Source organism: Halomonas sp. SS10-MC5, assembly GCF_015992245.1.
Classification (GTDB): Bacteria; Pseudomonadota; Gammaproteobacteria; order Pseudomonadales; family Halomonadaceae; genus Halomonas; species Halomonas sulfidoxydans.
Window position 1 is genome coordinate 1013029 of the sequence record NZ_CP065435.1, and the last position, 55109, is coordinate 1068137.

The window sequence follows — 55109 nt, forward strand, 5'->3', positions numbered from 1 at the left end:
TGGCGGTGGTGGCGCGGGCGCTCGGGGTGATCCTGTTCATCATGATGACGGCGCCGGTGGCGGCCCACGTGATCGGCCGTGCCGGCTACTTCGTTGGCTCCAGGCTGTGGCATGGTACGGTCAAGGACGAGCTGCGGCCCAACTACGATCCGCTCACCCACGAGCTCAAGAGCGGCCTGGAAACGGAGGCCAACGCCGTGCACCAGCCGCGCGAGAACGACCCCAAGTGACCTGGGCCGTGGTCCGTTACCGGGACGACGCTTCCCGGGCGCCACGGGGTTGGCTGGCGGGCGCTTCTGCGCGATGATCGTTGGCCATCGAAGTAAAGGAATACACCGCCATGATCCGTTCTCTCTTTCCCGCCACCGCCCTGCTTCTGCTGCTGGCCGGCTGCCAGTCCGGCCCGGTACAGGACGTGGCGGCCGACGAACGCCAGCCGGAGGCTGCCGCGAGCGAGACTGCCCCACCCGAGCTGGCCCCCAGCGAGGCCGAGCGCCCCCCGGCGGACTTCCAGGCCTGGCTGCGCGATTTCCGCCGTCAGGCCCGCGCCGAGGGGATCGGTGAGGCGACCCTGGCACGGGCGTTGGACGGCCTGCGCTATCGGCCCCGCGTGATCGAGCTCGACCGTTCGCAGCCGGAATTCGTGCGCCCCATCTGGCAATACCTGGACAGCGCCGTCTCCCAGGCCCGCGTCAGCGAAGGGCGGGCCAGGCTCGCCGAGCATCGCGAAACGGCCCGCCGGATGGAACAGCGCTACGAGGTGCCGGCCGAGGTCGTGGTGGCGATCTGGGGCATCGAGAGCAACTACGGCGGCAACTTCGGCGACTTTTCCACGCTCGAGGCGCTGGCGACCCTGGCCTTCGACGGGCGCCGGCGCGACTTCGCCCGCGGTGAGCTGCTGGCCGCGCTGCGCATCCTCGAGGCCGGCGACATTTCTCCGGAGCGCATGATCGGCTCCTGGGCCGGTGCCATGGGTCATACCCAGTTCATTCCCTCCAGCTTCGAGTCCTATGCCGTGGATGGCGACGGCGACGGGCGTCGCGACATCTGGGGCAGTATCCCGGACGTGATGGCCTCCACCGCCAACTACCTGGCACGCGCCGGCTGGCAGTCCGGCCAGCCCTGGGGGGTGGAGGTGCGCCTGCCGGACGGCTTCGACTATGCCCAGACCGAGCTCACCACGCAGCGCTCGAGCCGCGAGTGGGCGCAGCAGGGCGTGAGTCGCCGCGGTGATGGCAGCCTGCCCGACTTCGCGCAAGCGGCGGTGATCGCGCCGGCGGGGGCGCACGGGCCGGCCTTCCTGGTGGGGCCCAACTATCGCGCCATCCTGCGCTACAACAATGCCACCAGCTATGCCCTGGCGGTGGGCACGTTATCCGACAGGATCGCCGGGCGCGAGGGGGTTCGGGCCGAGTGGCCGCGCGACGTGCAGCCGCTGTCGCGCAGCCAAGTGCGCGAGCTGCAGCAGGCCCTGAACGCGCGCGGCTTCGACGTCGGCGCCCCGGATGGCGTCATGGGGCCGAACACGCGGCGCGGGCTGCGCGAATTCCAGCGCAGCATCGGTGTCACGCCGGATGGTTTCGCCACCCTGAGCTTGCTCGAGCGGCTCCAGCGCCGCTGATACATCGGCCGGGCTCGGCGCGGAGCCCGGCAGCGAGGGTCAGCCGTCGCTATCGCGGGTCCACTCGTCGAGGGTCTCGCTGATGCGCCGGCCGGCCCGCTCGGCGCCCTCTTGGGTACGCTCCCAGGCGTTCTCGGCGCCTTCGCCGATGCGGTCAAGCCCCTGTCGGGTACGGTGCCAGGCGCTCTCGGCCCCCTCGCCGGTACTGTCCCAGGCCTCGCGGGCGCGCTCTCGGGCGGTGTTCATCCACTCCCGGTCGTAGCGAGGCATGGCGTCGAGTGCCTCGGTGTCGGTCTCGACGATAATGTCGTGCTGGGTCTCGCCATTCTCGTTGAAGTTGACCAGGCGATAGTGCTGGTTGGTGATGACCACGGTATCGCCGTCCAGACCCACCGAGTCGTGGGTGTCGACCACGATGGCTTGCACCTTCCTGTCGTCACCGAGGAGGATATCGACCACTTCGCTGGGCTCGCTGGCCGGGGCGCTCTCGAAATGCACCTCGGCATCGAGGATGTCACGGGTCGAGTAGAGACCCTGAGGGTCGAACTGGGCCTGAGCGCCGGTACCGAGCCCGGCGAGGAACAGGCCGGCCGAGGCGGCCAGGATCGTCCTTGCGGTGCGTGTCTGTGTCATCGTTTTGCCCTCCTTATCCTTGGTGACACGGGTAGTGTAGTAAACGTAACGGCTGGGTTCAGGCACGTGGAACCGGCGTGGCGAACCGGGGTCCATGAAGGGTTGACCGAGAAGGGAGGTATGATCATGACCATCAAGTGGCCGGCTGTGTACCGCCAGGCGTATCGTTTTCCCCTGCGCGGTATGGCCATGACAGCGGCGCTGATCGTGGCCGTGTCGATGCCGGCCGTGGCCGAGGAAGGGGCGGTCTTCGGCTGGGTCGAGAAGAGTACCCTCGAGCCCTGGGGCGTGGAGGTCAAGGCCAAGCTGGACAGCGGCGCGCTGACCTCCTCGCTCGATGCCCGCGACATCGAGCGCTTCGACAAGGAGGGCGAGGAGTGGGTGCGCTTCCGGCTCAAGCTGGAGGACGAAGCGAATGGCGAGACCTTCACCGAATGGCTGGAGCTGCCGCTCTACCGCAGCCTCAAGCTGCGCGGCGCCGGCGGCGTCGATCGTCGCCCCGTGGTGCTGATGAAGATCTGCATGGGCGGCACCGTCTTTGAAGAGCAGTTCAGCCTGCGCGATCGTGGCGACATGAACTATCCGCTGCTGCTCGGGCGGCGCACCATCGGACATCTCGGGCTGCTGGACGTGCGCGAAACCTTCCTGAACGAGCCGGAGTGCGGCGAGGACGCCCCGGTGGTGGAGCATGATCCCGACGAGGACGACGCCACCGATCAGGTCGCCATGACCGAGTGACGAACTTCGCCGCTAGAAGAGGCGTGCCAAGAGGGCGACGACCGCCGTCTCCACCCGCAGGATACGCGGCCCCAGGTGGATTCCCTCGCAGCCGGCGTCGAGCAGGCGCTCCACTTCGTAGGGAATGAAGCCACCCTCGGGGCCGATCAGCAGCGCGACGGGCTCGCCCAGCCCCGTCGGGCACGCCTGTGGCATGCCGGGGTGCGCCACCAGGCCACGCCGGCCCTCGAGCAGATTCGGCAGGTTCTCCTCGACGAAGGGGCGAAAGCCCTTGGCCAGGTTCACCTCGGGCATCACCGTATCCCGTGCCTGTTCGAGCCCCAGCACCAGATGCTCGTGGATCTTGACCGGATCGAGCTCGGGCGACTGCCAGTAGCTCTTCTCCACCCGCCGGGTATGCAGCAGCGTGATCTGCTTAACGCCCATGGCCGTCACGTGCTCGAGGCTGCGGGCCAGCATGCGCGGGCGCGGCAGGGCGAGCACGAGATGTACCGGCAGCGCCGGCGGGGGAGGCGTGTCGAGCCCGTCGAGGGTGAAGCGGGCCTCGTCATCGTTGAGCCGCGTGAGCTCACCGCGGCCGATGCCGCCCCCCGCCACGCCAAGGGTCAGGCGGTCCCCCACGCGGGCGCGGTGCACCTCCTTCAGGTGGCGCAGGCGGCGCGGATCGCGCAGGCACGCCAGGCGCTCGTCGCGGATCTCCTCGGGGGTCAGCAGGATCAGGTTCATCGGGCCTCGTTGGTCGCTTCGATTTGCAAGGGCGGTGGCGCGGTGCACAATAGCAGCCAAGGGCAGTTTTGCCTTTCCAACAAGGAGTGCCATCGTGCGCGTGATTCGCAAGTATGCCAACCGTAGGCTCTATGATACCCAACAGAGCCGCTATGTGACGCTCGAGGATCTGCGACGCCTGGTTCTCGACGAGGAGCCGTTCCGGGTCGAGGATGCCAAGAGCGGGGAGGACCTGACCCGCACCATCCTGCTGTCGATCATCATCGAGCAGGAGCAGGCCGATGGCGAGGCCGAGGTGTTCTCCAACGACCTGTTGGCCCAGTTCATCCGCGTCTACGACATGGCACAGCCGCTGCCGCTGGCCCGCTACCTCGAGCAGGGCACCCAACTGATGCTCGAGCAGCAGAAGCGCATGCAGGACCAGTGGCAGCAGGCCATGCGCCACTCGCCGATGGAACTGATGCGCGAGATGGCCGAGGAAAACATGCGTTTCTGGCAGCAGGCGATCGGCCAGAACCAGCCCGGCAAGCCGGAGCCGAAGGAGAAGACCGGCAAGAACGACGACAGCGACAAGTAAGGGCATTTTGCCACCTATTCCGAGCGAAGCAGCGTAGCAGGCGGCTTTCTGCCATAATGCCGCGACGTCTTCCCAGCAGAACACCAGGCCCGTCCACTCGCGGGCCTGCGCAGCAAGAGACAGGAAAAGCAAGCGGATGAAGGTTCTGATCATCGGCGGCGGTGGCCGCGAACACGCCCTGGCCTGGAAGGTCGGCCAGTCGTCCCGCGTCGAGCGGGTCTTCGTGGCACCCGGTAACGCCGGCACGGCCCGTGAGCCGGGCCTGACCAACGTGGCCATCGAGGCGACCGAGCTGGAACGTCTGCTGGCGTTCGCCCGCGACGAGGACGTCGCGCTGACCATCGTCGGTCCCGAGGCGCCGCTGGTCGAGGGCGTGGTCGACCGCTTCCGCGAGGCCGGCCTGGCCATCTTCGGCCCCACCCGGGGCGCCGCCCAGCTCGAGGGATCGAAGTCCTTCACCAAGGATTTCCTGGCGCGTCACGCCATCCCCACGGCCGCCTACCGCACCTTCACCGAGGTCGAGCCGGCGCTGGCCTATCTCGCCGAGCAGGGCGCGCCGATCGTGATCAAGGCCGACGGCCTGGCCGCCGGCAAGGGCGTGATCGTGGCCATGACCCTGGCCGAGGCCGAAGCGGCGGTGCGCGACATGCTCGAGGCCAACGCCTTCGGCGATGCCGGGGCCCGCGTGGTGATCGAGGAGTTTCTCGAGGGCGAAGAGGCCAGCTTCATTGTCATGGTCGATGGCACCACGGTGCTGCCGATGGCCACCAGCCAGGACCACAAGCGTGCCCTGGACGGGGATGCAGGCCCCAACACCGGCGGCATGGGGGCCTACTCGCCCGCGCCGGTGGTCACCGAGAGCGTGCACGAACGCATCATGCAGCAGGTGATCATGCCAACCGTGCACGGCATGGCGGCCGAGGGTCTCCCTTACAGCGGCTTCCTCTACGCCGGGCTGATGATCGACGCCGAGGGCAATCCCAAGGTCATCGAATACAATTGCCGCTTCGGCGATCCCGAGACCCAGCCGATCATGCTGCGCCTGCAGTCCGACCTGGCCGAGCTGTGCCTGGCCGGCGCACGCGGCGAGCTGGCCGGCCACACCTGCGAATGGGATTCCCATGCCGCCGTCGGCGTGGTGATGGCCGCGGGCGGCTACCCCGGTAGCTACCGCAAGGGCGACGTCATCGAGGGGCTCGATGCCGCTGCTGCGACCGGCTGCAAGGTGTTCCATGCCGGCACCGCCGAGGACGCCCAGGGGCGGGTGGTGACCAGCGGTGGCCGGGTGCTGTGCGTCACCGCGCTGGGCCAGGGGGTGTCCCAGGCCCGTGACCTGGCCTATCAGGGCGTGGCGGAGATCCGCTGGGAAGGCGCCCAGTGCCGTCGCGACATCGCCTATCGGGCGATCGCCCGGGAGCGCCAGGCCGGTTGAGTCACGGCCAGGCGGCCGCATCACACGATAACAAGCGTCAGGGAGTGGGCATGGAGCGAGTCAAGCTGGAGTTTCCCGAGTCCGCTATCGTGCACCGGCAGCCGCTGTCGGTGCGCATCACCGACATGAACTACGGCCGGCACCTGGGCCACGATACCCTGGTGTCGCTGCTCCACGAGGCGCGCACCCAGGCATTCGGCGCGCTCGGCCTGAGCGAATGGGATATGGGGGGCTACCCCAGCGTGGTGGCCGACCTCGCCGTGCAGTACCAGTCCGAGGCGCGCTGGCCGGATGCCCTGGTGGTGGAGACCGCCTTGCCGGCGCCCACCGGCAAGGCGATCGCCGTCTATCACCGGGTGCGCCACGCCGAGGGCGGCCGGCCGGTGGCGACGGCGCGCCTCAACGTCGTCCTGATCGATCCGGCCCAGGGCCGCAGCGTGGCCATTCCCGCCGCCGTGCAGCAGGCCATCGCCGGAGCGGAGAACGCCTGATGTCGCGCGAATATCCGATCATCGCCGTGACCGGCTCCTCAGGCGCCGGTACCACCACGGTGAAGCGTACCTTCGAGCGCATGTTCGCCCGCGAGGACGTGCATGCCGCCTTCGTCGACGGCGATGCCTTTCATCGCTATACCCGCGAGGAGCTGGCGCGCATCTTCCGTGAGGAGCCCGAGCGCAAGGACCAGCTCTCCCACTTCGCCGTGGAGGCCAACCTGCTCGACCGCCTCGAGGTACTGTTCCAGGAGTACGGCGAGCACGGCACCGGCACCTACCGGCACTATATCCACGCCGAGGACAAGCAGATGATCGAGGCCGGCCACCAGGTCGGCACCTTCACCGAATGGCAGCCGCTGCCCTGCGGCACCGACCTGCTGTTCTACGAGGGGCTGCACGGTGGGCTGGTGACGGCGGAGCACGACATCGCCCGCCATGTCGACCTGCTGGTGGGCGTGGCGCCGACCATGAACCTCGAGTGGATCCAGAAGATCGACCGCGATATCAAGCTGCGCGGCTACTCCCAGGAGGCGGTGATCGACACCATCCTGGGCCGCATGAACGACTACGTGCGCTACATCCAGCCGCAGTTCTCGCGCACCCACATCAACTTTCAGCGCGTGCCCACGGTGGACACCTCCAACCCCTTCGAGGTGCAGGACATCCCCAACGACGCCGAGTCGTTCGTGGTGATCCGCTTCCGCGACCCCTCGACGGTGGACTTCCCGTGGCTGCTGGCGATGATCCAGGATTCGTTCATGAGTCGCCCGCATACGCTGGTGGTACCGGGGGCGCGCATGTCGCTGGCCATCGAGCTGATCCTGGCCCCGCTGGTGCGCCACCTGCTGGCCCAGCGCCGCTTCCGCTGAGGGGGCGCAGGATTCGACCCGCTGATCGATAGGAGTTCGAGCCGATGCAAGACTGCCTGTTCTGCAAGATCGTCAAGCGCGAGATCCCGGCCGACATCGTCTACGAGGACGATCAGGTGCTGGCGTTCAACGACATCAACCCCCAGGCCCCGACGCATATCCTGATCATTCCCAAGCAGCACATCGCCACGCTCAACGACATCGAGGAACACGATCAGGCCCTGGTCGGCAAGTTGCCGCGTGTCGCCGCGAGGTTGGCCGAGGAGCACGGCTTCGCCGAGGCCGGCTATCGCGTGGTGATGAACTGCAATGATCAGGGCGGCCAGACGGTCTATCATATTCATATGCACCTGATGGGCGGTCGACGCTTTACTTGGCCGGCTGGCTAGCCGGCGCTATGCGGAGCAAGCCGCGCGCGTCGAGGCGTGCGACGCATCAGGTGCACCCAATGACCGACGCCACCCCAGTGCGGGTGGCGTTGCCGTGACTGCCGGCCGCTTCCGGCTTGCCGCGAACAGGAAGAGGGTGAGATGAACCGCCACTACTCCCATGCCGACAACCTGGTCCATCAGTTCGATACGGTATTGCGTACCCTGGTGCCGCATGCGGCCGTTGCCTCGCGCCCCTCGCCGGCCACCGCGGATGTCCGGGACGAGGACATGACCGCCGACGAACGGCGTCACGCCGCGGGGCTGATGCGAGTCAACCACACTGGCGAGGTGTGTGCCCAGGCGCTCTACCAGGGCCAAGGCTGCACCGCCAAGCTGCCCGAGGTGCGCAGCCAGATGGAGCACTCAGCACAGGAGGAGATCGACCACCTGGCGTGGTGCGACGATCGGCTGCAGGAGCTCGACAGCCACACCAGCGTGCTCAATCCGCTGTTCTATGCCGCCTCCTTCGGCCTCGGGGCGGTGGCCGGCGCCATCGGCGACCGCATCAGCCTGGGCTTCGTCGCCGCCACCGAGGAGCAGGTGGGCAAGCACCTGGAGGAGCACATGGTCAAGCTGCCCGCGGGTGACCGCCGCTCGCGTGCCGTGCTGCGCCAGATGGCCATCGACGAGGCGCACCACGCCCAGCTGGCGCTCGAAGCCGGCGGGGCGCGCTTCCCGGCGCCGGTCAAGTTCGGCATGTCGCTGATGTCGAAGGTGATGACCAAGAGCGTCTATCGGATCTGAGTGACGGGCATGTCCGAGGAGATCCATCTGCGTTTCGTCGAAGTCGCTCGCGAGCTGAGCCCCGGTCTGGCCGATGCCTTCGAGCGCGGAGGGCCGGTCACGCTCCGGGCCGACGACAGCCGACCGCTGGCCGAGCGCCTGTGTCGCTCGATCGCGGGGCAGCAGCTGTCGGTGAAGGCGGCGCGCTCGATCTGGACGCGAGTCGTCGATGCCGCCGGCGACGCGCCGCTGATGGCGTTCCTCAGCGAGCCGAACCAGGACACGCTGCGCGGCTGTGGCCTCTCCGCTGCCAAGACGCGGGCGCTGTGCCTGATCGCCGAGGAAGCCAGGGCCGGGCGGCTCGAGGCCGATGAGTTGCGCCGTCTGGACCATGCCGAGCGCTCACGGCGGTTGACCGCGCTCTGGGGGGTGGGCCAGTGGACCGCCGACATGATCTCCATCTTCTACTTCGGCGAGCCCGACGTCTGGCCCGAGGGCGACGTGGCGGCGCGCAAGACCCTCGCGCGCCTCACCAGCCCTCGGCGCAAGACGCTGCGCACCGCGGCACGCTTCGCTCCCTACCGCTCGCACCTGGCGCTCTACCTGTGGCGCCACGTCGATGCGCCGCCCGTGTAGCCGCTGCGACGAGACGCAAAAGGCCCGCATGCGCGGGCCTTTTCTGTTCGGGGCGGTGAGTCCGACAGGTCAGTCGTCGACGATGCTGTAGGAGTGGGTGACCTCGACGCCGCCCTTGGCCAGCATGATCGAGGCGCTGCAGTATTTCTCCGCCGAGAGTTCCACCGCGCGCTTGACCTGGCTCTCCTTGAGATTGTGCCCGCTGACGGTGAAGTGGACGTGGATGCGGGTGAATACGGACGGCACCGCGTCGGCGCGCTCGGCCTCGACGGTGGCCACGCAGTCGGTCACCCCGGCGCGCGACTTCTCGAGGATCTCCAGCACGTCGAAGGAGGTGCAGGCGCCCATGCCCATCAGCAGCATCTCCATCGGGCGCGGCCCGGTATTGCGTCCGCCGTGATCGGGCGGGCCGTCGATCACCACGCTGTGACCACTTCCGGATTCGGCGACGAACTGGCGGCCATCGGTCCACTTGACGCTGGCTTTCATGAGCAGGGTTTCCTTATCGAAGCGTTCATGCGGGCAGCTTACCACTGTGCGGCGCGTGACTCAGCCTTGGCGCAGTTCCCGATCCAGCTCGACCAGACGCTCGGGCGTGCCCACGTCGACCCAGCGGCCGCGGTGATGGGTACCCCCGACGCGTCCGGCGTTCATCGCCTCGCGCAGCAGCGGGGCCAGGGGAAACTCGCCAGGCGGTCGTTCGGCTACCAGCGCCGGGTCGATCAGGCTGAGGCCGGAGAAGGTCAGGCGCGGCTCGCCGCTGGCGTGTACCCGGCCGGCGGAATCGAGGTGAAAATCCCCCTCCGGATGATGCGGCGGGTTGGCGACCAGCACCAGGTGGGCCAGGTCGTCGCCGAGCGGCGGCAGGACAGCGGGATCGAAGGCGCACCAGACGTCGCCGTTGACCAGCAGGAAGGGGGCGCCGCCCAGCAGCGGCAGCGCCTGGCGGATGCCGCCGCCGGTCTCCAGCGGGGTCGCCTCGCGGCTCCAGGCGATGCGGACGCCGTAGGCGTCGCCGTCGCCCAGCGCCTCGACGATCTGTTCGGCGCGATAGCTGACGTTGATCACCACCTCGCGAATACCCGCGGCCGCCAGTCGCTCCAGGTGGTGCGCGATCAGCGGCTTGCCGGCCACCGGCAGTAGCGGCTTGGGGCAGTGGTCGGTCAACGGCCGCATGCGCTTGCCAAGGCCGGCGGCGAGAATCATCGCCTTCATGTCGTCTCCGGATCGGCACGGCCCGCCAGACGGCGCTCCAGGGCGGGGCGGAAGGTGTCGGCGAGCCAGCGCTGGAAGGGCTCGTGCTCAGGCAGCGCGACGAGGCTTGCCTCGAGGTGGGCGAGGAAGTGCGGTAGGCGCTCGAGGTAGCCGGTGCGGCCATCGCGCAGGGTCAGGCGGCAGAAGATGCCGAGCACCTTGAGGGCACGCTGGGCGGCCATGGCCTGCACCTGGCGCTGGAAGGTGTCGCTCGTGGTGGCACCGGGCAGCCGGCCGTCGGCAATCGCCCGCTGGCGGAAGGCCTCGACCCAGGCGGCGAAGCGCGGCGCCGGGAAGCGGCAGTAGCGGCCGCGCAGCAGCGAGATCAGGTCGTAGCTGAGGGGGCCGGCCACGGCGTCCTGGAAGTCGATCAGGTAGAGCCGCTCGTCCTGCACCATCAGGTTCATGGCGTCGAAGTCGCGGTGCACCGCAACCACCGGCTGGGCCAGGGCGGAGTCGATCAATGCCCTTCGCAGTTCGAGCCAGCCGGGCGGCGGGGCCAGGCCGAGCCAGCGCCCGAGGCACCACTCGGGGAATAGGTCCAGCTCGCGGCCAAGCAGGGCGGCATCGTAGGCCGGCAGCGCGTCGGGAGCGGCGCGGTTCTGCAATTCATGGATCAGATCCATGGCGCGCTCGTGCCAGGCCAGGGTGTCGGCGTGCGCGTTACCGGCGAAGCGCTCCTGCAGCGGCGTATCGCCGAGGTCGTCGAGCTCGAGGAAGCCCGCCTCCAGATCCACTGCATGCAGCGCCGGCACCGGCAGCCCGCCGGCCCGCCAACGCCGGGCGATCTCGACGAAGGGGCGGCTGTCCTCCTGGGCAGGGGGGGCGTCCATCAGCATGCGCGTGCGGCCGTCGGGCAGGCGCAGGCGGAAGTAACGGCGAAAGCTGGCGTCGCCCGCGGCCAGGCGCAGGTCGAGCGCCGCGTCGGGCAGGCAGTGCTGGGCTGCCGCCCAGCGGCGCAGGGCGTCGAATCGCGTCGCGGTGTCGGCCGAGGTCATGCTGGCTCCTTGTTGTGCCGGGCGTTGCCGGTTGACGCTCGTGGGGCGCCGCCGCATGCTGAGCGGTCAGTCGCATACGACAGGCTGGGTGCGGTCTGTATAATACCGATTCTCTTCGCCAAGGACATCGAGGGACCATGGGCAAGCGACATGCAGGCGCGGCGTTGGCCGGCCTGATCACATCCGGCCTGACGTTTGGCGTGCCACAGGCGATGGCGCTCGAGCCGCTGCCGGCCTGGCAGCTCGACTGGCGACCATGGGCCGACGACCGTCCCGCCGAGGCGCTGTGCCGCGGCGTCTACGTGATGCCGGCATACCGCCTGCCCGCTACCGACGAACCCGGCCAGGTTCGCTCCGAATCCGACAGCGCCTACTACGGCGAAGAGGGCGAGACCATCCTCGGTGGCGAGGTGATCCTGCGGCGCGGCGACAGCCAGCTCGAATCGCCGCGCGTGAACGTGCCGGCCGCGCGTGACCGGGCCTACGCCGAGGGTCCCCTGGCGCTGCGCGATCTCAACCTGCTGGTACGCGGCGAGGCCGGCGAGGTGTCGCTGAACAGCGATGCCGCCAGCATCGATGCGGCCCACTTCGTGGTGCACGACCAGCATCTGCGCGGCGATGCGCTGCAGCTGGAACGGCTCGAGGATGGCCGTTACCGGCTCACCTCGGCGAGCTTCACTACCTGCGACCCGGGCAGCAACCTGTGGCAGCTGGTCACCGGCGACCTGGTGCTCGACCGCGAGAGCGGCTTCGGCACCGCGCGTCACGCCCGCCTCGAGATGGGCAACGTCCCGGTGTTCTACTGGCCCTGGGTGCGTTTTCCCATCGACGATCGCCGCCACACCGGCTTCCTGTGGCCGGCACTGGGGTTGTCCAGCGACAGTCTCGATTACGCCCAGCCGTTCTACTGGAACATCGCGCCCAACCATGACGCCACCATCACGCCGCGCTGGATCAGCGACCACGGCCTGCTGCTCGCCGGCGAGTATCGCTACCTCTTTCCTAGCGATGCCGGGCAGATCGAAGGCGCCTATCTCGGCAGCGACGGCGGCGGTGCCGATGGGGGCACGCGTCGCTACGAGGGGGAGGAGCGCTGGTACGTCGATTACCGCCACAGCGGACGCTTCGACGCGCGCACGAACTACGCCCTGCGCTACGGTGCAGCCAGCGACGGACGCTACTTCGACGATTTCGGCAGTGTCTTCGGCGACGACCCCAACAACATGCCCCGCCTGGCCCAGATCGATTATCGGGGTGATGTCTGGAACCTCGACGCGCGTGCCCAAGGCTACCAGAAGCTGGACGACCCTCTGCACGACCGCGACAAGCCCTTTTACCGTCTGCCCAGCCTGGCTGCCAACGCACGCTGGTCGCAGCCGGGCGGATGGTTTCAACAGTGGCGCTCCAACGTCACCTACTTCTGGCGCGATGTGGATCGCAACCGGGTCCCGCTGCGCGAAGCGGCGGTCGGGACCCGCCTGCACCTTTCCCCAGTCACCGGCTGGCGCTTCGACGAGACATGGGGGCACCTGGAGCCGCGGGTGGAGTGGCTCTATACCGCCTACGACCTCGACTACGGCGAGCGCCAGACCGAGCGCGACACCGCGCTGCAGCGTGCGGTACCGGTCGCCTCGGTGGATGGCGGCCTGGTGTTCGAGCGCGAACTCGAGCTCGGCGGGCGCGAGTATCGCCAGACCCTCGAGCCGCGGCTCAACTACGCCTATGTGCCGGCCCGCGACCAGAGCGAGTTTCCCGAGTTCGACAGCGACGAGCGCGCCTTCTCGTGGAACCAGCTCTGGTCGCCCCATCGCTTCTCGGGGTCCGATCGCGTCGGCGACCTCAACCGCCTCTCCTATGGGGTCAGCAGCCGCTTCCTCGAGGACGCCGACGGCCGCGAGCGCTTCTCGCTCGGCATGGGGCAGGCGGTCTATTTCGACGACCGCACCATCGACATGGCCGGCGACCCCGACACCCTGCCTCCGCCGGGTGCCGACGGCGGGGAGCGCCTCTACCAGGCGACGCGGGATCGCTCGCCGGTGGTCACGCGGCTCGACTGGCGCCTTTCCGATCGCTGGAGCACGCGCTACGAGTGGCTCTACGACGAGCAGCGCAGCCGCACCGAGCGGAGCAGCGTAGGCGTCGCCTATCGCGATCCGCGTGGGCACGTATTGAACCTTGCCTATCGCTGGCAACTCGAAGGGTTCGACCCTTCGGGAGAAGACGAGGATCGCCTGGGCTACGATCGCGAGGAGTATGATCTCTCCTTCGCCTATCGGGTCAACCCGAGGATCGATCTCATCGGCCGCTTCCTGTACGACCACACCAACCGCCGCAGCCTGGACCAGGTGGCCGGCTTGCAGTGGAACGATTGCTGCTATGGCGTGCAGCTGGTATGGCGCGAGTGGGTCGAGGACAGCGACACCGCCAACACCATCGAGGACGACACCACCGAACGCGGCATCTTCCTGCGCTTCGTGTTCAAGGGACTGGGCGGGGTCGGCGGCGATGCCGGCGACTATTTCGAGCGTGCCATCCCGGGCTACCGCAGCACGGCGTTCTGACGGGATCGGGACGCCACACGAGTGAAATATCATGAGAGGAAAGAGAGACATGCGGAAAACGCCTATCGCCATTCTGGGCGCCCTGGGCCTGGCCCTGTGCCTGGGCGCCGTGCCGCTGGCGGCACTGGCCCAGGAGCAGGACTTCCAGCCGGTGCAGCGGCAGTCACTGGATCGCATCGTGGCCGTGGTGAACCAGCAGGCCATCATGCAGAGCCAGCTCGAGGAGCGCATGGCGCAAGCGCGCAGCCAGCTTGCCGCCCAGGGACAGGGACTGCCGCCCGAAGCGATGCTGCGTGAGCACGTGCTCGAGCAGGTCATCCTCGAGGAGATCCAGCTGCAGATGGCGGCGGATGCCGGGCTCAGCGTCGACGATACCGCCCTCAACCGTCAGATCCGCGAGATTGCCGAGAGCAACGGCATGACCCTCGACCAGTTCGCCGATGCGCTGGAAGCCGACGGCCTGAGCATGTCGACCGTACGCGAGGAGATTCGGCGCGAGATGCTGCTGCGCGAGCTGCACCAGCGCCAGGTGGGCGGCCGGGTCAACGTCAGCAACCGCGAGGTCGAGCGCTTCATTGAGCAGCAGGGCGGCAACGTGAGCCGCGAGCAGGCGCGCCAGATGGTGTTCCAGCGCAAGGCCAACGAGGCCCTGGACGCCTGGCTCCAGGAGATCCGTGCCGAGGCCTTCGTCGACAACCGACTCGCCAGCGGCGGCTGAGCGCCATGCGGCTTCCCGCTCCCGTATTGGCCGTGACCAGCGGTGAGCCCGCCGGTATCGGCCCCGAGTTGACCCTGCAGCTGGCGCTGGAGAAAGCTCCTTCGGCCAGGATCGTGGCGGTGGGCGATCCGGCACTGCTGGCCGAGCGTGCCGAGCGGCTCGGCCTCGACGTCGAGCTGCACGCGTTGGCGCCGGGCGAGCCGGTGCCGGCAGCGCACCTGGGCGTGCTACCGGTATGGCCGGTGGCGCTGCGTGAGCCGAGCCGGCCGGGCGAGCTCGCCGTGGCCAACGCCGGCTACGTGCTCGAGACCCTCGACGTGGCGATCGCGGCCTGCCGCGAGCGGCAGGCCGATGCCATGGTCACCGCGCCGCTGCACAAGGGGGTGATCCTTGATGCCGGTCACGCCGGTTTCCGCGGCCACACCGAGTACCTGCGCGACGCCTGCGGCGCCGACGAGGTGGTGATGATGCTGGCCAGCGACAGCGCCTTGCATGCCGGACAGCCCGGCTGGCAAGGCGACACGGCGCTGCGGGTGGCCCTGGCCACCACGCACCTGCCGCTGCGCGAGGTGGCCGACGCGATCACTGCAACGAGCCTCGAACGCATCCTGCGCATCCTGCACGCGGACCTGGTGCGCTGGTTCGGCGTCACGGCCCCGCGCATCGCCGTGTGCGGCCTCAATCCACACGCGGGGGAGGGCGGCCACTTGGGCCGCGAGGAGATCGAGGTGATCGCCCCCTGCCTCGAACGCCTGCGCCATGAAGGCTTCGCGCTTGACGGACCATTGCCGGCCGATACCCTGTTCACGCCGCGACATCTCGTCGGCGTCGATGCCGTGCTGGCGATGTATCATGACCAGGGCCTGCCGGTGCTCAAGTATGCCGGCTTCGGCCGAGCCGCCAACGTCACCCTGGGATTGCCGATCATACGCACCTCGGTGGATCACGGCACCGCGCTGGATCTGGCCGGCCGTGGCCTGGCCGATGCGGGCAGCCTGCGGGTCGCCGTGGCGCTGGCCGCCGAGATGGCCCGCCGCGGCTCGATCGCGGCCGCTTCCTGACGAACGACAGACAAGGACACTTGCATGGCATCGCGCCCGCCGGTTCATCGCGCTCGCAAGCGCTTCGGCCAGAACTTCCTGCGTGACCCCGGCATCATTTCGCGCATCGTGCGCGCCATCGCCCCGCGTCCCGGCGACCGGCTGGTCGAGATCGGCCCCGGCCAGGGCGCCCTGACCGAGCCGCTGATCGAGGCGGCGGGCGGCCACCTCGAGGTGATCGAGCTGGACCGGGACCTGGTCCCGGGGCTGCGCGTGCAGTTCTTCAACTACCCCGGTTTCGTCGTCCACGAGGGCGATGCGCTGAAGTTCGACTTTCGGGCGCTGCGCGGCGATGGCGAGCCGTTGCGGGTGGTGGGCAATCTGCCCTACAACATCTCGACCCCGCTGATCGGCCATCTGCTCGAGGCTGGCGATGCCATCGCCGACATGCACTTCATGCTGCAGAAGGAAGTGGTCGAGCGCCTGGCTGCCAAGCCGGGCGGCGCCGACTGGGGCCGGCTCTCGGTCATGGCCCAGTACCGCTGCCGCGTCGATGACCTGTTCACGGTGCCGCCGGAGGCGTTCGTGCCACGGCCCAAGGTCGACTCGGCCATCGTGCGGCTGACCCCCTTTGCCGAGCCGCCGTGGCCGGCCGCGGACGAGGCGCTATTGTTCCGCGTCGTGCGCCAGGCGTTCGCTCAACGGCGCAAGACCCTGCGCAACAATCTCAAGGGGCTGGTCGGGGACGAGGCCCTGACGGAACTCGGCATCGACCCCGCCCGGCGACCCCAGACCCTCGCGGTGGAGGAATTCGTCCGCATCGCCAATCATCTGGCCGCTACGGAGACGACACCATGACCCAGGTACCGGAGACGCCTTTGGAACGGGAAGTGCTGGTCGACGTGGTGCCCGCCTTTCGCGACGACGAGTCCTCTCGCGACGAGTCGCGCTACGTGTTCAGCTATACCGTGACGATACACAATCATTCGAAGCATAGCGTCCAGCTGTTGGCTCGCCACTGGCGCATCACCCAGGGCAGCGGCAAGGTGCAGGAGGTGCGCGGCAAGGGGGTGGTAGGGCAACAGCCGCTGATCGGCCCCGGCCAGACCTTCCGCTACACCAGCAGGGCCATTCTCGACGGGCCGGTCGGCGTGATGGAGGGGACCTACACCTGCGTCGACACCGCCAGCCAGCGCCCCTTCGAGGTCGCCATCGCCCCCTTCCGCCTGGCCGGTCCCAACCAGGTACACTGACGTCGGCGGCCTGAGGGCTCTCGGCCGCCGGATATCCAACGCGACGCAAGGGAAAGTGCCATGACCGTCTATGCCGTCGGCGACCTGCAGGGCTGTCACGCCGAGTTCGTCGAACTGCTGGAGCGGATCGACTTCGACCCCGCCCGCGACCGGCTGTGGCTGGCCGGCGACCTGGTCAACCGCGGCCCCGAGTCGCTCGCCTGCCTGCGTGAGGTGCGGGCGCTGGGCGATGCGGCGTCGACCGTGCTCGGCAATCACGACCTGCATCTGCTGGCGGTGGCGCGCGGCGGGGCGCGACTCAATCGCAAGGATACCCTCGACGAGATCCTCTCCGCCCCCGACCGCGAGCCGCTGCTCGACTGGTTGCAGTCGCGCCCGTTGCTGGTGCGCCAGGATTTTGCGGACCATGGAGATACGCTGATGACCCATGCGGGGCTTCTTCCCCGCTGGTCCGCGGACGAGGCGGCCGCACTGGCCGCGGAGGTCGAGGCGCGGCTCGCCAGCGAAAGCAGCGGGGCCTTCCTCGAGCGCATGTACGGCAACGAACCGTCATGCTGGCAGGCCTCCCTCGACGGCATCGATCGCCTGCGCGTCATCGTCAACGTGCTGACACGCATGCGCTTCATCGATGCCGACGGCTGCCTCGATTTCTGCGCCAAGGAGGGGCTCGACAGCGCCCCGGCGGGCTTCGCCCCCTGGTTCCGCTACCCTCGCCGCGATGACGTACGGCTGCTGTTCGGCCACTGGGCGGCCCTGGAGGGGCGTGCCGAGGGCGCCCGGGTACGCACCGAGGCGCTGGATACCGGCTGCGTCTGGGGCGGCTGCCTCACCGCGCTGAACCTCACCACCGGCGAACGCATCGGCGTGCCCGGTCGCCGGCGCCGCTGATCACGCTCACCACCGAATTCGGGAGGCCCGATGGCAACCCCATTCCAGCATCTGACGATCGACACCCTCGAGCGCTGGCTCGAGAACGACACCTCGCTCACCCTGGTCGACATCCGCGATCCGACGAGCTTCGCCGGCGGCCATATCCCCGGTAGCCGCCACCTCGACAATGACAGCGTCGCCGCGCTGTTCGAGGCGGCCCCCCGCGAACGTCCGCTGGTGGTGGTGTGCTATCACGGCCACTCCAGCCAGCAGGCGGCGGCCTGGCTGGCGGGGCAGGGCTTCAGCGAGGTCTACAGCCTCGACGGCGGCTTCAGCGAGTGGGAGTATCGCCTGCCCGGACGGGTGGAGCGTGGCGGCCCATGAGCGCAGCGCGCGACCGTTCGACCGAAGGGCTCGAGGTCTACCGCGTGGGTGGCGCCGTGCGCGATGCCCGGCTGGGCTGGCCCACCGCCGACACCGACTGGGTGGTGGTGGGGGCGACCCCCGCAGAGATGCAACGCCGCGGCTTCCGCCCGGTGGGGCGCGACTTTCCCGTGTTCCTGCATCCCGAGACTCACGAGGAGTACGCCTTGGCGCGTACCGAGCGCAAGTCCGGCCATGGCTACACGGGCTTCGAGGTCCACGCCAGCCCCGATGTGACGCTGGAGGAGGACCTGGCCCGCCGCGACCTGACCATCAATGCCATGGCCGAGACCCCGGAGGGGGAGCTGGTCGACCCCTACGGCGGCCAGCAGGATCTCAGTGCCAAGGTGCTGCGCCATGTCTCGCCGGCCTTCGTCGAGGATCCGCTGCGGGTGCTGCGCACCGCGCGTTTTCTAGCGCGCTACGCCCGGCTCGGCTTCGTCATTGCCGGCGAGACACGGGCGCTGATGGGCGAGCTCGCGACGAGCGGCGAACTCACCCATCTGGTTGCCGAGCGGGTCTGGACCGAGACCGAGAAGGCCCTGGCGGAGGCGGACCCGGCGGTCTACTTCCGTACCCTGCACGAATGCGGCGCGCTGACGCCCCTGATGCCGGAGCTCGTCGAGGAGGAGGCGGCGTTCGAGCGAGCGCTGGCGAGGCTCGCCAGGTTGCCCGGCGACCTGTCCGAGGAGGAGCGCCCCCGCTGGCGCTGGGCGCGGTTGGTGGAACACCTTGGTGATGCCCGCCAAGCGGCGCTGGCCGAGCGCCTGCGCCTGCCGCGTCGCTATCGCGACCTGGGGCGCCAGGCTGCGCTCACCCGCCAGCTGCGCCAGCAGGCGGCGCCCGGCGCGGACGACGTGAAAGCGTGGTTGGACGGCATTGATGCCTGGCGGCGCGACGAACGTGTGCCACCTCTGATCGCGCTGGTGGCACTGGACGCCCCGGGCCTGGCCGAGCGGCTCGAGCGGGCCTGGCGGGCGGTGTCGCAACTGGAGGCGAGGCGCCTGGTGGCGGAGGGCTTTCACGGCGGTGAGCTGGGCCGGGAGCTGGCCCGCCGGCGCCGGGCCATCCTCGTGCGGGAGCTGTCGGGCGACTGAGCCGTGCCGGTGGGGCTGGCGCCGGTTAACGCGGCGCCGCGCGCGGCCAATCGAACGCGATCGGCCACAGCCGCTGCTGGCCGGGGTCGAAGGCCGACCATATTTCGGCGTAGGTTCGCCCATCGACGGGGTGCGGTGTGTCCGGCAGCAGTTCGGATAGCGGCCGCAGCACGAAGGCGTGATGCAGGATCTCGCCGCGCGGGAGCATGACGCCGTCATGCTCGCCGACGAGGTCGCCTACCGTGAGCAGATCGATGTCCAGCGTGCGCGGGCTGAACTTGGGCGTGCCCTCGCGTCGGCCGTGGTCCCGCTCGATACGCTTGCACCAGGCCTGCAGCTCTCCGACCGACCAGTCGCTGTCGAACGCTGCCACCAGGTTGTAGAAGTTGTGGCCATCCTCGAAGCCCACGGGCTCGCTCTCGTAGACGCGCGAGACGACGAGACCGGTAAAGGTGGCATCGAGGAGGTCCAGGCAGCAGCGGACATGGTGCTCGCGGTCGATGTTACTGCCGATGCTGACGCTGACGCGGGTCATCGCGCACTCCCCTGGCAAGTACCCCGTTCGATGCGCACGCCCACGGCCGCGGCGGCGGGCACCGCGCCCGGCTTGCGCAGCGTCAGCCGCAGCCAGGGCACGTCAAATTCTTGCATCAACAGCTGTGCGAGGCGTTCGGCGAAGGTCTCGACCAGGGCGTAGTCGTGCTCGTCGGCGAAGCCGGCGATGCGCTGGCTGATGGCGGCGTAATCGAGCGTCTTTGCCAGGTCGTCGTCGGCCGCCGCCGGGCGGATGTCGGTGGCCAGTTCCAGGTCGAGCGTCAGCCGCTGGCGGATGGTGCGCTCCCAGTCATAAACGCCGATGACCGTCTCGATCTCGAGAGACTCGATCAGTATGCGGTCCATGCGCGGCTCCCATCGGAAAAAACGAAGGCCCGATTGTACTGAGCGCTGTGGGGGAATGACAGGTCCATGGCGCTGTCCCCGGGGCGCCGGGGCTGGCATCATGCAGCGATGGGCGCATGAGGGAGGCGGGACCGGGTGACGGTCGAAGGGCTACTGCTGCTGTTGGGGCTGGCGTTGCTGGGCTACGTCAGCGGTTCCTGCTTGGGGGCGCTGTGGATCTGCCGCCTGGCGGGCGTCGGCGATCCTCGCCGGGAGGGCTCGGGCAACCCGGGCTTCTCCAATGTGCTGCGCCTGCATGGGCGGCGGCTGGCGGCGGCGACCCTGCTGCTCGACGCCGTGAAGGGCATGCCCGTGCTGTGGCTGGCCATGGGGCTGGGCCTGGCGCCATGGGCCCAGGGGGCGGTGGGGCTGGCGGTGCTGCTGGGGCACAGCTACCCGCCCTGGCATCGCTTCCGCGGCGGCAAGGCGGTGGCCAGCGCCTTCGGTGTACTGCTGGTGCTGACGCCTTGGGTGGCGCTGTGCTGCGCTGCGCTGTGGACGTTGCTGGCCTGGCGAGTGCGTACGGCCGCCGTGGCATCCCTGGCCAGTGCCGGGATCGCCCCGCTGGCCAGCCTGTGGCTGGCGCCGGACTACGTGTGGGTCGTGATGGCCTTCACCGCTCTGGTGCTGGTGCGGCACCTGCTCAACATCCATCGGCTGCGCCACGGTGACGAGCCGGGGCTCTAGGTGCCGGTCGGTGCCGCGAGGGTCTCCATCGGCCAGCGCGGCACCGCTTTCATCTGGCCGAGTGCGTCGCGCTCCCCGGCCAGCAGGCGGCGGGCGCCGGCCAGGGCGATCATGGCGCCGTTGTCGGTGCAGAAGCGGCCGCGGGGGTAGTAGACCCGTACGCCGCGCTTCTCGGCCTCGTGGGCCAGGCGCTCGCGCAGGCGCGCGTTGGCGCTCACCCCGCCGGCCATCACCAGCCGCTTGAGGCCGGTGTCGTCCAGCGCCCGGCGGCACTTGATCACCAGGGTATCCACTACCGCTTCCTCGAAGGCCCGGGCCACGTCGGCGCGCGCCTGCTCGTCGAGCTCGCCGGCCTGGTCGAGCTGGCGCAGGGTGGTCAGGGTATGGGTCTTGAGCCCCGAGAAGCTGAAGTCGAGACCCGGGCGATCGGTCATCGGTCGCGGGAAGCGAAAGCGCTTCGGATCGCCCGATTCGGCCAGCCCGGCCACCTGCGGGCCGCCGGGGTAGGCCAGGCCGAGCATCTTGGCGGTCTTGTCGAAGGCCTCGCCGGCGGCGTCGTCGACCGACTCGCCCAGCATGCGATAGCGGCCCTGGCCCCGGACCTCGACCAGCTGGGTATGGCCGCCGGAGACCAGCAGCGCGACGAAGGGAAAGTCGGGCGGCGACGCCTCGAGCATGGGCGCCATCAGATGGCCCTCCATGTGATGCACCCCGAGTACCGGGATGTCCAGCGCGCGGGCCATTCCGTGCGCGGTGCTGGCGCCGACCATCAGCGCCCCGACCAACCCCGGCCCGGCGGTATAGGCGATGGCGTCCAGCTCGCCGCGGGCCAGGCCGGCATCATCGAGTACCTGCTGGATCAGCGGCAGCAGGCGCCGGGTATGGTCGCGGGAGGCGAGTTCAGGCACCACGCCGCCGTACTCGGCATGCATGGCGATCTGGCTGTAGAGGGCGTCGGCCAGCAGGCCGCGGTCGGTGTCGTAGATCGCGACGCCGGTCTCGTCGCAGGAGGTCTCGATGCCAAGGACTCGCATGGTGCAGGCTCGTGAGGCGTGAAAGCCGGCATTCTAGCAAATCGGGGCGCCGCCATCCCGCTTTCGGTCGCTGGAATTTGCAATGCTTGGCAGCGCCGACTAAACTATCGTGCGCTGTACAATTGGGTCGTGCGCCCGGCAGGCCTGTCGCCAACAGCGGTGTGGTGTGTTAGAGGGCGTGCGTTCTAACCGAACTCAAGATTCTAAGGTAGGTGAGTGCTTAATGCCTTCTGTCAAAGTACGTGATAACGAGCCGTTTGACGTCGCGCTGCGTCGCTTCAAGCGTTCCTGTGAAAAAGCCGGCATTCTCTCCGAGGTGCGTCGTCGCGAGCACTACGAGAAGCCGACTGCAGAGCGCAAGCGCAAGGCGGCCGCCGCGGTGAAGCGTCACGCCAAGAAGCTTCAGCGTGAGCGCAAGCGTTTCGAACGGCTCTATTGATCCGTACTCGGGGAGTGCCGACGCCCTAGGCATCGGTGCTTCCGGAAGGATGACCAAGCGGCTGCCGTCAGGTGGCCGCTTGTCTTTCACGACCCGTTCCTCTCCCTGTTTCCATCACCCCGACGGGAGGTGGCGAGACCTGCATGGCCGGCCAGATCCCTCAGCGTTTCATCGATGACCTGCTGGCGCGCGTCGACGTGGTCGAAGTGGTGGGCGAGCGGGTACAGCTGAAAAAGGCCGGGCGCAACTATTCCGGCCTGTGCCCTTTCCATCAGGAAAAGACGCCCTCCTTCACCGTCAGCGCCGACAAGCAGTTCTACCACTGCTTCGGCTGTGGTGCCCATGGCAACGCCCTGCGCTTCCTGATGGAGTACGACAAGCTGCGCTTCCCCGAGGCGGTGGAGCAGCTGGCGTCGCGGCTGGGGCTCGAGGTGCCGCGCGAAGGCGACGACGATCCACGTGCCCAGGCGCGGGAACGCAAGCGTCAGGAAGGGGTCAACCTGCTCGAGCTCGCGGCCAGCTTCTATCGCGAGCGGCTGAAGATGGCCGAGGGGCAGGCGGCGCGGGACTACCTGGCCCGGCGCGGTCTCTCCGAGGAGGTGCAGCGCGACTTCGGCATTGGCTATGCCCCGGACGACTGGGAGGCGCTCAAGCGCCACCTGAGCGCCCGCGACATTGCAGAGGCGGTGCAGGTCGAGTACGGCCTGCTGGTGCAGCGTGAGGAGAGCGGGCGGACCTACGACCGCTTTCGCGACCGGGTCATGTTCCCGATCCGCGACGTGCGCGGGCGTACCATCGCCTTTGGCGGCCGGGTGCTGGGTGATGCCAAGCCCAAGTACCTCAATTCCCCCGAGACGCCGGTGTTCCACAAGGGGCGTGAACTCTACGGGCTATTCGAGGCCAGGCAGGCCAACCCGCGGCTGGAGCGGGTGGTCATCGTCGAGGGCTACATGGACGTGGTGGCGCTGGCCCAGTTCGGCATCCGCAACGCCGTGGCCACCCTCGGCACCTCCACCAGCGAGGAGCACCTGTCACGGCTGTTTCGCATGGTCGATGAAGTGGTGTTCTGCTTCGACGGTGACAAGGCCGGGCGCCAGGCGGCCAGTCGCGCGCTGGAAACCGTGCTGCCGCAGATGATCGACGGGCGCGAGGCGCGCTTCCTGTTCCTGCCCGAAGGCGAGGATCCGGACACGCTGGTGCGCCGCGAAGGACCGGAGGCCTTCGAAGATCGGATCACCTGTGCCAGCCCGTTGTCGGAGTTCCTGTTCGACCAGGCGGCGCGGGGCCGGGACCTGGGGCGAGTCGAGGAGCGCGAGCGTTTCGCCAGCCAGGTGCTCAAGGCCGCGAGCCGCCTGCCGCGGGGCATGCTGCAGACGGTGCTGCTGGGGGAACTCGCGCGGCGCACCGGTGTCGATCCGTCTCGCTTCGAAGCGCTCCTGGCGGTGGACGAGGGGGCGCCGGTCGAGCCGAATGTCGCGCCTGCGGCCGCTCCTGTCGGGCAGGGGATGCCGGGCGATGCGCCGGCCAGGGAGGGCTCGCTGGGACTGGTGGCGCGCGTGCTGCAGCTGCTGGTGCACGAGCCGGCGCTGGTCGACCGCCTGCCCGCCGAGGACGACTGGTGCCCCGAGGGAGAGGGAGATGCCGCGCTATGCCGCGAGCTGGTCCGGCTGTTGCGTGCCGGACGCTACCGCAGCCCCCAGGTGGTGCTGGCCCATTTCCAGGGCAGCGCTCAGGGCGAGCGGTTGGCTCGCCTGGCGCGGCGCGAGATGCTGATTCCCCGCGAGGCGCGAGGCAAGGAGCTGGAGGGGCTGGTCGACTATCTCGTGCGCCATCGCCAGCGCCAGTCGCCGCAGGAGGAGTTCGAGGCACTGCTGGCGAGGGAGCGCGGGGGCGAGCGGCTCTCGCTGGAGGCGAGGCGGCGCCTGCAGGAGTTGCTGGTCGAGCTGGCGCGCTGAGCGGTGGGGTTGTTTTCCCCGCGCTTCACCCCCACACAGGAGTATGGCGGTCAAGGCGCAGACGGCATAACCGTTTAAACTAACACACCTGAGTGTTCGAGCAAATGGGTCGCACTGGCGGGGTCGCGAGGTTTCCCGCTATACTATTGGGCTTCATGAGTTTTCTCCACCCCAGCGCTTCAGGTGCTTCATTCTTCTTCGTCGAGATAGGGTTTCTATGGCTGGAAATGCGCAGCAGCAGTCACGTCTGAAGGAGTTGATCGCGCGTGGCAAGGAACAGGGCTACCTGACCTACGCCGAGGTCAACGACCACCTCCCCGAGGATATTGCCGATCCCGATCAGGTGGAAGACATCATCGGCATGATCAACGACATGGGTATCAGCGTCGTCGAGGAGGCTCCCGACGAAGATACCCTGATGATGTCCGATCACTCCGCCGACGAGTCGGCTGCCGAAGAAGCCGTGGCTGCCCTGGCGGCGGTGGAAAGCGACGTGGGTCGCACCACCGACCCCGTGCGCATGTACATGCGCGAGATGGGCACCGTGGAGCTCTTGACCCGCGAGGGCGAGATCGAGATCGCCAAGCGCATCGAGGAGGGGACGCGCGAGGTGATGTCGGCCCTGGCCTGGCTGCCCGGTGCGGTGGACTCGATTCTCGAGGCCTACGATGCGACCCAGGACGAGGAGGCACCCGGCCGCCTCTCCGACCTCTTTTCCGGCTTCATCGACCCTGACGAAGGCATCCCCGGCGTGGCCGAGGCCGAGCTTCCCGAGGAGGAGATCCGCGCGAGCGACGACGAAGACGACGACGCCGACGACGAAGACGACGACGATAACGACGAGGCGGAAGAGGAGAGCACCGGCGGCCCCGACCCCGAGGAAGCCAAGGCCCGCTTCGAGCAGATCCGCGAGCAGAACGAGCTGGTGCGCGAGGCGATCGCCCAGCATGGGCGGGGCAGCGCGCAGGCCCAGGCCGAGATGGAGCGCCTGGCCGAGCTGTTCTCCCCGATCAAGCTGGTGCCCAAGCACTTCGAGCGCCTCGTCGGTCAGGTGCGGATCAGCGTCGAGCAGGTCCGCGCCCAGGAAAAGACGGTGATGCAGCTGTTCGTCAAGAAGGCGAAGGTACCGCGCAAGAACTTCATCAAGGCGTTTCCGGGCAACGAGTCGCGCCAGGAGTGGGTCGACGAGTTCATCGCCGAGAATGCCAAGTTCGCTGAGCGTCTGGAGCCCCTGCGTGCCGATATCCAGCGCGCCCAGCGCCGGATCGCCTTCGAGGAGGAGATGGTCCAGCTGGCGGTGGCCGAACTCAAGGAGATCAACCGCCGGCTCTCCATCGGCGAGGCCAAGGCGCGCCGTGCCAAGAAGGAGATGGTCGAGGCCAACCTGCGTCTGGTGATCTCCATCGCCAAGAAGTACACCAACCGCGGGCTGCAGTTCCTGGACCTGATCCAGGAGGGCAACATCGGCCTGATGAAAGCGGTCGACAAGTTCGAATACCGCCGCGGCTACAAGTTCTCGACCTACGCCACCTGGTGGATTCGCCAGGCGATCACCCGCTCGATCGCCGACCAGGCGCGCACCATCCGCATTCCGGTGCACATGATCGAGACCATCAACAAGCTCAACCGCGTGTCGCGCCAGATGCTGCAGGAGATGGGGCGCGAACCGACGCCGGAAGAGCTGGGCGAACGCCTCGAGATGCCCGAGGACAAGGTGCGCAAGGTGCTCAAGATCGCCAAGGAGCCGATCTCCATGGAGACGCCCATCGGCGACGATGACGACTCGCACCTGGGTGACTTCATCGAGGACAGCACCATGCAGCTACCGGTCGACCTGGCCACCGGCGAGGGTCTGATCGAGGCCACCCGCAACGTGCTGGGCGGACTCACCGCCCGCGAGGCCAAGGTGCTGCGCATGCGCTTCGGGATCGACATGAACACCGACCACACCCTGGAGGAGGTCGGCAAGCAGTTCGACGTGACCCGCGAGCGAATTCGCCAGATCGAGGCCAAGGCGCTGCGCAAGTTGCGCCATCCGAGCCGTTCTGAGCCGCTGCGCTCGTTCCTCGACGAGTGATTTAAAGCCCCGACAGCCCGGGATGACAGGACGCCCACAGCCGCATGGCTGTGGGCGTCCTGCTTTCGGGCGTTGGCAAGGCGGCAACCGAGGGAGTCGTCGGGCCTCAGGGCAGGGCGCGAGCCTGCTGCCAACGCCGGGTGAGCAGAACCAGCTCGATAACGGCGATCAGCAGCAGGCTGTAGCCGAGCAGTTCGGTGATCTCTTCGGCGGCCTCCTTGAAGGTGCGCAGATAGTGCTCCTCGAGAATGGCCATCCACATTGCGCTGCGCCCGTACAGGCGGGAGAAGACGTAGGTGACGAGAAAGCCGGCGGCGAAGAGGCCGAACGAGAAGCTGTTGCCGTAGGCGACGAACTCGTCCAGGAAGCGTCGGCGCCGCCACAGGGCGAGGGTGAGACAGGGAAGCAGTACCAGGGTGACGAGCATCTGCCAGGCGCCGTCGAAAAGGTGCCGGTCCAGGTAATAATCCTGCTCGCGAATCAGCGAGGCGACGATCAGCGCCAGCATCAGCAGCGAGACGGTGGGGAGTTCGCGCCTGACCGAAGGCGTCCACAGCAGTAGTGCACTGGCTGACAGCACGGCGCTCTGGCACAGCTCGGTGAAGCCCAGTTCGGCGAAGGAGCGCCTGGCGGGAAGATACAGCGCCTCGTAGTAGATGCCTTGCAAGAACGCAGCGACGAGCAGGATATAGCACACGGCCCGAAGGCAAGCCGCAGCAAAGCTGATAGGCGCCGTGGGTGGCGGCGACAGGGGAGTTCGATGCATGGAGGTTCCGCTGGGGCAGGACAAACAAGATTCGCGCAGAGTGTAGCGTCATCGCGACGGGACCGCCATGGGCAGGCCCTGGCTGCGTTGCGCCTCCTCCACGATCCAGTCGTGTACCGCGGCGACCCGGCGGTCGTCCAAGGCGCCGCTAGTGTGCACGATGCCGTAGCGCTTGCCGGTCGGGATGCGCTGGGGAAAGGGCGCGATCAGGCGGCCGGTCTGCAGTTCGTCGGTGAGCAGGGCCTGCCGCGCAATGGCGACCCCCATGCCCGCCACCGCCGCCTCCATTGCCAGCCGGTGGCGATTGAACGTGTAGCCGCGGCGCACGTTGAGCGGCGGCGCCTCGATGGCATGCAGGTAGTGTTCCCACTCGGCGTAAGGGTGCCCGCCGCGCCAGGCGGTGATGTCGTGCAGCAGCGGGTACCAGGCCAGCTCCTCGGGGCGGGACAGGGCGGGGCGACGGCGCATCAGGGCGGGGGCACAAACGGGAAAGATCACCTCTTCCATCAGCGGCGTGATGGCGAGTCCCGGGTAGTAGCCGTCGTTGAGGTCGATGGCGAGGTCGAACTCGCCCTCGCGTAGCGACAGACTGCTATCCTCGGCGATGACCTGCAGTTCGATGTCGGGGAAGCGCGCCTGCAGTCGCGGCAGCCTCGGCATCAGCCATTTGCTGAGAAACGCCGGCACGCTGCGCAGGCGGATCACGCCGCTCATTACGCCACTGCGCAGGCGCTTTACCTCGAGGCCGACAGACTGGTAGGCCTCGTCGACCACGGCGGCCAGTCGCTTGCCCTCCTCGGTGAGCTCCAGGCGCCGCGGCAGGCGACGGAACAGGCGGAAGCCCAGCCGCTCCTCGAGCTGCTTGATCTGCTGGCTCACCGCACCGGTGGTGACGTGGAGCTCTTCCGCCGCGCGAGTGAAGGAGAGGTGGCGGGCACTGACGGCGAAGACCTTCAGCCAGGCGTGGGTCTGGGCATGCAGGAGTCGGCTCATTGTTTAGTTTTGCTATAGCTCCTAGCAGATATTCTCGTTTGCCGAGGGGCGCTTTCGCCACCAACATAAGGTCAACCGTGCCGTGAAGGCAAATATGTTTTAGCCAGGCTGATGCATGAGTCGCACAAGAGGCGATCGGCCGGCAGCAGACGAGGTGGCATATGGCAATCAGTGTCTTCGACCTGTTCAAGATCGGGATCGGTCCTTCCAGTTCCCATACGGTGGGGCCGATGCGGGCCGCCTACGATTTCGTTCAGGCGCTGCGCGACGAGGACCGCCTCGAGCGGGTGGCGCGAATCGAGATCCGCTTGTACGGTTCGCTGTGCGCCACCGGCAAGGGGCACGGTACCGACCGTGCCGTGATCATGGGCCTGATGGGTGAGCGCCCCGACCAGATCGATCCGGCCATCGTCACGCCCTGCATCGAGGAGCTGCTCGAAGCGAACACGCTGATGCTCGACGGCCGCCTGGCGATCCCCTTCCTGTGGGCGCGCGACATGCAGTGGCACGAGGAGTGCCTGCCCTATCACCCCAATGCCATGACACTGATTGCCCACGGCCACGGCGGCGAACAGTGGCACAACACCTACTATTCGATCGGCGGCGGTTTCGTCGTCGACGAGGCGCAGGCCGAGCGCGGCGAGCTGGACCAGGACACCACTGCGCTGCCTTACGACTTCAACTCGGCGGCCGAACTGCTGGCCCTGTGCCGCATGCACGACATGCGCATCAGTGAGCTGATGCTGGAGAACGAGAAGGCCTGGCGCAGCGAAGCCGAGGTGCGTGACGGGCTGTGGCAGATCTGGCAGGCCATGCGGGCCTGTGTCGATGCCGGGCTCGAACACGAGGGCGTGCTGCCCGGAGGGCTCAACGTCAAGCGGCGTGCCGCGGCGCTGCACCGTCGGCTGCTGGCGGCGCGGGACGACCAGAGCCTGATCGCCTCGACCTTCGGGGCGATGGATTGGGTCAACGTCTTTGCCCTGGCGGTGAACGAGGAGAACGCCGCCGGTGGTCGCATGGTGACCGCGCCGACCAACGGCGCGGCCGGTATCATTCCCGCCGTGCTGCACTACTACATGAAGTTTCAGTCCGGCGCCTGCGAGCGCGACGTGGTCGATTTCCTGCTCGCGGCCGGTGCGGTAGGCATCCTGTGCAAGAAGAACGCTTCCATCTCCGGTGCCGAGGTCGGCTGCCAGGGCGAGGTGGGCTCGGCGTGCGCCATGGCCGCAGCGGGACTGGCGGAAGTCATGGGGGGGAGCGTCGGCCAGGTGGAAAATGCCGCCGAGATCGGCCTGGAGCACAACCTCGGTCTGACCTGCGACCCGGTGGGCGGGCTGGTGCAGGTGCCCTGCATCGAACGTAACGCCATCGCCTCGGTCAAGGCGATCAACGCCGCCCAGATGGCGTTGCGTGGCGATGGCGAGCACTTCATCTCGCTCGACAAGGCGATTCGCACCATGCGCGACACCGGCCGCGACATGCAGGACAAGTACAAGGAAACCTCACGCGGCGGCCTGGCGGTCAACGCCATCGAATGCTGAAAGCGGCAGGGTGGCGCTAGCCGCCCTGTCGAGCCCTGTCTCTCGACGCGATGCCCCGGCGGCATCGCGTTTTTCGTTCGCAAGCTACTGAAGTGCCGGTATCTCTACGCCATTGGTCGAGTTCGACCCTTCGGCTATTGCCCCGCGGGAGTCTCTCCTCTAGCTTACGTTAACGTAAAGGTTAGAAGTCCGGGCGAGGCCAAGCCAGTCTTCGCCTTCACCACAACGACAACAATCAGCATGGATCGCCGCGACGATCCAGAGAGGACGTCTCATGACCCAGGAGTTCATACTGGAAACTCGCGGGTTGACCAAACAGTTCCGCGGCTTTACCGCCGTGGATGACGTCAACCTTCAGGTCCGGGAGGGGCATATTCACGCCTTGATCGGCCCCAATGGTGCCGGCAAGACGACCGTCTTCAATCTTCTTACCAAGTTCCTGCCACCGACACGGGGCGAGATCCTCTACCGCGGCAAGGCGATCACCGGCATGAAGGCCAACGAGATCGCACGCATGGGCATGGTGCGCTCGTTCCAGATCTCCGCGGTGTTCGCCCATATGACTGCGCTGGAGAACGTGCGCGTGGCGCTGCAGCGACCAATCGGCACCTCGTTTCACTTCTGGAAGTCCGAGCGAACCCTCGAGCACCTCGACGAGCGGGCGATCGAGCTGCTCGACGAGGTCGGCCTGCGCGACTATGCCGACGTGCTGACCGTGGAGATGCCCTACGGGCGCAAGCGGGCCCTGGAGGTTGCCACCACGCTGGCGATGAACCCGACCCTGATGCTGCTCGACGAGCCGACCCAGGGCATGGGGGCGGAGGACGTCGATCGCATCGTCGAGTTGATCCGCCGGGTGGCCCAGGGTCGCACGGTATTGATGGTCGAACACAACCTCAGCGTGGTGAGCCGTCTTTGCGACCGGATCACCGTGCTGGCGCGCGGCGCGGTGCTGGCGGAGGGCGACTACGAGACGGTGTCCGCCGATCCGCGGGTGAGGGAAGCCTACATGGGCAGCGAGGCTGCGGCCGAGGAGGCCAGCGCATGAACCAGGTCGTCGAACAGCCGACTCGCAGCGACTACCGCGATCACGACGGTGCCGAGATGCTGCGCATCCGTGACCTGCACGCCTTCTACGGTGAGTCCCACATTCTGCATGGGGTCGACATGGAGGTGCGTCGCGGCGAGCTGGTCACCCTGCTGGGTCGCAACGGCGCAGGCCGCAGCACCACGCTCAAGGCGATCATGAGCATGGTCGGCCGGCGTACCGGCTCGATCACGATCAACGGCACCGAAACCATCGGCATGAAGGCGCATCGCATTCCGCGGCTGGGGGTCGGTTACTGCCCCGAGGAGCGCGGCATCTTCGCCAGCCTCGACGTGGAAGAGAACCTGCTGCTGCCGCCCACGGTGCGCTCGGGAGGCATGTCGATCGACGAGATCTACGAGATGTTTCCCAATCTCTACGAGCGCCGCCGCAGCCAGGGCACACGCCTTTCGGGCGGCGAGCAGCAGATGCTGGCCATGGCGCGCATCCTGCGCACCGGCGCCCGCATGCTGCTGCTCGACGAGATCACCGAGGGGCTGGCACCGGTCATCGTGCAGAAACTGGGCGAGGTGTTGATCAAGCTGCGTGACCGCGGCATGACCATCGTGCTGGTGGAGCAGAACTTCCGCTTCGCCGCGCCATTGGCGGATCGCCACTACGTCATGGAGCACGGCCGTATCGTCGAGGAGATCAGCGCGTCCCAGCTGCCATCGAAGCGTGATCATCTCAATGCCCTGCTAGGAGTCTAGCCACCCGACGGAGCAAGCCCGGCTCGCCGTGCCCAGGCCGGCGGGCCATTCGCAAGCCGCGCCTTTCAGGCCACATAGAACCACAACAACCGGGTTTCACCACTGATCGTCACCACAACTAATCGCGACTTTCCCGCGTGCGCGTGACAACAACAACCCGCCCAACCGGGCTTTGGAGACGAAAATGACCTTCATCAAGAAGACCCTCGCCAGCAGTATCGCCATCGCCGCCACCGCCGCCATGGCGACCGCCGCCCAGGCGGAGATCAGCGACGGGACGGTGCGCATCGGCTATCTCGCCGACATGTCCGGCACCTATCGCGATCTGGCCGGTCCGGGCGGCCTCGAGGCCCTGCAGATGGCGATCGAGGATTTCGGCGGCAGCGTCGACGGCGCGCCGATCGAGGTGTTCAGCGCCGACGACCGCAACAGCGCCGACGTGGGCGCCAACACCGTGCGCGAGTGGGTCGACCAGCGCAATGTCGACCTGGTGGCCGGCATGGTCGCCTCATCGGTGACCATCGCCGTGACCAACGTGCTGGAAGCCAACGACAAGCTGGGCATCGTATCCGGCTCGGCGGCCTCGAGCATCACCAACGAGCACTGCACGCCGAACCATATCCACTGGGTCTACGACACCTACCCGCTGGCCAACGGCACCGCCCGTGCGGTGGTCGAGCAGGGCGGGGACACCTGGTTCATGCTCACCGCCGACTACGCCTTCGGCCATGCGCTCGAGGCAGACGTCACCAAGGTGGTGGAGGAGAACGGCGGCGAGGTCATCGGTGGTGTGCGCCATCCGTTCCCCACCGACGACTTCTCCTCCTACATCCTCCAGGCCCAGGGCTCCGGGGCCAAGATCATCGGTCTGGCCAATGCCGGTTCCGATACCGTCAACGCCATCAACACCGCGAGCCAGTTCGGCGTGGTCGAGGCGGGCCAGCAGCTTGCCGGCCTGCTGGTGTTCCTCAACGACGTCTACGCCATGGGTCTCGATGCCACCCAGGGCCTGCTGCTGACCACCGGCTGGTACTGGAACATGGACGACGAGTCGCGCGAATGGGCCGAGCGCTACTACGAGCGCGTGGGCAGCATGCCGACCATGGTCCAGGCCGGTATCTATTCCAGCACCATGCACTACCTGCAGGCCGTGCAGGCCACCGGCAGCGACGATACCCAGACGGTGCGCGAGTACATGATGAAGCAGCCGATCCACGACTTCTTCGCGCGCAACGGGCGTATCCGCGAGGATGGCCGCATGGTGCACGACATGTACCTGGCCCGCGTGAAGTCGCCGGCAGAGTCCACCCACGAGTGGGACCTCTACGAGATCCTCACCTCCATTCCCGCCGAGGAGGCCTACCGCCCGCTGTCGGAGAGCCAGTGCGACCTGGTGCAGAACTGAAGCATGGCAAGTCGGCGGCGGCTGCGGCCGCCGCCCGTCTGACGGCGAGGAGAACCTGACATGACGATGATATTCGGCGTGCCGTTGGCGGTGTTCATGGGCCAGCTTCTGCTGGGCCTGATCAATGGCGCCTTCTACGCCCTGCTGAGCCTGGGCCTGGCGGTGATCTTCGGCCTGCTGAAGATCGTCAACTTCGCCCATGGGGCCATGTACATGCTGGGAGCCTTCGCCACGCTGCTCGGCCTGCGCTACCTGGGCATCAACTACTGGGCCGCGCTGCTGCTGGCGCCGTTGGCGGTGGGGCTGTTCGGCATGCTGATCGAGCGAGTCCTGCTGCGCCGCATCGGCCATCTCGACCACCTCTACGGCCTGCTGCTGACCTTCGGCCTGGCGCTGATCTTCGAGGGCTCGCTGATCAACCTGTTCGGCGTCTCGGGCGCCCGCTACCCGACACCCGAGTCGCTCGCCGGCGGCTACCAGCTGGGCTTCATGTTCCTGCCCAAGTACCGCGCCTGGGTGCTGCTGGCGGCCGTCGTCGTGTGCTTCGCCACCTGGTTCATCATCGAGCGCACGCGCCTCGGTGCCTACTTGCGCGCCGGTACCGAGAACCCGGCGCTGATGCAGGCCTTCGGTGTCAACGTGCCGCTGCTGGTCACGCTGACCTATGGCTTCGGCGTGGCACTCGCCGCCTTCGCCGGGGTGCTGGCCGCACCGCTCTATCCGGTGTCGCCGACCATGGGTTCCAACCTGCTGATCGTGGTCTTTGCGGTGGTGGTCATCGGCGGCATGGGCTCCATCCTGGGTGCCGTCGTCACCGGGCTGGCGATGGGCCTGATCGAGGGCCTGACCAAGGTGTACTACCCCGAGGCGGCCAATACCGTAATCTTCCTGGTGATGATTCTGGTGCTGCTGCTCAGACCCACCGGACTCTTCGGCAAGGAGGCATGACGACATGGCCACGACCCAAACCATGACGCCTTCCATGAAGCGCGAGCGTCGCGCCACCCTGCGCCGCAACGCCTTCTATGCGGTACTGGTCGCGATCGGCCTGGTGGCGCCCTTCGTCGCCTACCCGGTGTTCCTGATGAAGGTGCTGTGCTTCGCCCTGTTTGCCTGTGCCTTCAACCTGCTGCTGGGCTATGCCGGCCTGCTCTCGTTCGGCCACGCGGCCTTCCTGGCCACCGGCGGCTACGTGACCGGCTACCTGCTGTCGAGCTATCCGGCACTGACTCCCGAACTGGGCATCCTGAGTGGCACAGCCGCCGCCGTGGTGCTGGGCACTGTGTTTGGCATCCTGTCGATCCGGCGCCAGGGCATCTACTTCGCCATGGTCACCCTGGCCCTGGCGCAGCTGATGTTCTTCTTCTACATTCAGGCGCCCTTCACCGGCGGCGAGGATGGCCTGCACGGCGTGCCGCGTGGCGACCTGTTCGGCTTCATCAGCCTGCGCAGCAGCCTGGCCATGTACTACTTCGTCTTCGCGGTCTTCCTGTTCGGTTTTGCCCTGATCCAGCGCGCCGTGCACTCGCCGTTCGGCCAGGTGCTCAAGGCGATCCGCGAGAACGAGCCGCGGGCGGTGTCGCTCGGCTACAACGTCGATGCCTATAAGCTGGTGGCGTTCATCCTCTCCGCCGGCCTGGCCGGCCTGGCCGGCTCCACCAAGACGATAGTGTTCCAGCTCGCCTCGCTGACCGATGCCCACTGGCACATGTCCGGCGAAGTGATCCTGATGACCCTGCTCGGCGGCGTGGGCACGCTGTTCGGTCCGGTGGTGGGGGCGGGGCTCGTGGTAAGCCTCCAGCATCTGCTGGCGCAGTCGCCGCTGGGCAACTGGGTCGGTCCGATCCTGGGGGGAATCTTCGTGCTCTGCGTGCTCAGTTTCCGCAGCGGTATCGTGGGCGAGGCGCTCAAGATGTATCGCAAGAACTTCAAGTGAGGATTGTCGGCAAGCCTCTTCCTGGCGCCCTGCGGGGCGCCTTTTTTATTCCGTCGCCGTGCAGGCCCGCTCCAGGCTGGCGGGCAGGTGCTCGACCAGGTAATCAACGAACTGGCGCACCTTGGCGGCGTGCTGGCGGTGTCGCGGCATCACCGCCCAGACCCCGGCATCGCGGCACTGGAAGCGGGACAGCACTTCGACCAGCTCGCCGCTGGCGAGATAGGGCGTGACGTAGTAGTCGGGCAGCTGTGCCAGCCCCAACCCCTTGAGCGCCGCATCCAGCAGCGCAATCCCCGAATTGGCCTGCCAGGGGCCCTGTACGCGTACCTCGCGGTGTAGCCCTTCGATATCGAAACGCCAGACATCGCGCGAGCCGATCAGGCAGCGGTGATGGGCGAGTTCCGCCACCGAGTGCGGATGCGAGATGCCCTGGAAGTAGGCGGGGGAGGCGACGACGAATTCGTGCCGCTCGCACAGGCGGCGCGCCACCAGCGAGGAGTCCTGCAGGGTCCCCATGCGTATGACCACGTCGTAGCCTTCGTCGATCACGTCCACCTGGCGGTTGGTCAGGTGCAGGCGCATCTCGAGCTGAGAGTGCAGGCGCAGGAAATCATTGACCAGTGGGGCGAGGAAACGCTCGCCGAAGGTGGTGGCACAGCTGATCTGGAGCACGCCGTGGGGGCGCTCCTGCAGGCTCTGCAGGTCGCTCTCGGCCTCGCGAAAGCCGTCGAGCAGTTCGCGGCAGCGCGCATAGTAACGTTCGCCGGCATCGGTGAGGTGGATCTGGCGCGTGGTGCGGTAGAGCAACGGCAACCCCAGCTCCTGCTCGAGCTGCGCCACCTGCCGGCTGATGTGCGAGTTGGAGACGTGAAGCTGGCGTGCCGCAGCGGCAAAGGTGCCGAGGCGGACCACTTCGACGAAGGCCTCGATGCCGTCCCAGTGAGCCATGGGCACTCCATTATTGCTCAATTGGAATAATGTTGTGTCGTTGTTTCTATATCATCATAACCTTGGCCACACCTAGACTGATAGGGGTAGTTACTCACCATCAGGAGATCCGAATGAAGTCGCGTGCCGCCGTTGCTCTTGAAGCGGGCAAGCCCCTCGAGCTCACCGAAATCGATGTCCAGGATCCCAAGGCCGGGGAGGTGCTGGTGCGCATCGCCGCGACCAGCGTCTGCCACACCGACGCCTTCACGCTGTCGGGCGCCGACCCGGAGGGGCTGTTCCCCTCGGTGCTGGGCCACGAGGGGGCCGGCATCGTCGAGGCGGTGGGGCCGGGTGTCACCAGCGTCCAGCCCGGCGATCACGTCATCCCGCTCTACACCGCCGAGTGCGGCGAGTGCAAGTTCTGCCGCTCGGGCAAGACCAACCTGTGCCAGGCGGTGCGCGCCACCCAGGGCCAGGGGCTGATGCCCGACGGCACCTCGCGCTTCTCGCTCGACGGCCAGATGCTGCACCACTACATGGGCTGCTCGACCTTCAGCGAGTACACCGTGCTGCCCGAGGTCTCGCTGGCCAAGGTCTCCAAGGAGGCACCGCTGGACAAGATCTGCCTGCTCGGCTGCGGGGTGACCACCGGCATCGGCGCGGTGCTCAACACCGCCAAGGTCGAGCCGGGTTCCACCGTCGCCGTGTTCGGCCTCGGCGCCATCGGCCTGGCGGTGATCCAGGGCGCGGTGATGGCCAAGGCCAGCCGCATCATCGCCATCGACGTCAACCCGGACAAGTTCGCGCTGGCCAAGCAGTTCGGCGCCACCGACTTCGTCAATCCCAAGGAGCACTCGGACCCGATCCAGCAGGTGATCGTCGACCTGACCGACGGCGGGGTCGACTACTCCTTCGAGTGCATCGGCAACGTCAACGTGATGCGCTCGGCGCTGGAGTGCTGCCACAAGGGCTGGGGCGAGTCGGTGATCATCGGCGTGGCCGGGGCCGGCGAGGAGATCTCGACGCGGCCGTTCCAGCTGGTGACGGGCCGGGTGTGGCGCGGCTCGGCGTTCGGCGGGGTGAAGGGGCGCAGCGAGCTGCCCGGCTACGTGCAGCGCTACATGGACGGCGAGATCAAGATCGACGAGTTCATCACCCACGACATGCCGTTCGAGCAGATCAACGAGGCGTTCGAGCTGCTGCATGCGGGCAAGAGCATTCGTACGGTGCTGCACTATTAACAGGCGCCCGGTGCCGCGCCCATGACCGGCGCCCGGTGCCGCGCCCATGACAGGCGCCCGGTACCGCGCCCATGACCGGCGCCCGGTACCGCGCCCATGACCGGCGCCCGGTACCGCGCCCATGACCGGCGCCCGGTGCCGCGCCGAACAGGTCACAGGCACCCGATGCCGGGCGGCTTTCAGACGCGCCGCAACAGTGCGTAGGGCTGGTAAGCTGCCCGTTGAGAGTGACCGTGAGGAGACCGAACATGACCATGACCGAGAACCTCGAGCCGATATCGAGCAACAAGAGCTTCGGTGGCTGGCACAAGCGCTACCGGCACCGCTCGCGAGCGCTGGATTGCGAGATGGAGTTTGCCATCTACCTGCCGCCGCAGGCCGAGACGGAGCGCGTACCGCTGCTGTGGTGGCTGTCGGGGCTGACCTGCACCGACGAGAATTTCATGCAGAAGGCGGGCGCGCATCGCGTGGCCGCGGAGCTGGGCATCGCCATCGTCTGCCCCGATACCAGCCCGCGAGGTACCGACCTGCCGGGCGAGCACGACAGCTACGACTTCGGCTCGGGTGCGGGCTTCTACGTCAATGCCACCCAGGAGCCCTGGAAGCAGCACTACCGCATGTACGACTACGTGGCGGAAGAGCTGCCGTCGGTGGTGCGCCAGCACTTCCCGCTCAACGGCCGGGAAGCGATCAGCGGCCACTCGATGGGCGGCCACGGAGCGCTCATCCTAGCCCTGCGCCGCCCCGGTCACTACCGCTCGGTGTCGGCCTTCTCGCCAATCGTCAACCCCTCCCAGTGCCCCTGGGGGCGCAAGGCCTTTCGCGAGTACCTGGGCGACGATCCCGGTGCCTGGACGCAGTACGATGCCTGCGAGCTGGTGGCCAAGGGCGCTTCGAGCCAGCACCTCTTCATCGACCAGGGGGAGGCCGACCAGTTCCTGGAGGAGCAGCTCAGGCCGGAGCGCCTCGAGGCGGTGTGCGAAGAGCAGGATCACCCCCTGACGCTGCGTCGTCAGCCGGGGTATGATCACAGCTATTTCTTCATCGCCACCTTCATCGAGGACCACCTGCGCTACCATGCCGAGCATCTTCACAAGCAGTGAGCAAACCGCCCGCCAGGGTGGGTCATGATCCGGAACTGGCTCTCTCGCACGCTACGTTGGGCGGCCCTCGTCGGGGCCGCCTTCGTCGTCCTATCCATCGTCCTGGTGCTGATGCTCAGGTTTGTGCCCGTCTATGGCTCCATGGTGATGCTGGAGCGCAAGATCGAAGCATGGACGGCAGGTGAGTCGCTCCCCATCCGCCACCAGTGGCGGCCCTGGGAGGAGCTCTCCGTCCACGCCAAGCTGGCGGTGATCGCTGCCGAGGATCAGCGCTTCGCCGTCCACCGCGGGTTCGACGTGGACGAGATGCGCCGGGCCTGGGAAGCGAGCCGCAACGGGGCGCGGCTGCGCGGGGCCAGCACCATCAGCCAGCAGACCGCCAAGAACCTGTTCCTGTGGACGGGGCGCAACTGGGTGCGCAAGGGCTTCGAGGCCTGGTTCACCGTGCTGATCGAGGCGCTGTGGCCCAAGCAGCGCATTCTCGAGGTCTACCTCAATGTCGTCGAGTGGGATCATGGCGTGTTCGGCCTGGAGGCGGCCGGCCAGCACTACTTCGGGGTCTCCGCCGCGCGCCTCAGCGAGACCCAGGCCAGCCGCCTGGCGGCGATCCTGCCCAACCCGCGCCACTGGGACGCGACCCGCCCGGGCCCTCACGTCGAACGTCGCAGCCAGTGGATTCGCCAGCAGATGCGCAACCTCGGGCCAGGCTACCTCGAGCGGCTGTCGGCCGATTGAGCTGCCCTTCGCCTGCCGCAATGACCGAGCCTAGCGACGCGCCTGGCCGCGCGCCGCGAGTACCACGCCCACGATGGTGATGGCCATGCCGACCAGTGCCGCCGGTGGCAGGCGCTCGTCGAACAGCCACCAGGCCTGCAGCGCCGTGACCGGCGGCACCAGGTAGAACAGGCTGGCCACGCGCGAGGCCTCGCCGCGCCGGATCAGCGCCATCAGCAGCAGGATGGCGGCAATGGAGAGCACCAGCACCAGCCAGCCCAGGGTCAGAATGAAGGTAGGCGTCCATTCGACATGGCGCTCCTCCAGCAGCAGCGCACCGAGGCCGAGCAGCATACCGGCGGCGAGATACTGCACCACCGTCCCCGAGAGCAGTGGCATGCCGGTGCAGAAGCGCTTCTGGTACAGCGTGCCCAGGGTGATGCCCGCCAGCGCGACCAGCACGCAGGCCAGCGCAGCGAGACCGAAGCCCTGGAACGAGGCCGTACTCGGGTCGAGCTTGCTGCCCAGCACCAGGGTGATCCCGGCCAGCCCCAGGGCGAGCCCGAGCCACTGCACGGCGCTGATGCGCTCGCCCAGCAGCGGCCCGGCCAACGTTGCCGTCAACAGCGGCTGCAGGCCGACCAGCAGTGCCGTGAGGCCCGCCGGCATGCCCAGGTAGATGCCGTAGAACACCCCGCCGAGGTAAGCCGCGTGCACCAGCAACCCCGATACGGCGATGTGTCCCCGCAGCCGCCAGCTGCTCGGCCAGGTTCCTCCCATCACTTTCACCAACGGAATCAGCAGGGCGAGGGTCAGCACGAAGCGGATGGACAGGAAGGTGAAGGGTTCGGCATGGGGGAGGCCGAACTTGGCACCGATGAATCCGGTACTCCACAGGGCCACGAACAGTACCGGCATGCCTGCCAGCAGGGCGGCATCGAGACGAGAGTTGGCGGGCGACGTCATCGCGGGGAAGGTCCTTGTTACACGACAAACCAAGGGTCGACGATACTGGGTTGCCGGTGCGAGCGAAAGCTAGCAGGTTAACTTTTTCGTCCGAGGCGATGGGATGAGAAGAAGTGCCTGGCGCAATGATTACATTCTGTAACTTAAAAATCTGAACTCTGTTCGCTCCCCTCCGTCAGACTTCTTACATTCACAGCAACACCCTTGGAGGTATTCAATGCAACGGATGACTGCACTGTTCTCGGCCGCCCTGCTCACCGCCGGGCTGATGACCGTACAGGCGCATGCTCAGCAGGACCCCGCCCAGGATCCGGCCGGCCAGCCGCAAGCGCAGGCACCCGCGCAGGACTTCTCAGACGACCAGCTCCAGCAGTTTGCCGATGCCTCCCAGGAAATCGCTGTGATTTCACAGGAATACACCGAGCGTCTGCACGCGGCCGAAGACGAGCAGTCCCAGCAGGAAGTGCGTATGGAGGCCAACGACAAGATGGTCGAAGTGGTCGAGGACAACGGCCTCGACGTCGACACCTTCAATGCCATCGGCCATGCCATTCAGCAGGATCCCGAGCTGATGCAGCGCGTACAGGAGATGGCCGAGCAGTCGTAAGCCGGTCCCCTCCACCGAGCAAGAAAGGCCACCCGCGGGTGGCCTTTCTTGTGTCCGGCGCAAGCGCACCTTTATGCTCAGGGCGAGCGGCATGACGTCTGGCATCGACCTGGGAGCCCTACCGACATGGAAGCGGAACTACTCGAAATCCGGCAGCACATGGGGCGCTTTCCGCCCTTCGATGCCCTCGACGATGAATTGCTCGACAGCGTGGCCGGGCAGGTCGAGGTCGCCTATTTCAAGGCCGGCTCCGACATCCTCCGGCTCGATCAGGCGCTGCACGAGTTGTGCTATATCCGCAGCGGCGCGGTGGAGGTTCGACGGCGCACGGGGGATCTCTACAATCGCCTGGGCGAGGGTGACATCTTCGGTCAGTTCAGCCTACTGAGGAACCATCGCGTGCGCTTCCCGGCGCGAGCCCTGGAAGACACGCTGATCTACTACATCCCCGAGGCGGTATTCCTGCGCCTGTGCGAGGCCGACGAGCATTTCGCCGATTTCGTGGAATTGGAGCGCCCACGACTGGAAGCCGCGGTGGAGGAGCACAAGAAGGCCAACGACATGATGATCACCCGGGTGCGCAAGCTGCTGACGCGCTATCCGGTGATGGTCGAGGCGGGGGCCTCGGTACAGGAGGCGGCACGCCAGATCACCGAGGCCCAGGCCTCGGCGGCACTGATTCTCGACGTACCCGACGGCGACCCGCGGCATACCTTTACCGACAGCGAGGATCGCCCCTGGCGGCTGCGCGGCATCCTGACCGACAGTGACTTTCGTACCCGTATCGTGGCCGAGGGGGTGTCACCCGATACGCCGGTGGGCGACCTGGCGAGCGGGCGGCTGATCACCATCCAGTCGGACGAGTCGGTGCACGAGGCCATGCTGTGCATGCTGCGCAACAATATCCATCACCTGCCGGTACTCTACCGGCGCCGGCCGGTGGGCATCGTCCATCTCTCCGACATCATTCGCTACGAGACCCACAGTAGCCTCTATCTCGTCAGCAACATCTTCCACCAGTCCAGCATCGACGGGCTGGCCCGCCTGGCGCCCGACGTGCGTGCCGCCTTCGTGCGCATGGTGGAGGAGGGCGCCAGCTCGCAGATGGTCGGCAGCGCGCTGTCCACCATCGGGCGCAGCTTCGTGCGGCGTCTGCTGGAGCTGGCCGAGGAGGCGCTGGGGCCACCGCCGGTGGCGTACTGCTTCATGGTCAACGGCTCCATGGCCCGCAACGAGCAGACCATCGTCACCGACCAGGACAATGCCCTGATACTCGCCGACGATTTCGACCCGGCCCGGCACGATGCCTACTTCCTCAGCCTGGCGCAGTTCGTCAGCGACGGCCTGGCGGCCTGTGGCTACACCTACTGCAAAGGGGAGGTAATGGCGACCAATCCCCAGTGGCGCCAGCCCGTGTCGGTATGGAAGCGCTATTTCAGCGAGTGGATAGCGTCGCCCACCCCGGAGCGGTTGCTGCACTGCTCGATCTTCTTCGACCTCGACAGCGCCTACGGCGAGGAGGCCTACGTCGAGCAGCTGCAGGACCTGATCGCGCGGCAGGCACCGAACAGCCCCCGGTTCCTCGCCGCCATGGCACGCAATGCATTGAACCGCAAGCCGCCGCTGGGCTTCTTCCGCACCTTCGTGATGGAAAAGGATGGCAAGCACAACAACTCGATCAACCTAAAGCGCCGCGGCACCGCGCCGCTGGTCGACCTGATCCGCGTGCATGCGCTGGCGTGCGGCTCGCGTGCCCAGAACAGCTTCGAGCGGCTGGACGACATTGCCGCCACGCAGCTGCTGGCCCCGGGCGTGGGCGACAAGCTGCGCTACGCCATGGAGCTGCTCTCCGTGGTGCGGATTCGTCACCAGGTCCTCGACCTGCAGCATGAGCATGAACCGGACAACAACATCGAACCGGAGAACGTCGCCGACAGCGAGCGCCACCACCTGAAGGATGCCTTCCAGGTCCTGAGCCATGCCCAGAAGTTCCTCAAGTATCGCTACCCGGTGCCGCCACACGCCGGCCGGGCGCGCTGAGCCATGCTGTCTCATCGCTTGACCGCGCGTTCGCAAGGGCATGAGTGGCCCTCTTACCTGCAGCGTCGGGCGGCCGAAGCCCGAGCGCCGGTGCTGAAGGCGTTCTTCGCGGCGGACTGGCCGGCGCCCGAAACGCCCATCGGCGAGGCACCGCTGGTGGCCCTGGACCTGGAGACCACCGGCCTCGACGTGCAGCGCCATGCCATCGTCAGCATCGGCCTGGTGCCCTTCAGCCTGCAGCGAATCCCCCTGGCCGAGCGCCGCTACTGGGTCGTGCGCCCCAGCCGTCCGCTGTCCGGGGCCTCGGTCGCCTATCATCACATCACCCACTCGGAAGTGGCCGGGGCGCCCGACCTGGAATCGATCCTGCCCGAGCTGCTCGAGGCATTGGCGGGGCGGGTCGTCGTGGTGCACTTCCGCCACATCGAGCGGCCCTTTCTCGACGAGGCGGTCAAGGCGCGGCTGGGAGAGGGGATCCGCTTTCCGATGATCGACACCATGTCGCTGGAAGCGCGGCTCCACCGGCTTTCGCTGTGGTCGCGCCTGCGGCGCTGGATGCGGCGTCCGCCCGTGTCGATACGCCTGGGCGACAGCCGGCGGCGCTACGGGCTGCCCGACTACCAGGGGCATCACGCCATGGTCGATGCGCTGGCGACGGCGGAACTGCTCCAGGCCCAGGTGGCGCGGCACTACGACCCCGCGCTGCCCGTCAGCGCGCTATGGACCTAGACGTTATCCAGGCTGGCGGCGGCTCAGAGCCAGAGTTCGGCGAAGGTGGCCCCATCCACGGGACGGCCGAAGTGAAAGCCCTGCACGCCGGTACAACCCAGCGCACGCAGGGCTTCGGCCTGCTCGGCGGCCTCGACGCCTTCCGCCACCGTCAGCATGCCCAGGGTCTGGGCCATGGCGATGATGGTGGCGACGATGGCGTGGTCGTGGCTGCTCTTGAGCATGTCCTGGACGAAGGACATGTCGATCTTCAGGGTGTCGGCGGCGAAACGCTTGAGATAGGAGAGCGACGAATAGCCCGTGCCGAAGTCGTCGATCGCCATGCTGAAGCCGGCCTTGCACAGGGCTCGGGTGATGCGCACCGTCTGCTCGGGGTTGCGCATCAGGCCGCTCTCGGTCAGCTCCAGCCCCAGCTTGCCGGGAGGCACGCGCATCGCGATGCGCTGGATGTGCTCGGCCAGGCGCGGGTCGTCCATCTGCTGGGCCGAGACGTTGACGCACAGGCGTCCGGGAAACGGCTTGCCCTGGCGTTCCCAGGCCATCAACTGCTGGCAGGCGGCCTCCAGCACCCATTCGCCCAGGGCACAGATCAGGCCCTGCTCTTCCGCCAGCGGAATGAAGGTGCCCGGGCTGACATGCCCGAGGATCTCGTCGTGCCAGCGGCACAGCGCTTCCGCCCCGGTCAGCTTGCCCGTCTTGAGGCTGAACTGCGGCTGGAAGGCGAGCGATAGCTTACCCTTGGCCAAGGCCTCGCTGAAGCGTAGCTGCAGCAGCTCGTACTGATGCAGTTCGTCCGCCATGGTGGCGGTGAAGAAGCGGGTGCGGCTGCTGTCCCGCTTGGCATGGTTGAGCGCGATGCTGGCATGCTGGAACAGCGACTGGGCCGTATCGGCATCGCGAGGGAACAGTGCCGCACCGACACTGGCGGAAATCGAGAAGCTGCGTTCCGACAGCTGGATCGGTGCCGTGAGACTGTTGCGGTACCGCTCGATGGCGTGCGCCATGGCGGCCGGTCGGGTGTCGGTGAGCAGGACCATGAACTCGTCGCCCCCCAGGCGGGCGACGAACTCCCCGGGTTCGGTCTGGGCGCCGAAACGGCCGGCGATCTCGGCCAGGATGAGGTCGCCCAGCTCGTGCCCCTGGGTATCGTTGATCTGGCGGAAGCGCTGCAGGTCGAGATAGAGCAGGCCCAGGCAGTTGTCGCGCAAGCGGGCCTGTTCGCAGGCCTCTTCCAGCCGTTCCATGAAGTAGCGCCGGTTGGGCAGGCCGGTGACGCTGTCCCAGTAGATGAGCTGCTGGATACGGTAGTCGCTGCTGCGCCGTTTCTCCTCCTCGGCCCGGCGTGCCATCTCGGCGCCCGCCTGGGCCGCGGCGATGCGCAGCACTTCCGGGGCATAGGCCGCGAGCTCGAGAGGGCGGCTGGAGAGCACCGCGAGCAGGCCGACGAGGTGCCCTTGCGGTGCGCGCAGCGGAATGCCCACGTAGCTCTCGACGCCAAGCTCCTCGAGCATCGTATCGTCAGGAAAGCGTTGACGGACGCCGTCGGCAAATTCGCAGACTTCGCCGTCCAGCACGTGCTCGCAGGGCGTGCCGGTCAGGGCATAGACCGATGTCGGCTGGAACGCTCCCTTCGACCAGAAGGCGACGGTACGGATGGAGGCGCTGTCGGAAAGCAGCTTTCCGATGAGCACGTGCTCCCCATCGAGGATCGTGGAGATGCGCTCGACCAGGTGATCGAACGCCTGGGGAGTGCCGGCCTTGCCCAAGCCATCGGCGAGCAGACGAAAGGCGTCTTCGGGTGCCATCATGGGCGAGAGCGGCTCCTTAGGCATCGTTGTAATGATCTACTCGAAATATGCCCGAAGCGACAGCACGTTGCTAGTGGCCGATAGCCGCATGAAAGGGTTGACGAATGAGGCTTTTTCGTCCTGGCAGGGAGAACCCCGTCTAGGCGGGCGGCCGGCGGCCGCAGCAGTCGGGCCAGGCTCGAAGAGCGAAGCCGCCGGCGGCAGGCGGCCCGGTGGGCGCCTGCCGCCGGCAAGCGCCGGTCAGCTGCGCGGCTCGCTCATCAGGCCCTTGATGATGGCATAGCAGCCTGCCAGCAGCACCAGCGTGAAGGGCAGGCCCGTCGAGACGGCCATCGCCTGCAGGGCGGTCAGCCCGCCGCCCAGCAGCAGGGCGATGGCGATGACGCCCTCGATGATGGCCCAGAACACGCGCTGCGGCTTGGGCGCGTCGACCTTGCCGCCGGCGGTGATGGTATCGATCACCAGCGAGCCGGAATCCGATGAGGTGATGAAGAACACCACCACCAGCACGATACCCACGAAGGAGGTGATGGCCGTCAGGGGCAGTTCGCCCAGCATGACGAACAGCTGCAGCTCGAGGGCCGCGTCGCGGACACCCTCGAAACCGTCACCGACCAGTTGGTCGATGGCCGTACCGCCGAAGGCGGTCATCCACAGCACCGAGACCAGCGAGGGCACCAGCAGCACGGCGATCAGGAACTCGCGCACGCTGCGACCACGGCTGACGCGGGCGATGAACATGCCGACGAAGGGCGACCAGGAGATCCACCAGGCCCAGTAGAAGGCGGTCCAGCCCTGGCTGAAGTTGGCATCCTCGCGGCCGAACGGGTTCGACAGTGCCGGCAGGTTGACGACGTAGGCTCCCAGGTTCTGGAAGAAGCCGCTCAGGATCAGCAGGGTCGGCCCGACCAGGATGACGAACAGCAGCAGCAGTACGGCCAGCCCCATGTTGATTTCCGACAGCCGGCGTACGCCCTTGTCCACCCCGGCGAGGATCGACACGATGGCGATGGCGGTGATGCCGAGGATCAGCAGCACCATGGTGGCGTCCGATTCAGGTATGTTGAACAGGTAGCTGAGGCCCGCTGATGCCTGTGACGCGCCAAGCCCCAGCGAAGTGGCGAGCCCGAACAGGGTGGCGAAGACTGCCAGGATGTCGACGATATGGCCCGGCCAGCCCCATACCCGCTCGCCCAGCAGCGGGTAAAAGATCGAGCGCATGGTCAGTGGCAGGCCCTTGTTGAACGAGAAGATGGCCAGCGCCAGCGCCACTACGGCATAGATCGCCCAAGGGTGCAGGCCCCAATGATAGATCGTCGCGGCCATGCTCAGGCGAGCGGCGCCTGCAGGATCGTCCGCGGCCGCCCCCAGCGGCGCCCAGTCGGTGCGCACGCCGTCCTCCGCGGTGGTGCCGCCGAGGGCCGCGCCGAAGTGCGACATCGGCTCGGAAACGCCGTAGAACATCAGGCCGATGCCCATCCCCGCGGCGAACAGCATGGCGAACCAGCCTAGGTAGGTGAAGTCTGGTTTGGCATGCATGCCGCCGATGCGCACCTTGCCCAATGGCGACACGATCAGGGCCAGGCACAGCAGCACGAAGACGTTCCCGGCAAGCAGAAAGAACCAGTCCAGGTTGCCGGTGAGCCAGTCGCGCAGGGCGGTGAACAGCGGTTCGACCTGGTCCTGCAGGGCAAGGGTGAGGACCACGAAGAACACCGTGACCAGTGCCGAGATGGTGAAGACCTTGCCGTGGAGGTCGATGCTGAAGCCGAGCTTGTCGGTGGCCAGGTTGTCCTGCCCGATGACGTAGTCGGTATCGATCAGGTTGGCCGGCCCTTCCGGCGCTGGCACGCCCTCCGAGGGCTCAGGTTCCCTGGCACGGTCGGCGCGAGAATCGTTATTCACGTTACGCTCTCCCAATGAAAGGTCTAAGTTGTAATGGCGATGAACGGATCGGGTCAGGCGCGTGAGGGTCTGACCAGGAAGACCGAGACATCGGTGTGGGTGGCGATCTTGCCACCGTGGGACGGCATGATGACGTCGAGATGCTTCGGCGGGTGGGTCGGCATGACCACGAGGTCGGTGCCCACATCATCAATCGCCTGGATCAGGAGGTCGTCGAGATCGGCGACCGGGTCTGCGCTGCTGATGGTGTGGACACTGACCGGCTGGCCATGCAGTGCCGCCTGTTGCTGGGCAAAGGCCTCCAGCTTCTGCTGGTACTCCTCTGGCGTCCTGGCCACGCTGCTCGGGGCGGTGGACGTCACCCCGACATAGCAGACTTCGGCCTGGTAATGCCGGGCCAGGTCGGCCACGGCCTGCAGGGAAGGCTCGAGCACTTGCAGATGGGCAAGATCGACCGGGACCATGATTTTGCTGTACATGTCGTGCTCTCCTGGTTTACGTGGTGTCGGCTCTCCGACGAGACGTACGCGGGTGCACGTTGGGGACGTTACACAACGTCAAGTGTGGCGGCTTTGGCGCGTGGTGTCAGTTCAAGAACCGGCATGCGAGACGCGTCCAAGCGACTATTATTGAGACAAGAATGATACATGAAAGGCACGACGTTGCCGAACCGGCGTCATGGCGCATGCTGTCCGCCGCCTTTGCGTAACGCAAGGTTTTCTTTGGGTAACGGCGAGTTAACCGATATCCTGGCGGGTGTCCCCAGTCCCCGTTCAACGCTATTTGGACCCTGTGGGGATTGCAGCCATCGCCCGGAAGGGAATAGGGTCATGGCAATACCGACAAGAACAAGGGCCAGCCTCCGGAGGCCGCATCTCCGCCAGTGCCTGGCCATGAGTGGAAACTCTGCATGAACGAAAGCCTGCAACAAGAACGCAACCACAGCGCAAGGGAAGCCGATCACGAGACGGACACCAACTTCGTCCGTTTCATCAACGTGCAGAAGAGCTACGACGGGGTCGAGCTGGTCGTCAAGGGCTTCAACCTCGACATCCGGCGTGGCGAGTTCGTCACGCTGCTGGGCCCTTCGGGGTCGGGCAAGACCACCTGCCTGATGATGATGGCGGGCTTCGAGACCCCGACTCACGGCCAGATACTGCTCAAGGGCGACCCGATCAACGACCTGCCGCCGCACAAGCGGGGCATCGGCATGGTCTTCCAGAACTACGCTCTCTTCCCGCACATGACGGTTGCCGAGAACCTCGCCTTCCCGCTGGAGGTTCGCCACCTGTCCCGGGCCGAGGTCAAGCGCAAGGTCGAGCGCGCGCTGGCCATGGTGCGCCTCGAGCATTTCGGCGACCGGCGCCCGGCACAGCTGTCGGGTGGCCAGCAGCAGCGCGTGGCCCTGGCCCGCGCGCTGGTCTTCGAACCCGAACTGGTCCTGATGGACGAACCGCTCGGCGCGCTCGACAAGAACCTGCGCGAGGAGATGCAGTACGAGATCAAGCGCATCCATGCCGATCTGGGCGTCACCATGATCTACGTGACCCACGATCAGACCGAAGCACTGACCATGTCCGATCGCATCGCCGTGTTCAATGACGGCGTGGTCCAGCAGCTCGCCTCACCCGAAACGCTCTACGAAGCGCCCGAGAACGCCTTCGTCGCCAATTTCATCGGCGAGAACAACCGGCTCTACGGGGAGGTGACCGAGACCCTCGGTGACAACTGTCAGGTGCGTCTCGACAGCGGCGAGACGGTAGTGGCCAAGGCCGTCGCGGCGGGGGGGATCGGGGCGCGCACGACGCTTTCCCTGCGTCCGGAGCGCGTCGCCATCGTCTCGGGCGAGACCGATCAGGCGTTCGATAACCGCTTCCGCGCCGAGGTCAAGGAAGTGATCTACCTCGGCGATCACCTGCGCACCCGCGTCAGTGTCTGCGGTAACGATGAATTCATTCTCAAGACTCCCAACGCGAAGGGATTTACTTCGCTGAGGCCGGGCCAGTCGATCGACATCGGCTGGTCCAGTAGCGACTGTCGGGCTCTCGATGCCTGAATGCGCTCAACCCTGAGCAGTGCAACAAGTACAACAAGCGGAGATCGACGATGAAATTCCACGACAAGCAAGCAGGGAAAATGACGCTCAAGCTGATGACGTGCGCCGTGGCGGGCGCCTCGGCCATGGGCTTGGCAAGCCTGGCGCAGGCGCAGCAGACGCTCAACATCGTCTCCTGGGGTGGCGCCTACACCATGAGCCAGCAGAAGGCCTACCACGAGCCGTGGATGGAGCAGACCGGCGACGAGATCATCAACATCGACCGCAGCGGTAATGCCTTGGCCGGCCTGCGGGCCCAGTCCCAGGCGGGCAACGTGACCTGGGACCTGGTCGACATGCTGCCGGCCGACGCGATGATCGCCTGTGCCGAGGGGCTGATCGAGCCGCTGGATCACGACGAGCTGCTGGCCGACGCGCCGGACGGTACGCCGCCGAGCGAGGACTTCGTTGACGGTGCCCTGGGCGAGTGCTTCGTCGCCTCGATCGTCTACTCCAACATCGTCGCCTTCAACACCGAGATGTTCCCCGAGGACAACCAGCCCAGCACCATCGCCGATGTCTTCGACCTGGAGCAGTTCCCCGGCAAGCGCACCCTGCTGCGCAAGCCGATCAACAACCTCGAGTGGGCGCTGGTGGCCGATGGCGTGGCACCGGAGGACGTCTACGATGTGCTCGAGACGGAGGAGGGCATCCAGCGCGCCTTCGCCAAGCTCGACACCATCAAGGACCACGTGATCTGGTGGGAGGAGGGCGCCCAGCCGCCGCAGCTGCTCGCCGACAAGGAGGTGGCCTTCGGTTCCGCCTACAACGGCCGGATCTTCGATGCCATGGTCTCCGAGGACCAGCCCTTCGAGATCATCTGGGATGCCCAGGTGTTCGAGCTGGACGGCTGGGTGGTGCCCGTCGGCAAGCTCGACAAGGTCAAGGATTACCTCTACTTCGCCACCGACACCCAGCGGCTCGCCGACCAGGCCCAGTACATCTCCTACGGCCCGGCGCGCTACTCCTCCTCGGACATGGTCTCGGTGCATGCCGAAACCGGTATCGACATGATGCCGCACATGCCGACGTTCCCGCCCAACTTCGCCACGGCGATCCAGAAGGACGACGAGTTCTGGGCCGACTACAACGACGAGCTGACCCAGCGCTTCGACGCCTGGCTGGCCCAGTAAGCCGAGACTCCCACCCGGCCGCCTGGCCGGGTGGGGTACCGCCGATTCTCATGTCGTGATGTCGTTTTTCCTGGAGTGGCCAGAGTGTCCGAATCTCCCGCTTCCCCCTTGACTACCGCCGATGGCGTGCCGCTCAAGGTCAGCCTGCGCCGCGCCGTGCGACGTTCGAAAATCAAGGCCTTCCTGCTGGTATCGCCTTTGCTGCTGTTCCTCGGCATCGCTTTCGTCATGCCGATCATCGAAATGCTGTGGCGCAGCGTCGACAATCCCGAAGTCACCACCCACCTGTCGCGTACCGTCGCCGCCCTGGAGGGCTGGGACGCGGAGTCCCTCCCCGGCGAGCCGGTCTTTGCCGCCCTGGTGGAGGACCTGCGCGAAGGGCAGGCCGCACGCAACCTGGGGCTGCTGTCGAGCCGCCTGAACTACGAGAAATCGGGCATGCGCTCGGCGATCAACCGCACGGCGCGTCAATTGCGCACCATTGAGCCGCCCTACCGTGAAGCGCTGATCGAGCTCAACGACACCTGGGGCGAACTCGATACCTGGAAGCTGATCCAGCGCGAATCGACGCCCTACACGCTCACCTACTACCTGGCGGCGGTGGACCGCCAGCTGACGCCGACGGGCGAGATCGTCCAGGTGCCCGACCACCTCAAGGTGCACGTCTCGCTGTTCTGGCGCACCTTCTGGATGAGCGCGGCGATCACCGGCCTGACGCTGCTGTTGGGCTACCCGATCGCGTTCCTGCTGGCCAGCCTGCCGCTGCGCCATTCGAACCTGCTGATGATTCTGGTGCTGCTGCCATTCTGGACCTCGCTGCTGGTACGCACCACGACCTGGATCGCCATCCTGCAGTCCCAGGGGGTGCTCAACGACGTTCTGGTCGCGCTCGGCGTGATCGCCGACGAGGCGCGCTGGCAGATGATTCACAACAAGACCGGCACCATCGTGGCCATGACCCACATCCTGCTGCCGTTCATGATCCTGCCGCTCTATTCGGTGATGAAGACCATACCACCGAGCTACATGCGCGCGGCCCGCTCGCTGGGCGGCAAGCCGTTCCTGAGCTTTCGGCGGGTCTATTTCCCGTTGACCATCCCGGGTATCGCCGCCGGCGGCATCCTGGTGTTCATCCTCTCGATCGGCTACTACATCACGCCGGCGCTGGTGGGCGGACAGTCGGGGCGCTTCATTACCAACTACATCGCCTACCACATGCAGACCTCGCTCAACTGGGGGCTGGCCGCGGCTATTGCCTCGATCCTGTTGTTCGTGGTGATCGTCTTCTACATGGTCTTCAATCGCCTGATCGGCGTCGACAAGGTCAAGCTGGGGTAATCCGATGGCCATTCCTTCCTACGCGACGCGCGGCGAGCGCATCTGGCATTACGTCTTCCTGGGCCTCTGTGCGCTGATCTTCCTGTTCCTGGTGGGGCCGCTGCTGATCATCATCCCGCTGTCGTTCAACGCACAGCCCTACTTCTCCTTCTCGGAGGCGATGCTCAAGCTCGACCCGGCAGGTTATTCGCTGCGCTGGTATGAGGATTTCTTCACCTCCAGCGCCTGGCTCGGCGCGATCAAGAACAGCTTCATCATCGGTATCGCCTCGACGATTCTGGCGACGATCCTGGGAACGATCGCGGCGCTGGGCCTCTCCAACCGGCACATGCCGGCACGCGGAGCGATCATGGCACTGCTGATCTCGCCGATGATCGTGCCGCTGATCATCTCCGCGGCGGCGATGTTCTTCTTCTTCTCGAAGATCAACCTGGCCCAGACCTACCTCGGCGTGATCCTGGCGCATACCGCGCTCGGCATACCGTTCGTCGTCATCACCGTGACGGCCACGCTGTCGAGCTTCGACACCACCCTGATACGGGCGGCACACAGTTTGGGGGCCAATCCCACGCGCACCTTCTTCAAGGTGGTGCTGCCGCTGGTGACGCCGGGTGTCGTGTCGGGGGCCCTGTTCGCCTTCATCACCTCCTTCGACGAGGTGGTGGTGGTACTGTTCGTCTCGGGGCCGGGGCAGCGCACCATGCCGATCCAGATGTGGTCCGGTATCCGCGAGCACATCAGCCCGACGATTCTGGCCGTGGCGACGCTGCTGGTGCTGCTCTCCATGCTGCTGCTGACGACGCTGGAACTGTTGCGGCGACGCAGCGAGCGACTGCGGGGCATCGCGCCGGAGTAGCGAATCGGCGCAGCAACCGATCCCGTCCGCAGGGGCACCGAGAGGTGCCCTTTTTTGTTCTCGGCACGACCGAGCGAAACCCCGGGAGGCGCCTGTGGCAGACCTGCCCATGTGCCAGTTTGTACCACCGGGAAGCGGCCGATGGTGAACCGGGGCGAGGTGCCCGTGGCGTCGTTAACTTGCTGTCATAAAAGAATAAAACAATGTATCTGGGGAAGCTGGCATGGCCCCTGCTGCAGAAGAAACGAGGACGAAGTCAAACAGGGAGAGATCCACATGAGCCATGACAAGCGTGCAAGCAGATCTGCCAGGCGCATGACCGCCTTGGCCTCGGCTGTGGCAGTAGCGCTGGGGACGTTGTCTCTTGCAGGCTGCGGCAACGACGAGGATGAGCTTCCCCCCGTTGAGGAGGAGCGTCCCGCCATGGAGGAGCAAGGTTCGCCCATGGAGGATGCGACGTCTGATCCGGGCATCGACCAGACCGGTACGGCTTCTGGCGATGGTGCCGCGGAGCCCGTGACCGGTGTCGAGGAGAGCCCGGAGGGTTCGAATCCGGGGGCTTCCGACGACGTGGCTCCCGAACAGGATCCGCTCCCCGAGGCCGAGCAGGAAACGGCGCCCGATGAGCAGCCCGAGGGTCAGCAGGCCACCATGGATGAGGGGCAGGAAGAGGAGCCCGAGGAAGAGCAGGGCGGCAGCAACTGATCTGGCGCCAGTCGAACACGAGCCCTCACCGAGCCGGTGAGGGCAGGGCAGGAAGCCCATTTCATTCGTCGTGAAGGCGATCTCCAGGAGGTGGAAGCATGATGTCCAAGGAATTTCTGAAGAAGCTAGGCATTCTCGGTGTGACCATGGGGCTGACGGCCAGCCCGCTGGCCATGGCGCAGCAGACACAGCAGGACGAATTCCAGACGCAGCAAGGCGCCGAGCAGCCCCCTTATCCGGCCACCGACGAGGCACCGGGACAGGATCCGGCCATGCCGGGTAGCGAGGCAGAACCAGGCATGCAGCAGGATCCGGGCATGCAGCAGGATCCGGGCATGCAGCAGGATCCGGGCATGCAGCAGGATCCGGGCATGCAGCAGGATCCGGGCATGCAGCAGGATCCGGGCATGCAGCAAGACCCGGGCATGCAGCCGGAGCCAGGCATGGAGCAGGATCCGGGCATGCAGCAGGACCCGGGCATGCAGCAGGAGCCGGGCATGCAGCAGGAGCCGGGCATGGAGCAGAATCCGGGCATGCAGCAGGATCCGGCCATGCCGGGTAGCGAAGCCGACCCGGCTGCGCCCGGCGTACAGGATGACCCCGGCTTCGGCGAAGGCGCCGAGGCGGTGCCGGGCGAAGAGCCCGAGTACGAGTACGAGAACGAGGAGGAAGAGTGGGACTATCCGGAGGATGACGAGGAGCACGAGAACCACTGATCCTCAAGGTTACGGCCCCGGCCGAGTGGCTGGGGCCGGAGGAGCAAGACCGACGCAAGGAGGCGTCACCCAAGCATGACGCGGCGCAATCCGCTGGCGGCCCGCCACCCTCCCCCCTTGCACCGTCAGCCGGATTGCATGGCGTGCTTCGCCCCCGAGCTCCCACGGGGGCTTTTTTGTGTCTTGACGGCAATGCATCGAAACGCTGCGGTGCTACTCTTCCTCCAGGCGGCGGTAGAGGGTGCGCCGGGCGATGCCGAGGATATCGGCGGTGCGTCGCTTGTTGCCCCCCGTCGCCTCGAGCACTTTCTGAATGTAGCGCTTCTCGACCTCTTCCAGGCTGGGCCAGCTCTGCTTGCCGCTGGATATCAGCGCTTTTCCCGTCTCGATCTGGCGGGCGGCTCCGCGCTGCTCCTGGCCATGCAGGCGGATGCGCTCCGGCAGGTCGGTATGGCTGAGCAGGCCGTTTTCCGCCAGGGTCACGGCGCGCATGACGGCATTCTCGAGCTCGCGAACGTTGCCAGGATAGGGGTAGTCCAGCAGGGTCTGCAGGGCCAGCGGCTCGATGCGCTCGATGCTCTTGCCCTGGGCGCCGGCGTGCTTGTCGATCATGGCCGAGATCAGTCGCTCGATATCGCCCTGGCGTTCGCGCAGGGGGGGGATTCGCAGCGAGAAGGTCTCCAGGCGGTAGAACAGGTCGCTGCGGAAGTTGCCGCTTTCGATCTCCTGCTCCAGGTCGCGGTGGGTGGCGGCGATGATGCGCACGTCGACCGCCTCCTCTTTTTCGGCGCCCACCGCCTTGATCATCTTCTCCTGCAGCGCCCGCAGCAGCTTGGCCTGCAGGCCGGGCGACATTTCACCGATCTCGTCGAGGAAGAGACTGCCGCCGTTGGCCGCCTGGAACAGGCCCTGGCGCGACTCGTTGGCACCGGTGAAGGCCCCCTTCACATGGCCGAAGAACTCGCTCTCCATCAATTCCGAGGGAATGCTGGCACAGTTGATGGCCACGAAAGGCGCTTCGGCCCGCTGACTCTCGGCATGGATGGCGCGGGCCAGCAGCTCCTTGCCGGTGCCGCTCTCCCCGAGGATCAGGATGGGCGCATCGCTATTGGCCAGGCGGGCCGCATCGTGGAAGAGCGATTGCATGGTCTCGCTTTCGCCCACGATGCCGTGGAAATGGCCGCTCGGCTCGTCCTGGGCCAGGCGCTCGGCCAGGCGCTGGTTCTCCAGGACCCGAAAGATCGCCTCCCCCACGCTCTCCAGGTCCAGCGGCTTGGTGAGGAAGTCATCGGCACCGATCTTGAGTGCCTCGACGGCCTGGTCGATGGTGCCGAAGGCGGTAATGACGATGAATCCCACGCGGCTGCCCTCATGGCGCAACTGCTCGAGCAGCTGCATGCCGCTCATGCCGGGAAGGCGCACGTCGCTGATGACCAGGGCCACTTCGCTGTGGCTCAGGGTGACGACGGCTTCCTCGGCGCTGCCGACGCCCAGCGTCCGGTAACCGGCCTCCTGGAGTTCCTCCTCCAGGAGCTCGAGAATGGCAGCATCATCCTCGAC

At 66.9% G+C, this 55109-nt stretch carries 57 protein-coding genes (3 of these 57 cut by a window edge); 40 read left to right on the plus strand and 17 right to left on the minus strand.

Translation table 11 applies throughout. The features are described from left to right. Together mnhG and I4484_RS04800 are read left to right on the plus strand one after the other, a co-directional pair. Positions 1-230, plus strand: the 3' portion of a protein-coding gene (mnhG, locus tag I4484_RS04795; protein ID WP_197449862.1) for a monovalent cation/H(+) antiporter subunit G. 175 nt of this gene lie to the left of the window's left edge; 230 of the gene's 405 nt are visible here — the last part of the coding sequence; its start codon lies off the left edge, out of view; its stop codon occupies positions 228-230. A gap of 110 nt (positions 231-340) precedes the next feature. Next, positions 341-1621, plus strand: coding sequence for a lytic murein transglycosylase (locus tag I4484_RS04800; protein ID WP_197449863.1), 1281 nt, complete (start codon positions 341-343; stop codon positions 1619-1621). Positions 1622-1660: 39 nt separating this feature from the next. Here I4484_RS04800 and I4484_RS04805 read toward each other — a convergent pair whose 3' ends face one another. After that, positions 1661-2254, minus strand: a complete 594-nt coding sequence (locus I4484_RS04805; protein ID WP_197449864.1) for a hypothetical protein — start codon at positions 2252-2254, stop codon at positions 1661-1663. Between the two features lie 219 nt (positions 2255-2473). On the opposite strand from I4484_RS04805, the gene I4484_RS04810 reads away from it, so the two are divergent. Continuing rightward, positions 2474-2992 carry an ATP-dependent zinc protease gene (locus I4484_RS04810; RefSeq protein ID WP_234283639.1) on the plus strand — a complete coding sequence of 173 codons (519 nt, stop codon included), beginning with the start codon at positions 2474-2476 and terminating at the stop codon, positions 2990-2992. A 12-nt stretch (positions 2993-3004) separates the two neighbouring features. Here the strand turns inward: I4484_RS04810 and I4484_RS04815 are convergent, their stop codons facing one another. Beyond that, complete coding sequence (locus I4484_RS04815) at positions 3005-3718, minus strand: 16S rRNA (uracil(1498)-N(3))-methyltransferase (protein ID WP_197449865.1); 714 nt, start codon at positions 3716-3718, stop codon at positions 3005-3007. A gap of 94 nt (positions 3719-3812) precedes the next feature. Here I4484_RS04815 and phaR point away from each other — a divergent pair, with 94 nt between their 5' ends. The 7 genes from phaR to I4484_RS04850 all read left to right on the plus strand — a co-directional run bounded on the left by phaR (position 3813) and on the right by I4484_RS04850 (position 8880). Then, the gene (phaR, locus tag I4484_RS04820) at positions 3813-4295 is read left to right on the plus strand and encodes a polyhydroxyalkanoate synthesis repressor PhaR (protein WP_197449866.1); all 483 of its coding nucleotides are present in this window, start codon (positions 3813-3815) and stop codon (positions 4293-4295) included. A 136-nt stretch (positions 4296-4431) separates the two neighbouring features. Continuing rightward, positions 4432-5727: a phosphoribosylamine--glycine ligase gene (gene purD / locus I4484_RS04825; protein ID WP_197449867.1), complete on the plus strand. Its 1296-nt coding sequence runs from the start codon at positions 4432-4434 to the stop codon at positions 5725-5727. A gap of 50 nt (positions 5728-5777) precedes the next feature. Beyond that, positions 5778-6218, plus strand: a complete 441-nt coding sequence (locus I4484_RS04830; RefSeq protein WP_197449868.1) for a thioesterase family protein — start codon at positions 5778-5780, stop codon at positions 6216-6218. After that, positions 6218-7090 (plus strand): phosphoribulokinase, encoded by an 873-nt coding sequence (locus I4484_RS04835; RefSeq protein ID WP_197449869.1) that lies wholly within the window; start codon positions 6218-6220, stop codon positions 7088-7090. Before I4484_RS04830 ends, I4484_RS04835 begins: the two co-directional genes overlap by 1 nt. Before the next feature lie 44 nt (positions 7091-7134). Further along, on the plus strand, positions 7135-7479 hold the full coding sequence (locus tag I4484_RS04840; RefSeq protein ID WP_197449870.1) for a histidine triad nucleotide-binding protein: 345 nt from the start codon (positions 7135-7137) through the stop codon (positions 7477-7479). Between the two features lie 141 nt (positions 7480-7620). Then, a complete protein-coding gene (gene coq7, locus I4484_RS04845) occupies positions 7621-8265 on the plus strand; it encodes a 2-polyprenyl-3-methyl-6-methoxy-1,4-benzoquinone monooxygenase (protein ID WP_197449871.1) in 645 nt (214 codons plus the stop codon). A gap of 9 nt (positions 8266-8274) precedes the next feature. After that, positions 8275-8880 (plus strand): DNA-3-methyladenine glycosylase, encoded by a 606-nt coding sequence (locus I4484_RS04850; RefSeq protein WP_197449872.1) that lies wholly within the window; start codon positions 8275-8277, stop codon positions 8878-8880. A 69-nt stretch (positions 8881-8949) separates the two neighbouring features. Here the strand turns inward: I4484_RS04850 and I4484_RS04855 are convergent, their stop codons facing one another. From I4484_RS04855 to I4484_RS04865, 3 genes are read right to left on the minus strand one after another with little or no spacing between them, the layout of a single operon-like run. After that, positions 8950-9369 (minus strand): OsmC family protein, encoded by a 420-nt coding sequence (locus I4484_RS04855; protein WP_197449873.1) that lies wholly within the window; start codon positions 9367-9369, stop codon positions 8950-8952. Between the two features lie 60 nt (positions 9370-9429). Then, on the minus strand, positions 9430-10095 hold the full coding sequence (gene murU / locus I4484_RS04860) for an N-acetylmuramate alpha-1-phosphate uridylyltransferase MurU (RefSeq protein WP_197449874.1): 666 nt from the start codon (positions 10093-10095) through the stop codon (positions 9430-9432). Beyond that, entirely contained in the window at positions 10092-11132 is a 1041-nt protein-coding gene (locus I4484_RS04865) for an aminoglycoside phosphotransferase family protein (RefSeq protein ID WP_197449875.1), read from the minus strand. Before I4484_RS04865 ends, murU begins: the two co-directional genes overlap by 4 nt. A 137-nt stretch (positions 11133-11269) precedes the next feature. Between I4484_RS04865 and I4484_RS04870 the strand changes: the two genes are divergently transcribed. From I4484_RS04870 to I4484_RS04905, 8 genes are read left to right on the plus strand one after another with little or no spacing between them, the layout of a single operon-like run. Next, the gene (locus tag I4484_RS04870; protein WP_197449876.1) at positions 11270-13693 is read left to right on the plus strand and encodes an LPS-assembly protein LptD; all 2424 of its coding nucleotides are present in this window, start codon (positions 11270-11272) and stop codon (positions 13691-13693) included. A 49-nt stretch (positions 13694-13742) separates the two neighbouring features. Continuing rightward, positions 13743-14411 carry a SurA N-terminal domain-containing protein gene (locus tag I4484_RS04875; protein ID WP_197449877.1) on the plus strand — a complete coding sequence of 223 codons (669 nt, stop codon included), beginning with the start codon at positions 13743-13745 and terminating at the stop codon, positions 14409-14411. 5 nt (positions 14412-14416) lie between these two features. Beyond that, a complete protein-coding gene (gene pdxA, locus I4484_RS04880) occupies positions 14417-15472 on the plus strand; it encodes a 4-hydroxythreonine-4-phosphate dehydrogenase PdxA (protein ID WP_197449878.1) in 1056 nt (351 codons plus the stop codon). A 24-nt stretch (positions 15473-15496) separates the two neighbouring features. Then, a complete protein-coding gene (gene rsmA / locus I4484_RS04885; RefSeq protein ID WP_197449879.1) occupies positions 15497-16309 on the plus strand; it encodes a 16S rRNA (adenine(1518)-N(6)/adenine(1519)-N(6))-dimethyltransferase RsmA in 813 nt (270 codons plus the stop codon). Continuing rightward, the gene (gene apaG / locus I4484_RS04890) at positions 16306-16704 is read left to right on the plus strand and encodes a Co2+/Mg2+ efflux protein ApaG (RefSeq protein WP_197449880.1); all 399 of its coding nucleotides are present in this window, start codon (positions 16306-16308) and stop codon (positions 16702-16704) included. The genes rsmA and apaG overlap by 4 nt, the downstream gene beginning before the upstream one ends. A 60-nt stretch (positions 16705-16764) precedes the next feature. Continuing rightward, positions 16765-17592: a symmetrical bis(5'-nucleosyl)-tetraphosphatase gene (locus tag I4484_RS04895; protein WP_197449881.1), complete on the plus strand. Its 828-nt coding sequence runs from the start codon at positions 16765-16767 to the stop codon at positions 17590-17592. A gap of 30 nt (positions 17593-17622) precedes the next feature. Further along, positions 17623-17958 carry a thiosulfate sulfurtransferase GlpE gene (gene glpE / locus I4484_RS04900; protein ID WP_197449882.1) on the plus strand — a complete coding sequence of 112 codons (336 nt, stop codon included), beginning with the start codon at positions 17623-17625 and terminating at the stop codon, positions 17956-17958. After that, on the plus strand, positions 17955-19094 hold the full coding sequence (locus I4484_RS04905) for a polynucleotide adenylyltransferase (RefSeq protein WP_197449883.1): 1140 nt from the start codon (positions 17955-17957) through the stop codon (positions 19092-19094). Before glpE ends, I4484_RS04905 begins: the two co-directional genes overlap by 4 nt. Positions 19095-19119: 25 nt before the next feature. Here I4484_RS04905 and folK read toward each other — a convergent pair whose 3' ends face one another. Further along, positions 19120-19629, minus strand: a complete 510-nt coding sequence (gene folK / locus I4484_RS04910; RefSeq protein ID WP_197449884.1) for a 2-amino-4-hydroxy-6-hydroxymethyldihydropteridine diphosphokinase — start codon at positions 19627-19629, stop codon at positions 19120-19122. Next, positions 19626-19994, minus strand: a complete 369-nt coding sequence (gene folB / locus I4484_RS04915; protein WP_197449885.1) for a dihydroneopterin aldolase — start codon at positions 19992-19994, stop codon at positions 19626-19628. The genes folK and folB overlap by 4 nt, the downstream gene beginning before the upstream one ends. A gap of 162 nt (positions 19995-20156) precedes the next feature. Between folB and plsY the strand changes: the two genes are divergently transcribed. Then, entirely contained in the window at positions 20157-20720 is a 564-nt protein-coding gene (gene plsY / locus I4484_RS04920; RefSeq protein ID WP_197450927.1) for a glycerol-3-phosphate 1-O-acyltransferase PlsY, read from the plus strand. On the opposite strand, the gene tsaD is transcribed toward plsY, so the two are convergent. After that, complete coding sequence (tsaD, locus tag I4484_RS04925) at positions 20717-21754, minus strand: tRNA (adenosine(37)-N6)-threonylcarbamoyltransferase complex transferase subunit TsaD (RefSeq protein ID WP_197449886.1); 1038 nt, start codon at positions 21752-21754, stop codon at positions 20717-20719. The genes plsY and tsaD overlap by 4 nt on opposite strands. Before the next feature lie 223 nt (positions 21755-21977). On the opposite strand from tsaD, the gene rpsU reads away from it, so the two are divergent. From rpsU to rpoD, 3 genes are all read left to right on the plus strand, one after another. Next, the gene (gene rpsU / locus I4484_RS04930) at positions 21978-22193 is read left to right on the plus strand and encodes a 30S ribosomal protein S21 (protein ID WP_010629611.1); all 216 of its coding nucleotides are present in this window, start codon (positions 21978-21980) and stop codon (positions 22191-22193) included. A 143-nt stretch (positions 22194-22336) separates the two neighbouring features. Next, positions 22337-24148, plus strand: a complete 1812-nt coding sequence (gene dnaG / locus I4484_RS04935) for a DNA primase (protein ID WP_197449887.1) — start codon at positions 22337-22339, stop codon at positions 24146-24148. 217 nt (positions 24149-24365) lie between these two features. Then, positions 24366-26225, plus strand: coding sequence for an RNA polymerase sigma factor RpoD (gene rpoD, locus I4484_RS04940; protein WP_197449888.1), 1860 nt, complete (start codon positions 24366-24368; stop codon positions 26223-26225). Between the two features lie 106 nt (positions 26226-26331). Here rpoD and I4484_RS04945 read toward each other — a convergent pair whose 3' ends face one another. Together I4484_RS04945 and I4484_RS04950 are read right to left on the minus strand one after the other, a co-directional pair. Further along, a complete protein-coding gene (locus I4484_RS04945) occupies positions 26332-26991 on the minus strand; it encodes a hypothetical protein (RefSeq protein WP_197449889.1) in 660 nt (219 codons plus the stop codon). Positions 26992-27039: 48 nt separating this feature from the next. Beyond that, positions 27040-27984, minus strand: a complete 945-nt coding sequence (locus tag I4484_RS04950) for a LysR substrate-binding domain-containing protein (RefSeq protein ID WP_197449890.1) — start codon at positions 27982-27984, stop codon at positions 27040-27042. Between the two features lie 161 nt (positions 27985-28145). Here I4484_RS04950 and I4484_RS04955 point away from each other — a divergent pair, with 161 nt between their 5' ends. From I4484_RS04955 to I4484_RS04980, 6 genes are all read left to right on the plus strand, one after another. Next, positions 28146-29525, plus strand: a complete 1380-nt coding sequence (locus I4484_RS04955) for an L-serine ammonia-lyase (RefSeq protein ID WP_197449891.1) — start codon at positions 28146-28148, stop codon at positions 29523-29525. A 274-nt stretch (positions 29526-29799) separates the two neighbouring features. After that, positions 29800-30573, plus strand: a complete 774-nt coding sequence (locus I4484_RS04960; protein ID WP_197449892.1) for an ABC transporter ATP-binding protein — start codon at positions 29800-29802, stop codon at positions 30571-30573. Further along, positions 30570-31322, plus strand: coding sequence for an ABC transporter ATP-binding protein (locus I4484_RS04965; RefSeq protein ID WP_234283580.1), 753 nt, complete (start codon positions 30570-30572; stop codon positions 31320-31322). The genes I4484_RS04960 and I4484_RS04965 overlap by 4 nt, the downstream gene beginning before the upstream one ends. Positions 31323-31506: 184 nt before the next feature. Continuing rightward, on the plus strand, positions 31507-32727 hold the full coding sequence (locus I4484_RS04970; RefSeq protein ID WP_197449893.1) for an ABC transporter substrate-binding protein: 1221 nt from the start codon (positions 31507-31509) through the stop codon (positions 32725-32727). A gap of 60 nt (positions 32728-32787) precedes the next feature. After that, the gene (locus tag I4484_RS04975; protein ID WP_197449894.1) at positions 32788-33675 is read left to right on the plus strand and encodes a branched-chain amino acid ABC transporter permease; all 888 of its coding nucleotides are present in this window, start codon (positions 32788-32790) and stop codon (positions 33673-33675) included. A gap of 4 nt (positions 33676-33679) precedes the next feature. Beyond that, on the plus strand, positions 33680-34663 hold the full coding sequence (locus I4484_RS04980; RefSeq protein WP_197449895.1) for a branched-chain amino acid ABC transporter permease: 984 nt from the start codon (positions 33680-33682) through the stop codon (positions 34661-34663). Positions 34664-34708: 45 nt separating this feature from the next. Here the strand turns inward: I4484_RS04980 and I4484_RS04985 are convergent, their stop codons facing one another. Further along, positions 34709-35611 carry a LysR family transcriptional regulator gene (locus tag I4484_RS04985; protein ID WP_197449896.1) on the minus strand — a complete coding sequence of 301 codons (903 nt, stop codon included), beginning with the start codon at positions 35609-35611 and terminating at the stop codon, positions 34709-34711. Positions 35612-35724: 113 nt separating this feature from the next. Between I4484_RS04985 and I4484_RS04990 the strand changes: the two genes are divergently transcribed. The 3 genes from I4484_RS04990 to mtgA all read left to right on the plus strand — a co-directional run bounded on the left by I4484_RS04990 (position 35725) and on the right by mtgA (position 38672). Beyond that, positions 35725-36834, plus strand: a complete 1110-nt coding sequence (locus I4484_RS04990; RefSeq protein ID WP_197449897.1) for an S-(hydroxymethyl)glutathione dehydrogenase/class III alcohol dehydrogenase — start codon at positions 35725-35727, stop codon at positions 36832-36834. 248 nt (positions 36835-37082) lie between these two features. Further along, a complete protein-coding gene (fghA, locus tag I4484_RS04995; protein ID WP_197449898.1) occupies positions 37083-37937 on the plus strand; it encodes an S-formylglutathione hydrolase in 855 nt (284 codons plus the stop codon). Between the two features lie 24 nt (positions 37938-37961). Next, positions 37962-38672 (plus strand): monofunctional biosynthetic peptidoglycan transglycosylase, encoded by a 711-nt coding sequence (gene mtgA / locus I4484_RS05000; protein ID WP_197449899.1) that lies wholly within the window; start codon positions 37962-37964, stop codon positions 38670-38672. Between the two features lie 30 nt (positions 38673-38702). On the opposite strand, the gene I4484_RS05005 is transcribed toward mtgA, so the two are convergent. Further along, the gene (locus I4484_RS05005) at positions 38703-39617 is read right to left on the minus strand and encodes a DMT family transporter (RefSeq protein WP_197449900.1); all 915 of its coding nucleotides are present in this window, start codon (positions 39615-39617) and stop codon (positions 38703-38705) included. Between the two features lie 217 nt (positions 39618-39834). On the opposite strand from I4484_RS05005, the gene I4484_RS05010 reads away from it, so the two are divergent. The 3 genes from I4484_RS05010 (at position 39835) to I4484_RS05020 (ending at position 42993) form a co-directional block, all read left to right on the plus strand. Further along, positions 39835-40224: a DUF4168 domain-containing protein gene (locus tag I4484_RS05010; protein WP_197449901.1), complete on the plus strand. Its 390-nt coding sequence runs from the start codon at positions 39835-39837 to the stop codon at positions 40222-40224. Between the two features lie 126 nt (positions 40225-40350). Continuing rightward, positions 40351-42264 (plus strand): DUF294 nucleotidyltransferase-like domain-containing protein, encoded by a 1914-nt coding sequence (locus I4484_RS05015; RefSeq protein ID WP_197449902.1) that lies wholly within the window; start codon positions 40351-40353, stop codon positions 42262-42264. 3 nt (positions 42265-42267) lie between these two features. Continuing rightward, complete coding sequence (locus tag I4484_RS05020; protein WP_197449903.1) at positions 42268-42993, plus strand: 3'-5' exonuclease; 726 nt, start codon at positions 42268-42270, stop codon at positions 42991-42993. Positions 42994-43016: 23 nt separating this feature from the next. Here the strand turns inward: I4484_RS05020 and I4484_RS05025 are convergent, their stop codons facing one another. The 3 genes from I4484_RS05025 to I4484_RS05035 form a co-directional block, all read right to left on the minus strand. Further along, the gene (locus tag I4484_RS05025) at positions 43017-44801 is read right to left on the minus strand and encodes a bifunctional diguanylate cyclase/phosphodiesterase (RefSeq protein ID WP_197449904.1); all 1785 of its coding nucleotides are present in this window, start codon (positions 44799-44801) and stop codon (positions 43017-43019) included. Between the two features lie 240 nt (positions 44802-45041). Then, positions 45042-46706, minus strand: a complete 1665-nt coding sequence (locus I4484_RS05030) for a BCCT family transporter (protein ID WP_197449905.1) — start codon at positions 46704-46706, stop codon at positions 45042-45044. Between the two features lie 53 nt (positions 46707-46759). Next, positions 46760-47185 (minus strand): universal stress protein, encoded by a 426-nt coding sequence (locus I4484_RS05035; protein WP_197449906.1) that lies wholly within the window; start codon positions 47183-47185, stop codon positions 46760-46762. A 431-nt stretch (positions 47186-47616) separates the two neighbouring features. Here I4484_RS05035 and I4484_RS05040 point away from each other — a divergent pair, with 431 nt between their 5' ends. The 6 genes from I4484_RS05040 (at position 47617) to I4484_RS20850 (ending at position 53549) form a co-directional block, all read left to right on the plus strand. After that, positions 47617-48762: an ABC transporter ATP-binding protein gene (locus tag I4484_RS05040; protein ID WP_197449907.1), complete on the plus strand. Its 1146-nt coding sequence runs from the start codon at positions 47617-47619 to the stop codon at positions 48760-48762. 50 nt (positions 48763-48812) lie between these two features. Further along, entirely contained in the window at positions 48813-49934 is a 1122-nt protein-coding gene (locus tag I4484_RS05045) for an extracellular solute-binding protein (RefSeq protein ID WP_197449908.1), read from the plus strand. Between the two features lie 84 nt (positions 49935-50018). After that, positions 50019-51272 (plus strand): ABC transporter permease, encoded by a 1254-nt coding sequence (locus I4484_RS05050; protein WP_234283579.1) that lies wholly within the window; start codon positions 50019-50021, stop codon positions 51270-51272. A gap of 4 nt (positions 51273-51276) precedes the next feature. Next, positions 51277-52128: an ABC transporter permease gene (locus I4484_RS05055; protein WP_197449909.1), complete on the plus strand. Its 852-nt coding sequence runs from the start codon at positions 51277-51279 to the stop codon at positions 52126-52128. Positions 52129-52404: 276 nt separating this feature from the next. Then, positions 52405-52833, plus strand: a complete 429-nt coding sequence (locus tag I4484_RS05060; protein WP_197449910.1) for a hypothetical protein — start codon at positions 52405-52407, stop codon at positions 52831-52833. A gap of 98 nt (positions 52834-52931) precedes the next feature. Further along, positions 52932-53549: a hypothetical protein gene (locus I4484_RS20850; protein ID WP_234283578.1), complete on the plus strand. Its 618-nt coding sequence runs from the start codon at positions 52932-52934 to the stop codon at positions 53547-53549. 213 nt (positions 53550-53762) lie between these two features. On the opposite strand, the gene I4484_RS05070 is transcribed toward I4484_RS20850, so the two are convergent. After that, on the minus strand, positions 53763-55109 hold the 3' portion of the coding sequence (locus tag I4484_RS05070) for a sigma-54 dependent transcriptional regulator (protein WP_254799125.1). It continues 42 nt past the right edge of the window; the window shows 1347 of its 1389 coding nt (coding positions 43-1389); its start codon lies off the right edge, out of view; the stop codon is at positions 53763-53765. Further along, on the minus strand, positions 55099-55109 hold the 3' end of the coding sequence (locus I4484_RS05075) for an ATP-binding protein (protein ID WP_197449912.1). 1495 nt of this gene lie beyond the right edge of the window; the window shows 11 of its 1506 coding nt (coding positions 1496-1506); its start codon lies off the right edge, out of view; its stop codon occupies positions 55099-55101. Before I4484_RS05075 ends, I4484_RS05070 begins: the two co-directional genes overlap by 53 nt.

What these genes read in the sequence shown, in the direction of transcription:
- I4484_RS05035 (WP_197449906.1), bottom strand. Translation starts at nt 47,185, where the DNA reads ATGTACAGCAAAATCATGGTCCCGGTCGATCTTGCCCATCTGCAAGTG.
- murU (WP_197449874.1), bottom strand. Translation starts at nt 10,095, where the DNA reads ATGAAGGCGATGATTCTCGCCGCCGGCCTTGGCAAGCGCATGCGGCCG.
- glpE (WP_197449882.1), top strand. Translation starts at nt 17,623, where the DNA reads ATGGCAACCCCATTCCAGCATCTGACGATCGACACCCTCGAGCGCTGG.
- rpsU (WP_010629611.1), top strand. Translation starts at nt 21,978, where the DNA reads ATGCCTTCTGTCAAAGTACGTGATAACGAGCCGTTTGACGTCGCGCTG.
- I4484_RS04800 (WP_197449863.1), top strand. Translation starts at nt 341, where the DNA reads ATGATCCGTTCTCTCTTTCCCGCCACCGCCCTGCTTCTGCTGCTGGCC.
- I4484_RS05025 (WP_197449904.1), bottom strand. Translation starts at nt 44,801, where the DNA reads ATGATGGCACCCGAAGACGCCTTTCGTCTGCTCGCCGATGGCTTGGGC.
- I4484_RS04870 (WP_197449876.1), top strand. Translation starts at nt 11,270, where the DNA reads ATGGGCAAGCGACATGCAGGCGCGGCGTTGGCCGGCCTGATCACATCC.
- I4484_RS04945 (WP_197449889.1), bottom strand. Translation starts at nt 26,991, where the DNA reads ATGCATCGAACTCCCCTGTCGCCGCCACCCACGGCGCCTATCAGCTTT.
- I4484_RS05010 (WP_197449901.1), top strand. Translation starts at nt 39,835, where the DNA reads ATGCAACGGATGACTGCACTGTTCTCGGCCGCCCTGCTCACCGCCGGG.
- fghA (WP_197449898.1), top strand. Translation starts at nt 37,083, where the DNA reads ATGACCATGACCGAGAACCTCGAGCCGATATCGAGCAACAAGAGCTTC.
- I4484_RS04985 (WP_197449896.1), bottom strand. Translation starts at nt 35,611, where the DNA reads ATGGCTCACTGGGACGGCATCGAGGCCTTCGTCGAAGTGGTCCGCCTC.
- I4484_RS04815 (WP_197449865.1), bottom strand. Translation starts at nt 3,718, where the DNA reads ATGAACCTGATCCTGCTGACCCCCGAGGAGATCCGCGACGAGCGCCTG.
- I4484_RS20850 (WP_234283578.1), top strand. Translation starts at nt 52,932, where the DNA reads ATGATGTCCAAGGAATTTCTGAAGAAGCTAGGCATTCTCGGTGTGACC.
- I4484_RS04965 (WP_234283580.1), top strand. Translation starts at nt 30,570, where the DNA reads ATGAACCAGGTCGTCGAACAGCCGACTCGCAGCGACTACCGCGATCAC.
- I4484_RS04865 (WP_197449875.1), bottom strand. Translation starts at nt 11,132, where the DNA reads ATGACCTCGGCCGACACCGCGACGCGATTCGACGCCCTGCGCCGCTGG.
- mtgA (WP_197449899.1), top strand. Translation starts at nt 37,962, where the DNA reads ATGATCCGGAACTGGCTCTCTCGCACGCTACGTTGGGCGGCCCTCGTC.
- I4484_RS04950 (WP_197449890.1), bottom strand. Translation starts at nt 27,984, where the DNA reads ATGAGCCGACTCCTGCATGCCCAGACCCACGCCTGGCTGAAGGTCTTC.
- I4484_RS04960 (WP_197449892.1), top strand. Translation starts at nt 29,800, where the DNA reads ATGACCCAGGAGTTCATACTGGAAACTCGCGGGTTGACCAAACAGTTC.
- I4484_RS04835 (WP_197449869.1), top strand. Translation starts at nt 6,218, where the DNA reads ATGTCGCGCGAATATCCGATCATCGCCGTGACCGGCTCCTCAGGCGCC.
- I4484_RS04905 (WP_197449883.1), top strand. Translation starts at nt 17,955, where the DNA reads ATGAGCGCAGCGCGCGACCGTTCGACCGAAGGGCTCGAGGTCTACCGC.
- I4484_RS04980 (WP_197449895.1), top strand. Translation starts at nt 33,680, where the DNA reads ATGGCCACGACCCAAACCATGACGCCTTCCATGAAGCGCGAGCGTCGC.
- folB (WP_197449885.1), bottom strand. Translation starts at nt 19,994, where the DNA reads ATGGACCGCATACTGATCGAGTCTCTCGAGATCGAGACGGTCATCGGC.
- I4484_RS04895 (WP_197449881.1), top strand. Translation starts at nt 16,765, where the DNA reads ATGACCGTCTATGCCGTCGGCGACCTGCAGGGCTGTCACGCCGAGTTC.
- I4484_RS04810 (WP_234283639.1), top strand. Translation starts at nt 2,474, where the DNA reads ATGCCGGCCGTGGCCGAGGAAGGGGCGGTCTTCGGCTGGGTCGAGAAG.
- I4484_RS04975 (WP_197449894.1), top strand. Translation starts at nt 32,788, where the DNA reads ATGACGATGATATTCGGCGTGCCGTTGGCGGTGTTCATGGGCCAGCTT.
- I4484_RS05005 (WP_197449900.1), bottom strand. Translation starts at nt 39,617, where the DNA reads ATGACGTCGCCCGCCAACTCTCGTCTCGATGCCGCCCTGCTGGCAGGC.
- I4484_RS04830 (WP_197449868.1), top strand. Translation starts at nt 5,778, where the DNA reads ATGGAGCGAGTCAAGCTGGAGTTTCCCGAGTCCGCTATCGTGCACCGG.
- I4484_RS04805 (WP_197449864.1), bottom strand. Translation starts at nt 2,254, where the DNA reads ATGACACAGACACGCACCGCAAGGACGATCCTGGCCGCCTCGGCCGGC.
- folK (WP_197449884.1), bottom strand. Translation starts at nt 19,629, where the DNA reads ATGACCCGCGTCAGCGTCAGCATCGGCAGTAACATCGACCGCGAGCAC.
- I4484_RS05060 (WP_197449910.1), top strand. Translation starts at nt 52,405, where the DNA reads ATGAGCCATGACAAGCGTGCAAGCAGATCTGCCAGGCGCATGACCGCC.
- tsaD (WP_197449886.1), bottom strand. Translation starts at nt 21,754, where the DNA reads ATGCGAGTCCTTGGCATCGAGACCTCCTGCGACGAGACCGGCGTCGCG.
- purD (WP_197449867.1), top strand. Translation starts at nt 4,432, where the DNA reads ATGAAGGTTCTGATCATCGGCGGCGGTGGCCGCGAACACGCCCTGGCC.
- I4484_RS05055 (WP_197449909.1), top strand. Translation starts at nt 51,277, where the DNA reads ATGGCCATTCCTTCCTACGCGACGCGCGGCGAGCGCATCTGGCATTAC.
- I4484_RS04875 (WP_197449877.1), top strand. Translation starts at nt 13,743, where the DNA reads ATGCGGAAAACGCCTATCGCCATTCTGGGCGCCCTGGGCCTGGCCCTG.
- I4484_RS04855 (WP_197449873.1), bottom strand. Translation starts at nt 9,369, where the DNA reads ATGAAAGCCAGCGTCAAGTGGACCGATGGCCGCCAGTTCGTCGCCGAA.
- I4484_RS05045 (WP_197449908.1), top strand. Translation starts at nt 48,813, where the DNA reads ATGAAATTCCACGACAAGCAAGCAGGGAAAATGACGCTCAAGCTGATG.
- rpoD (WP_197449888.1), top strand. Translation starts at nt 24,366, where the DNA reads ATGGCTGGAAATGCGCAGCAGCAGTCACGTCTGAAGGAGTTGATCGCG.
- I4484_RS04970 (WP_197449893.1), top strand. Translation starts at nt 31,507, where the DNA reads ATGACCTTCATCAAGAAGACCCTCGCCAGCAGTATCGCCATCGCCGCC.
- pdxA (WP_197449878.1), top strand. Translation starts at nt 14,417, where the DNA reads ATGCGGCTTCCCGCTCCCGTATTGGCCGTGACCAGCGGTGAGCCCGCC.
- I4484_RS04990 (WP_197449897.1), top strand. Translation starts at nt 35,725, where the DNA reads ATGAAGTCGCGTGCCGCCGTTGCTCTTGAAGCGGGCAAGCCCCTCGAG.
- coq7 (WP_197449871.1), top strand. Translation starts at nt 7,621, where the DNA reads ATGAACCGCCACTACTCCCATGCCGACAACCTGGTCCATCAGTTCGAT.
- I4484_RS05020 (WP_197449903.1), top strand. Translation starts at nt 42,268, where the DNA reads ATGCTGTCTCATCGCTTGACCGCGCGTTCGCAAGGGCATGAGTGGCCC.
- I4484_RS04840 (WP_197449870.1), top strand. Translation starts at nt 7,135, where the DNA reads ATGCAAGACTGCCTGTTCTGCAAGATCGTCAAGCGCGAGATCCCGGCC.
- rsmA (WP_197449879.1), top strand. Translation starts at nt 15,497, where the DNA reads ATGGCATCGCGCCCGCCGGTTCATCGCGCTCGCAAGCGCTTCGGCCAG.
- dnaG (WP_197449887.1), top strand. Translation starts at nt 22,337, where the DNA reads ATGGCCGGCCAGATCCCTCAGCGTTTCATCGATGACCTGCTGGCGCGC.
- I4484_RS05015 (WP_197449902.1), top strand. Translation starts at nt 40,351, where the DNA reads ATGGAAGCGGAACTACTCGAAATCCGGCAGCACATGGGGCGCTTTCCG.
- I4484_RS04850 (WP_197449872.1), top strand. Translation starts at nt 8,275, where the DNA reads ATGTCCGAGGAGATCCATCTGCGTTTCGTCGAAGTCGCTCGCGAGCTG.
- I4484_RS04955 (WP_197449891.1), top strand. Translation starts at nt 28,146, where the DNA reads ATGGCAATCAGTGTCTTCGACCTGTTCAAGATCGGGATCGGTCCTTCC.
- apaG (WP_197449880.1), top strand. Translation starts at nt 16,306, where the DNA reads ATGACCCAGGTACCGGAGACGCCTTTGGAACGGGAAGTGCTGGTCGAC.
- I4484_RS05040 (WP_197449907.1), top strand. Translation starts at nt 47,617, where the DNA reads ATGAACGAAAGCCTGCAACAAGAACGCAACCACAGCGCAAGGGAAGCC.